A 57,276-nucleotide genomic window follows, 5' to 3' on the forward strand; every position below is an offset into this window, starting at 1 on the left:
TTGGTGCGGCGCGGGGCTGCGGAAAGGACCGCAACGAGGCCCTGTTTGGGGACCTTGCGGCCGGGCGCGGCCATGCCGGAGTTGCCGATAAAGGCGCGCTTGCCGATCTTGACCCGCTCGACGCGCAGCCAGCCGCCCCCGAGTTCGTAGCCGCCCACGAGAGTGTCGTCGGCGAGGAAGGCTCCGTCACCGACATCGGCGAACTTCGGGATCATCAGCGTGGTGGAGGCCTCGACGTCCTTACCAATGCGGGCGCCAAGGGCGCGCAGCCAGAGCGGGGTCAACGTCGATGAGTAGAGGGGGAAGAGCCAGGTGCGGGCCTCGTCGAGGAGGCGGATTGTCGACCAGGCTTGCCAGGCTTGGCGGCTGTAGACCGGGTGGCCTCCGGGGGTGAGACCGATCCCGAGCAGGCGGGTCGCGATCAGCACCAAGAGCGCGAGGATCACGTAGGCGAGGAGCGTCAGCGGGATGAGCCAGGCGAAGGCCTGGAGCGCGGCGGTTCGCGGGCCGGCATCGAGATCGATCAGGGCGATCCCGAGGGCGACCGCGATCCCGATCGCGACGATCGGCAGGCTCGCGAGGATGAGCGCCGAGTGCCAGTACGCGAGCCGCCAGGCGGGCTTATTGATCGGAGCTTCGTCCGACCACGGCCCGCGGGCCACCCCGGTGTGCACTGCGGGGGCACCGGACCAGGCCTCGCCGTCGGGGACCTTGCCGAAGACCGCCGACCCCGGAGCGACCTCGGCTCGCTTGCCGACATCGGCGCCGGGCAGCAGCGTGGATCGGGCACCGACGCGAGCTCGGGCGCGGACCCGGACGGGCCCGACGAGGACCCGGTCGCCGTCGATCCAATAGCTGCGCAGATCCACTTCGGGCTCGATCGAGGCTTCCTTGCCGAGCCGGAGCATTCCAGTGATCGGCGGAAGGGAGTGCAGCGCAGCGTGTTTGCCGATCTGCGCGCCGAGGAGCCGGGCGTAGAGCTTGATGAAGGGGGCGCTTGAGAGGGCGGTCGCGCCGATCTCATCGGCGAATCGCTCGGCGAACCAGATCCGCAGGTGGGTTCGGCTCCCGCGGCCATAGGTACCCGGCGTCACGCCGAGCAGGGTCAGTCGGGCGACGGCCACGGCGACGGCCATCCGGCCGAGCGGGAGGATCACGGTGAGCCAGCCGAGGATGAGGGCCCAGAGCGGCGCCTGGGGGAGCCAGGGGGCGCCGACGGTGAGATCGATGATCAGGGCAATCGTCGCGATCCAGGTCAGCCAGTGCGCGGCCGTCACTCCCCGCAGGATCACGGTGAGGGCGAGCTGGGTGATCTGAGAGCCGAGGCCGACCGGCCGGACCGCGGCGTTGAGGCGGCCGGTCGGGGAATCCATGTCCTCGAGGGCGGCGGCGAGGGAGCGCACGGTCGGGCGGTCGTACACCTCGCCGATGGTGACCTCGGGGTGGCGCTCACGCAGTCGGGCGACGAGTTGCGCGGCGGTGAGGCTCCCGCCGCCGAGGTCGAAGAAGTCGTCCTTGGGCCCCGGCGTCGCACCGAGGATCTCGGACCACACCTCCTGGAGCCAGCCTTCCGTCCCTTCGAGCGCTGGTGTGTCACCGGACTCCGCTGCACCCGGAAGGGGCCAGGGCAGGGCGTCACGGTCGACCTTGCCGGACGTGCGGGTGGGGAGGGTATCCACCACGGCCAACCGCGGGACGAGAGCGGCCGGCATGTCCTGGCGAAGGGAGTCGGCGCTGGCCTTGGCGTCAAAACCGTCGTCGACCGTCACGTAGCCGACGATCAGGGAGTTACCGGAGCCGGTCTTGCGGACCGCGGCGGCGGCGCCGCTCACCCCCGGGAGGTTGAGCAGCGCGGAGTCGATCTCGCCGAGTTCGATGCGGCGCCCGCCGACCTTCACCTGATCGTCGGCGCGGCCCAGGAACATCAGGCCGCTCGCGTGGGCGCGCACGAGGTCGCCACTGCGGTAGGCACGCTCCCACCCGAGCTGCTCGTGGGGAGCGTACTTCTCGGCATCCTTGGCCGGGTCGAGATAGCGGGCCAAGCCGACGCCCCCGATGATCAGCTCACCTTCGCCCCCTTCGCCGACGAGATTGCCGTCCTTATCCACGACGGCGAGATCCCAGCCGTCGAGTGGCAGGCCGATGCTGACCGGCCCGTCTCCGGTGACCTGAGTGCCGCAGGCGACGACCGTGGCTTCGGTCGGGCCGTAGGTGTTCCAGACCTCGCGGGTGGGCGTCGCGAGGCGCGCTGCGATCTCCGGCGGGAGGGCCTCGCCGCCCATGATGAGGAGGCGGACTTTGGCGAGAGCATCGGCGGGCCAGAGGGCGACCAGGGTGGGGACGGTCGAGACGATCGTGATGTCGTTGGCCTTCAGCCAGGGGCCGAGGTCCATCCCGGAGCGCACCAGCGAGCGAGGCGCCGGGACGAGGCAGGCACCGTAGCGCCAGGCGAGCCACATCTCCTCGCAACTGGCGTCGAAGGCCACGGAGAGGCCGGCCATCACTCGGTCATCGGGACCGATGGGCGCGTCCTGGAGGAACCAGTGCGACTCGGCGTCGACGAAGGCGGCGGCGTTGCGGTGGGTGACGGCGACCCCCTTCGGCGTCCCGGTCGAGCCCGAGGTGAAGATGATCCAGGCGTCGTCGTCGGTGCTCGGGTCACTCACTCCGCGGTGGGGGTCGAGGTCGCGAGCGTGCGCAGCGGCGGGGATTTCGCCGGTCGGAGCGTCGGCGTCGCCGCGCGGGTGAATCACGAGATCTGCGGTGATCACCGCAGCGACATCGGCTTCGCCGAAGACGGTCCGGGCCCGCTCATCGGGGTCATCGCGGTCCACCGGGACGTAGGCGCACCCGGCGACGAGGATGCCGACGATGGCGACGTAGAGATCCGTTGTGCCAGAAGGGATCCGGACTCCGACCCGGTCTCCGGGTTCGACGCCGATGTCCACGAGGCCAGCCGCGACCGCCTCGGCATGGGTCATCAGCTCGGTATAGGTGAGGGCCTCCGCGCCGTTGTCGACCGCGGCCTCGTCGGGATAGCGCGCGGCGGTGTCGTGGAGGATGTCGACGAGGGTGCGCGGCTGGGGCGCCCGGTCGCTGCGCAGCAAAGCGTCACGAAGCGGATCGGGCGCGCTGCTGGGCGAAGTAGTCGGCACGGGGGCAGTGTGTCAGGCATATGTGACGCCCATGTGACGCGGTGGACGAGTAGACCCGACCCGCAGCGCTTGCAGGCAAGTGAAGGCGCAACCGTCAACATAGCCTGCAACGCTGTTTTCGCTGGGCGCTCGACTAACTAGTCGTTACCAACAGCACGATCGGCGCGAGGATCACCAAGGCACTGACCCCGGTGGCGAATCCGGCAACGATCCGCAAGGCCACGACCCCCCAGCTGCGGGCTCCGCCACGGAGGGCTTTCCGCGCTTGCGCGAAGGCTATGGGCCCAAGGACGATTCCGGCGGGGGCCAAAAGCAGGCCGACAAGCGCGCACACCCAGGCGATTGCGAGCGGGGCGTCGCTCGACCACAAAGGGCGAGCCTGACGCTGCTGAGTCATGGCCCGCATTCTGTCAAGAAACTAAGCCGCCTGCGTTGCAACGGACGCGCAGCGCAGGATGAGGCACCCAAACGTCACCCTCCCGGGTTCGTAGGGCTAGTGGCGCAAGAGGGAGGAGCCGGGTACATCGCCTCGCTGCGCAGGAGCGGCTGGCGGATGACCGGCGGGTTCCGCGCGTCGAGAGGGAAGAAGGCAGAAATGGCGGACGCGTTTACCCAGGTCAGGGCCCCAGATAGATGGTCGGGGTGACAGGATTTGAACCTGCGACCTCTTCGTCCCGAACGAAGCGCGCTACCAAGCTGCGCCACACCCCGTGGCGATCTACGCGCGGCGAGTTCTCGCCCTTCGCAGATCATCGCCCCTTGCGAGGGCGACACCGCAGAATAACTCACCCCCGGCCCGGAGGCGTAATCGCCTCGACCGGTCCGGGTCGGGTAGGGCGCGGAAGGGGGCACTGGACGCGGAGGTAACCGCGTCCGGTGACCGTTTCCCCGGCCGGTCCGAGCGCGGAAGGGGCGGTGACGGGGAAAGGGTGATGGGGCGTGGATATGACACCGCCCGAGGTCATTTACCGCGTCCCGTCCCGAACCGCGTCCGCCGTCCGTTTCCGCGCCCTGCTTTTCAGAGCACCCGTCGGACTCGAGTCAGGTGCTCGCTAGGCGCGCGGCACCAACGTCATCAGCGTTGCCTCCGGGCGGCAGGCGAAACGCACCGGCGCATAGCGGGAGGTGCCGAGCCCTGCCGATACGTGCATCCACGCGGCCGAAGGGGGAGCCTCATGCGACGGCGTGGATCCGGCGCCCGGCCACCAGCGCGAGACGCCCCGCGCCCGCTTGCGGTCGAGATCGCAGTTGGTGACGATCGTCCCGTACCCGGGGAGGCAGAGCTGGCCACCGTGGGTGTGGCCGGCAATGAGAAGTTCGGCCCCATCGCTCGCCATCGCGTCGAGGACCTGCTGATAGGGGGCGTGGAGGACGCCGATGGTGAGGCCGGCATCGGGCGAGGCCGGCCCCGCGACCGCGGCGTAATCGTCACGCTGGATGTGGGGGTCGTCGACGCCGACGAGGTCGAGGCGTAGCCCGCGGACCGTCAGCGAGGTGCGAGCGTTATTGAGATCGGTCCATCCGCCGGCCGTCATCCCACCGATCAGTTCGTCGACAGGCAGGAGCACCCGCTCGGAGGGCGCGTCCGCGTAGCGGGAGGTGAGGTAGCGCGCCGGGTTGCGCAGGGTGGGCGCGAAGTAATCATTCGAGCCCATGACGAAGACGCCGGGCCGCGCAAAGAGTGGCTCCATCGCCTGGAGCGCCGTCGGCACGGCCTGCAGATGCGAGAGGTTGTCGCCGGTGTTGACGACGAGATCCGGCTCCAGCGCCGCCAGGTCGCGGACCCAGTCGATCTTGCGTTGCTGACTCGGGATGAGGTGCAGATCGCTCAACTGCAGGATGCGGATCGGGTCGGCCCCTTCGGGCAGGACCGGCAGGTCGTACCGCCGCAACGTATAGAGCGTCTTTTCGTACAGCGCCCAGCTCAACGCCGCCGCTCCCGCCAGGGCCACGGCACCTGCGGTCCGGGCGGCGGGATGCCGAAGGAAGGGCGAAGGGGGAGAAGCGCTCACGGCTCCATTGTCTCAGGCGCCCGCCCATCGGCGGTCCACGCGACCCGCGACGGGTCCTGTCGGGGCCGCCGCCAAGAAAATCCCGGTGGAGGCAGCGCGATCTGCCCTGCGAAGATGTCCCCATGACCGACACGCTCAAGGAAACCGTCCAGCACGACCTGCACACCGCCATGCGCGCCCGTGACCAGGTGCGTGCCGGGACGCTGCGGATGGTGCTGACCGCGATCACCAATGAAGAGGTCGCCGGGTCGACCCATCGCGACCTCAGCGACGCCGACGTGCTGAAGGTCATCGCCAAGGAAGGCAAGAAGCGCAAGGAGGCGGCCAGCGCCTACCGCGACGCCGACCGGCCGGAACTCGCCGAGAAGGAAGAGGCAGAACTGGCCGTCATCGAGGGGTACCTCCCGGCGCAGCTCGACGACGCCGAGCTCGCCCGCATCGTCGATGGCGCGGTGGAGAGCCTCGGGGCCACGTCGATGGCGCAGATGGGCGCGGTGATGAAGGCCGTCCAGACCGAGGTCGCGGGTCGGGCCGACGGCGGCGCGATCGCCGCCCTGGTGAAGGCGCGCCTCACGCGCTGACGCGCTCCTCGGCAGACCGAAGGGGGCGAGCTCACCTGATGCGGTGAGCTCGCCCCCTTCGTCGAGGTCAGACGGGCCGGTTAGTCGTTGGTCTTCGACGGTTTCGGCTTCTTATTGTCCTTCTTCGGTTTTTCCTTCTTCGGCTCTTCCTTCTTGGGAGCCGGCGGCGGCAAGGGCGCCCGGCCGGTCGACACTTGGATCGTCACCACGCTGCCGCGCCCGGTCGAGCCCGACGGACTGGTCCCGACCACCGTTCCGGCCGCCGCCGTCGTGTTGATCAAGGTGGCATTGACCGAGAAGCCAGCTCGTTGCAGCGCCTGCTCGGCCTGTGGCTGAGTCATACCGATCACCGAGGGGATGCTCACCTGCTCGCCGGACTGGATCTCCTGCGAAGGGCTGGTGAACTGCTTCATCGGCATCCCCGACGATGCATCGTCGACGATCCGCTTCCACAAAGGGGCCGCGATCGTGCCACCGAAAACGCTCCCGTAGGCCCGTCCGTTGAGCACGACGCCGTCCATGCGCTTTTCGGTGATCGGGGTCCCGACCCACACGGCCGAGGCGAGCTGCGGGGTGTATCCGACGAACCAGGACTGGCGGTGGCCGTCCGTGGTACCGGTCTTACCGGCAGCGACGCGGCCACCGTTCAGCTGAGCGCCCCTCGCCGTGCCGTTCTTGATCGGCCCCTCGAGCAGTTGGGTCACGCCGCGCGCGACGCCGGGCTTGAGCACCTGCTTGCACTCCGGCTGGGCGATCTTGATCTCTTTGCCGCGGGCCGTGGTGATCTTCTCGATCGGGTTCGGCGGGCAGTACTTGCCGTCGGCGGCCAAGGTGGCGTAGGAGTTGGCGAGCTGAAGGGGGGTCGAGGCGTCGGCGCCGAGCACGATGCTCGAGATCGCGTACTCACCCTTGATTTTCTCACCCGTGTTCGGGTCATTGACGAGCCCGTACTGGTTGCCGTTGCCGTCCTGCAGGCCCATCCGGTCCATGACCTTGGGCAACTTGCAGGAGCCGACCACGTGGGCGAGTTCAGCGAAGGCGGTGTTAATCGACTGCGCCGTCATCTCGGCGAGGGTGATCGTGCCGCCGTCGTTGAAGTCGTTTCGAACCTCCCAGTTGGCACCCGAACAATGATCCTGGAAGTAGTTGTACTGGTACGTGTGCGGGCTGCTCGGACCGGCCTGGTCGGCATTCACCGACGCGGTGATCGGCATCCCCATCTCCAAGGCGGCGACCAGGTTGTACATCTTGGCGGTCGAACCGATCGCGAAGCCGCGGGTTCCGCCGTATTCGGACGGCACCGACCAGGCCTGCTCGGTGTAGCGCGCGGTGGAGCGCTTCAGGCCGATCTTGTAGTCGGAGGATTGAGCGATCGCGCGCACCTTGCCGGTGCCCGGCTCGACGAGCGCCGCCGCGGCACCAATGTTGTGGGAGTTCGTGGGCGGGACCGTCGAGCGCAGGTCGCGCTCCATCTTCAACTGCCAGTCGCGGCGCAGCGTCGTCTTGATCCGCAGCCCGCCGGTCGTCACCGCGAGCTGACGCGCGTCGGGGTCGGGCCCGAGCTCTGGCATCGTGCGCAGGTAGGCCATCACGTAGTTGCAGAAGTAGGGGTCGACCGACTTGGTGCAGGTGCCGCCCTCGTTCTTCTTCAGCTTCAGTGACTTCTTGACCGAGGTGGACTTCGCCTTCTTCGCCGACTTCTCGGTCACCATCCCGAGCTGCAGCATCCGGTCGATCACAAGGTCGCGGCGCTCTTGCACCCCTTCTGGGTTGGTGCGCGGGTTCAGGACGCCGGGTGACTGCACGACCCCGGCGAGAGTCGCCGACTCGGCGAGATTGAGCTTCGCCGCGGGCTTGCTGAAGTAGTGCTGAGCGGCAGCCTCGATGCCGTAGGCCTGATCGCCGTAGTACACGAGGTTGAGGTAGCCCGAGAGGATCTGGTCCTTCGTCATCGTCTTTTCGATGCTGAGGGCGTACTTCATCTGCTGCACCTTGCGGCTGTACGTCGGTGCGATGGCGGCAGCAGCGGCTTCCTTATCGTCGTTTCGCAGAGCCTTTTCCTGCTCCATGATCTTCACGTACTGCTGGGTGATCGACGAGCCACCCTGGGTGGAGTCGGAGCCGAGGTTGTTGACGAAGGCGCGCATGGTGCCGCGGATATCCATGCCACCGTGCTCGTAAAAGCGGCTGTCCTCGATCGCCAACTGCGCCTTGCGCATGATCGGAGCGACCTTATTAAGAGGCACCACGACCCGGTTGGCGTCGTAGGGGGTCGCGAGGACCTTGTTATCGGCCGAAAGGATCTTGGACTGCTCGGCGAGCACGCTCGGCGTGAACTCGTCATCGATGTCGTTAAAGCCCTGCACGGTGGCCTTGGTAACCGACCCGCTCGCTCCGGCGAGGGGCATCAGTAACCCGGCGCTGATCAGGCCCATCCCGACCGCAACCGCGAGAAAGGCCCCCAGCAGACTCGCGAGGTGGGGCATGGCTGAGCGACGCATGAGGGCCAGGATACGGGCGATTCCTGAGAGTTCCGCTGATCGCGCGCCACGGGTGTCGCCATAGGCGCGCTCGTGATCAGGAAGCGGACGCCAACGCCGCATTGTGGCCCTTCGAGGCGGTCCGCAGGGCTTTACGGCCGGCCGTGTCCACAAAACGGCCCATAGTGACTAGTCACTTCGGGCGGGTGGGGGGTGAGTCGGTCGGGTGATGTTGCCGACGAGTAATGATCCGTATGGTTCAGATGTTGGAGATTTTGCTGGGTCCGTGGAGGGGAAGCGACGTGAGTGTGACGCCGCGCGTACAGGCGCCGATGGGGCGCTGGGTCGATGACTGGGCGCAACTGGGTCGGTGTGCCACCGATGACCCGGACGCATTGTTTGTCCCCGGCAAGGATCAGCGGACCGCAAAACTCGTCTGCCGGGGCTGCCCGGTGGTCGCCGAGTGCCTCGCCGACGCGCTCGACAACCGGACCGAGTTCGGGGTCTGGGGCGGGATGACCGAGCGCGAGCGTCGGGCGCTCCTGCGCAGGCATCCCGACGTCGACTCCTGGAAGAGCCTCTTCGCCCAGGCCAAAGAGGCCGAACTCCCCGCGGTCGCGGCCGGCTAACTCCGCACGGGCGCGACCTTTGTGCGCTAGGCGCCGAGGGCCGCGCCGATTTCCCGCAGCCCATCGATGTCGTGAACATCGACCGCCTGCGTCGGGACGACCTTGACCCCGATGCCCGGGTGGCTCGCGCGGAAGCGCCCGATCACGCCCCGGTGTCGGGTCGCGGTCTCGGCGAGATCGACATGGATCCGCAGCAGGGCGGCCGCAAGCGAGTGCCCTGAGCCTTCCGACTCCAGGCGATCCGCGGCCTCTTCGGCCCGACCCGCCCCGAGTTGCTTGGCTCCGAGGACCTGCGCTCGGTTGACGACGACCCCCGCGAGCGGCATCCCATCGGAGGCCAGCCGTTCGATGAAGTAACTCGCCTCGCGAACCGCGTCCCGCTCCGGAGCAGCCACCACGACGAAGGCGGTTTCGGGCCGCCCGAGGAGCGCATAGGTCTGTTCGGCGCGCTCGCGGAAACCACCAAACATGGTGTCGGTGGCCGCGACGAAGGTCTGGACATCCTGGAGCATCTGCCCGCCGAGCAGCTTGGTCATCACCATGCTCGCGACATTGACGCCCGCGGAGAAGATCTTCAGGCCCGCTCGACCACCCGCGCGGGCGGGGGCCATCAGCAACCGGATAAACCGGCCATCGAGGAAGGACCCGAGGCGCTTCGGCGCATCAAGGAAGTCGAGCGCGGAGCGCGACGGCGGGGTGTCGACGATCACGAGATCCCAGTCGCGCTCACCGTCGGCCATTTGGGTCCGCAGTTGCCCGAGCTTTTCCATCGCCATGTACTCCTGCGTCCCGGCGAAGGAACTCGACATCGCTTGATAGAAGGGGTTCTGCAGGATCTGCGCGGCCTTGTCCGGGGTCGCGTGGGCCTCGACGACCTCATCGAAGGTCCGCTTCATGTCCAGCATCATCGCGTCGAGCGAACCCCCCTTCGAGGTGTCGACGCCAGCGACCGGGCGCGGGGTGTTGTCGAGCGCGGTGAGGCCGAGGGATTGGGCGAGGCGCAACGCCGGGTCGATGGTGAGGACCACCACGCGGCGGCCCTCCTCGGCGGCGCGGAGCGCGAGCGCTGCGGCCGTGGTCGTCTTGCCCACACCGCCGGAGCCGCAGCAGACGACGACCCGGATCTCGGGATCGGCGATCAGCGCGTCGACGTCGAAGGGAGTGTCCGTCACCTTGCTCATGCGAACATTCCTTCCTCTTCGAGGGTCTGGGCCAGCACGGCGAGACCACCGCTTTCGATGCCGTCCGCGAGACGCGGCAGGCGGCGAAGGGGCAGGCCCACGCCGTGGAGGACCTCCTCCTGCTCGGCCTGAAGCCGGGTGCGCTCCACGTGGTCGCGCCCCTCGGTGAGCAGGCCGTGGACCATGGCCTCGGTGGGGTTGATTCCGCCGAGCTCGAGACCATGTCGGAGGTTGTCGCGGATGCCTTCGTCGGTGAAGCCCTCGGCGAGGGCTGCCTCTTCGTCGGCGCCGAGGCGCAGGTCATGGACCATGTTCACGATCACCGACCCGACCCGCAGGGATTGATTGGTGAGCTCGGTGACCGCATCGACGGTCTCCTGGACCGGCATCTCCTCGAGCAGCGTGACGAGGTGCACCTCGGTCTGCGGGCTCCGGAGCATCTCGGTGATCGAGTCGGCCTGCTTGCGGATCGGCCCGACGCGGGCAACCTCGGAGACCTCGGCGTTGACCCCAAGGACCTTGCCGATCCGCCCCGTCGGCGGAGCGTCGAGGACGATGGCGTCATACACGGGGTAGGTGGACCCCTTCGAGCGAGCAGTGCGGCCGACGGCCTCGTAGACCTTGCCGACGAGGAGCACGTCGCGCACGCCTGGCGCGATGGTGGTGGCGAAGTCGACCGCCCCGACCTTCTCGAGGACCGAGCCGGCGCGACCCAATTTGTAGAACGTGTGGAGGTACTCAAGCAGCGCGCTCTTGGCGTCGACGGCGAGGCCGACGACCTCGCCACCGCTTGGGTCGGAGACGATCGTGCGCTCCTCGGGGCCGAGCGGAGCGACATCGAAGGCCTGCGAAATGCCTTGCCGCCCTTCGATTTCCACGAGCAGGACCTTCATCCCCCGGGCGGCGAGGGCGAGTGCCATCGCGCAGGCGACGGTGGTCTTGCCGGTTCCGCCCTTCCCGCTCACGACGTGCAGGCGCACGGGAGAGGTGTAGCGCGGGCGACGGTTCTCGGGTTCGGTTCGGGCGGGCACGTCCTAAGCCTACGAGTAGGGTGCCGCCATGACTCAGTGGGAGTACGCAACCGTGCCGCTCATCGTCCACGCGACCAAGCAGATCCTCGACCAGTGGGGCCAGGACGGGTGGGAACTCGTCCAGGTCGTGCCGGGTCCCGATGGCACCGGGCTGGTCGCCTACCTCAAGCGGCCGAAGGGGGCTTAGGTGTCGGCCGTCGAGGACCGCCTCGCGGAGGTCGGGCTGAGCATCCCCGAGGTGACGGCGCCCCTCGCGGCGTATGTGCCCGCTCACCGGGACGGCGATCTGGTCTGGACCTCGGGCCAGTTGCCTTTTGTCGCAGGGGAACTCACCATTTCCGGCAAGGTCGGTGAGAGCGACGGCCTGGTGTCGGCGGCGGAGGCTGGCGACGCCGCGCGGCTCTGCGCGCTGAACGCGATCGCCGCCATCAAGTCCGTCGTCGGGGACCTGGACCGGGTCCAGCGGGTCGTCAAGGTCGTCGGATTTGTCGCCTCCGACCCGGGCTTCACCGGCCAGCCCGCTGTCATCAACGGCGCCTCGGAGCTCCTCGCCACCGCCTTCGGCGAGGCTGGGGTCCACGCTCGCTCCGCCGTGGGCGTCGCGGTCCTCCCCCTCGATGCACCCGTGGAGGTCGAGGTCGTCGTCCGGGTCGCCGGCGAGTAGATGGCGACGCGCGACTTCTCCCTTCGGCAGGTGCAGCAAGCACTGCTGACCGACGCCGCTGCGCGCTCTGCGAACCCCGCCGAACCGCGGCTCGCCGCGACGGTGATGCTGGTGCGTGACGGCGACGGGGTCGAGGTCTTCATGCAGCGCCGGGTCGCGTCGATGGCCTTCGCGCCGTCGATGCACGTCTTCCCGGGTGGGGGAGCGGACCCCCGCGACGCCGAGGGAGTGCCGTGGGCGGGCCCGACGCCGAGCGAATGGGCCGAGCTGATGGGCCTGCCCGGGGCCGAGGCGCGAATGCTCGTCGCGGCCGCCGTGCGGGAACTCTATGAGGAGGCCGGGGTGCTGCTGGCCTCTCCCGAAGGGGGCGAGCCCGCCCCCTTCGCGCACGATGTGGCGGTCGAGCACCGGCGCCGGCTGGTGGCCCGCGAGGTCTCGTTCGGCGAACTGCTGCGCGAAGAGGGCCTCGTGCTTCGCAGTGATCTGCTGCGCGTTCGGGCGCGGTGGATCAGCCCGGCGATCGAGCCGCGACGCTACGACACGTGGTTCTTCGTCGCGCAGGTCCCTCCGGGGCAGACCGCTGACGATGCGACCAGCGAGGTCGATCATGCGGCGTGGGCCGTGCCGCGGGAGATCCTCGCCCGATATCACCGCGATGAGGTCGTGATGCTGCCGCCGACCGTGGTGAGTGTCGAAGGGGTCGGCGCCGCGCCCGATGTGGCGAGCCTCTTGATGGAGCCTGCCGAGTTGACCCCCGTCCTGCCGGTGCTCGCCGAGACCGCTGACGGCCCGGTGATGAGGATCGACCTGCCATGAGCACCCCGGCCCCCGAGCCGTCGGCTCCCTTCGGCGGGTGGACCGGCGGAGACTTCGGGCGGCACGCGCATTGCCTGCTCCAGGGCAACCCCGGGCCGATGACCCTCGATGGGACGAACACCTGGGTCGTGATGGCGCCCGGCTCCACGAGCGCGCTCGTGATCGATCCGGGCAATGACGAGGACGGGCCGAGGTCGCATCAGCAGCGGATCGTCGAGCACGTGGAGCGCTTGGGCGCTCGGATCACTCGGATCGTGCTCACCCACGGCCACCTCGACCACAGCGAGGGCGCGCCGCGCTTGGCCCGGCTCACGGGAGCGCCGGTCCAGGCCGTGGGACGCGGCCACGATGACCTCGCCGACGGTGATGTCCTCGACGCCGGGGGGACCGAGCTGCGGGTCGTGGCGACCCCCGGCCACACGGCGGACTCGATCTCCTTCGCCCTTCCGGCCGAGCACGCCCTGCTGACGGGCGACACGGTGCTTGGGCGCGGCACAACGGTCGTGGCCCATCCCGATGGGGAGCTCGAGGCGTACCTCGATTCGCTCGAGCGGATCGCCGCCCTCACCGGTGGTGGGGACGTGACCGCGATCCTGCCCGGCCATGGTCCGGTCGTCCCCGATGCGGCGGCGATGGTCGATTACTACCGGGTGCATCGCCGCGAACGCCTCGAGCAGGTCCGCTCGGCCCTCGCCGATGGCGCAGTCACGGCCGATGACGTGGTCGAGCGGGTGTATGCGGACGTGCCGCGCGAGGTCTGGCCAGCGGCCCGGCTCTCGGTCCTGGCCCAGTTGGCCTACCTACGCCGGTCCAGCTGACCCCCTTCGCCACCCCACCTCGACCGACTTTGCTTAAGCAACGCCTAGATGCTCACCCTCCAGGGTGAGCAACGAGGACGTGCTTAAGCAAAGACGGGAGGGGAAGGGGGGAGGGGGTTGGGGTTAGCGGGCGCGGCGTTGGAGGCGCTCGACGTCGAGCAGGAGCACGGCGCGGGCTTCGAGGCGCAGCCAGCCGCGGGTGGCGAAGTCGGCGAGGGCCTTGTTGACCGTCTCGCGCGAGGCGCCAACGAGCTGGGCGAGCTCCTCCTGCGTGAGGTCGTGCGCGACGAGGATCCCATCCTCGACCGGCCGACCGAAGCGCTTGCTGAGCTCCAGCAACGCCTTCGCGACGCGGCCCGGGACATCGGTGAAGACGAGGTCGGCGAGGTTTTCGTTCGTGCGCCGCAGGCGGCGGGCGAGCGCGGCGAGGAGCGTCGAGGCGATCCGCGGGTGCTCGATCAGCAACTGCTGGAGCTGCTCGTGGCCGAGCCCGATGAGCTGGGTCTCGGCGACGGCGGTCGCGGTGGCAGTGCGTGAACCCGGGTCGAAGAGGGTGAGCTCACCGAACATCTCCGATGGGCCGAGGATCGCGAGGAGGTTCTCGCGGCCGTCGGTGCTCGAACAGCCGAGCTTCACCTTGCCCTCGGTGATGATGTACAACCGATCGCCCTGATCGCCCTCATGGAAGAGGATGTCTCCTCGTTCCATGCGCACGGCCTGCATCGAGGCCATAATTTCGCGCGCGGAGTCATCGTCCAGGGTCGCAAAGAGAGGGGCTCGCCTCACCACGTCAAGGTCCACGGGCCATAGTGTGCCACGTCACCTTCCCGGTCGTGGCAGGTCGTAGGGTGGTCGGCGTGCCCGAAACCCCGCTCGCGCTCACGCGCCGCGCACGCAAGACCTACCGGATCCTGCGCGATCGCTACCCCTACGCGCACTGCGAACTCGACTTCCGCAGCCCCCTTCAACTGCTGATCGCGACCGTGCTGTCCGCACAGAGCACCGATGTCGGTGTGAACAAGGTGACGCCGATCCTCTTCGCCCGCTACCCCACCGCGGAGGACCTCGCGGGTGCCGACCCGGCCGAAATGGAGGAGATCCTGCGGCCCACCGGCTTCTACCGGGCGAAGACGCGCTCGGTGATCGGCCTCAGCCAAGCGATCGTCGAGCGCTTCGGCGGCGAGGTCCCGGCGCGCTTGAAGGACCTCGTGACCCTCCCGGGAGTAGGGCGCAAGACGGCAAACGTGGTGTTAGGCAACGCCTTCGGGATCCCGGGCCTCACGGTAGACACCCACTTCGGGCGTCTCGTGCGGCGGCTCGGGTGGACCGAGGAGACCGATCCGGTCGTCGTCGAGCAGGTGGTCGGCGCCCTCTTCCCTCGCCGGGACTGGACGATGCTGAGCCACGTGCTGATCTTCCACGGGCGGCGCACGTGCCATGCCCGCCGCCCGGCCTGTGGGGCCTGCCCGGTCACCGCGCTCTGCCCGTCGTACGGGATCGGGGAGACCGACCCGGAGGCCGCCGCGAAACTGCTCAAGTACGAACTCGCTCCCGGCGCGAAGGGGGTGCCCGCCCCGTGAGCGATGACCGCGCGATCCCGGCGTGGGTTCGGCGTGTCGGGCCCACGATCGCGCAGGACACCCCTGACTGGTTCACCCGCTTCGCCCCGCCGGATGACGTCGCGCGGGTCTCGGCCGTGCTGATCCTGGTGGGCCCCGACGAGCGCGGCGGCGAGGACATCATCTTGACTGAGCGCACGGCTCACCTGCGCTCGCACGCGGGGCAGGTGTCCTTCCCCGGCGGGCGGCTCGACCCGGGGGAGGGGCCGGTCGACGCGGCGCTGCGAGAGTCCCACGAAGAGGTGGGTCTGGACCCGAGCGGCGTCGAGATCGTCGACACCCTGCCGCCGCTCTATCTCACCCCGAGCAGCAACGCCGTCCACCCGGTCATCGGGTGGTGGAGCGAACCGCACCCGGTCGGAGTGAAGTCCGCGTTCGAGGTCGAGCGGGTCGTCCGGGCACCCGTCGCCGATCTCACCGATCCGGCGAATCGCTTCACGGTGACGGCTCCTGGGGGCTATCACGGGCCCGGGTTTGAGATCGAGGGTCTCTTCGTCTGGGGGTTCACCGCTCAGTTGCTGACGACGGTCCTCGACGCCGGCGGGGTCGCGCGGCCGTGGGACGAAGGGCGCCGCCGCCGCCTGCCCCTTAAGATGCTGAGCCCCTACTTGCGCCGGTGGGGCGGGACGGGGCGCCGCTAGCACCCTTCCCCTTCCCGTTCGATGTATCCCACGGTCAGAGGCGACGTCGGATCACATCGAACCGGCTACCGGACGGGAAGGCAGCCGGCGAGCCAGGTGAGGAGCAGGTCGTTCATGGTCTCCGGCGCTTCCTCTTGGACGAAGTGTCCGACACCGGGGACGGTCGCGAGTTGGAGCGGACCGCGGACATAGCGGGCGCTGTCATTGGCGAGCGAGGGGAGTACTGCGCTGTCGAGAGCGCCTTGAACCTGCAGCACGGGCACCGTGATCGGGCGCCGGACCCGGTGGCTGTAACTCCACCCGCCCGCGGTGACCCGGGAGCGCACGACCCAGCGGTAGTAGTGCGCCGCGGCCTGGGGAGCGAAGGGGACCGACATGACGGTGGCGTACCGGCTCGTGACGTCGTCGGCGAGCCACCTCGTGTCGGGGCCGGACCATTCGGCGAGGCGCACGGTGATATCGGAGCGGCGCCCGGCGACGTGGCGTTCGGGGGCGAAGGGAGTCTGCAGCGACCGGATGTAATCGTTGGCTTTCCATTGGCTCGGGTGGCGCCACGAGGCCTTGCGGAACACCGACGGGTGGGGCATCCCGACCGACCCGATCGCGGCCGTCACCTCCGGGTGGAGACCCGGCATGCTCCAGGCGAACCAGCCGCCGAGGCCGTGGCCGACGATGGCGGCCCGATCGGCTCCGAGCGATCGGATCAGCGCGGCGATGTCATCGCACGCCGTCTGCGCGTCGTAGCCCGAAGGGGGCTTATCCGAGGCCCCGAACCCGCGCAGGTCCATGGCGGCCACCCGGTAGCCCGCCGCCGCGAGCGCGGGAATCTGCGCGCGCCACGTCCACCAAAACTCCGGGAACCCGTGGACGAGCACGACGAGTGGCCCATGCCCCGCCTGGGCGACATGGAATCGGGCACCGTTGGCAGGGACGAAGCGGTGCTCCCACGGGCCCTCGACGAGGGCCGCGGCGGCGTCGGGAGCGCTCAGGATCCCGGCTTGATCGCTTCGACGGTTTCCTTGCCCTGGGCGATGGCGCGCTCGGGCACCGGCTTGGCCTTCTTGACCGCCTTGAAGCCCACCAGGCCGACGATCGCGGCGATGAGGAAGAGCAGGACCGTCGTGATGAGGTACCCCGCCCACATCGGGAGCCAGATCGCGATGACCTGGGCGATCGTGTGGAAGAGGAAGATCAGGCCGAGGAGGCCGACGAAGGCAGCGCCCGCGAGCATCCCGATGCCCTTGCCGGCGATGCTGACGCCCTTGGTGACCTCGGTCTTGGCCAGCTGAATCTCATCGCGCACGATCGTGCCGAGGTCGGTCGTGACATCGGCGACGAGCTGCCCGATGGTGCGCTCGTTGGCGCCGGGCTCGGGCTCACCGACAAGACGGCGGGCGGCGGCGCTGGACGTGGCGGTACGGTCGACTCGGTCGATGCTCATGGTGCTCCTGGATCGCGGGTCATGCGAGGGCTCATCGCCACCTTACCCGTGCGCCAAGGCGATGGGACGAAGCAGTCCTTCTGATCGGTAAACTGTCCGCCATGTTCCTTGACTGCCGCGCAGCCACGCCCCCCGACAATTCGGTAGGCAGCGGCTGCTCGGATGGCCAAGCGATCACGGGCTAGGGCGCCGCATGGATTTAATCTGGATCATCGTCCTGCTCGGCGCGACTGTCGCCGTCACCCCCCTTCTCACCCGCGCCTTGGGCCGCCGTGCCGGTTGGCCCCTCGCCGTCTTGTATCTGCTGGCGGCGGGCCTGTTGATTCCCGGCGCTCGCGAGGTGCTCGCCGGTAACGACGTCACCTGGTCAACACCATGGATTGATGCCGTCGGGGTGGATTTCGCGCTGAAGCTCGATGGCATCGGCCTCGTCTTCGCGATGATCGCGCTCATCATCGGCGCGGTCGTCTTCCTCTACTCCGCTGACTACCTCGGCGAAGGGAGGCAAACCTCCTTCTACCTGGTGATGGCGGCCTTCACCTTCGCCATGGTGGGGCTCGTCCTCGCCGACGACATGGTCTTGCTCTTCGTGTGCTGGGAGCTCACCTCGCTCGCGTCCTTCCTGCTCATCGCGCGCTCGGGGCGCGCCGGGGAGACGGCGTCGATGCGCACGCTGCTCATCACCTTCGTCGGCGGCCTGTCGCTCCTCGCGGGCTTGGGCGTCATCGCGTGGCGGACGGGCACCACGTCGATCAGCGAGGCCTTCGCCTCCGACGTCTGGGCGAAGGAGCCCGGCTTCGCGACCCTGGCCGCGATCCTGGTGCTGATCGCCGCCTTCACCAAGTCAGCGCAGTTCCCCTTCCACGTGTGGCTCCCCGACGCGATGGCCGCGATCACCCCCGTGAGCGCGTACCTGCACGCGGCGGCAGTCGTGAAGGCCGGCATCTTCTTGATGCTGCGCTTCTCCCCGGCCTTCCACGACGTGCTCGCCTGGCAGATCACTCTGATCGTGGCGGGCCTCTTTACCGCCGGGCTGGGCGGCCTGATCGCGATCCGCCAGCATGATCTGAAGAAGTTGATGGCCTACTCGACGGTGAGCCAGCTCGGCTTCATCACCGCCGCGATCGGTGTCGGGACGACCGGGGCCATGGTCGCCGCGGTGATTCACACGATCGCGCACGCCTTGTTTAAGTCCGGTCTGTTCATGATGGTCGGCGTTGTCGACCACGCGACCGGGACCCGTGACCTCAACCGGTTGCCGCAGTTGTACAAGGCGATGCCGGTCTCCTTCGTCGTGACGATCCTCGGCTGCGCGTCGATGGCCGGGATCCCCCCGATGCTCGGCTTCATCTCGAAGGAAGAAATCCTCCACGCCTTCGGTGAGGCGCCCGGGGGCGAGATCGCGGGCTACCTGACCCTCGCGGTCGGGGCGCTCGCTGCCGTCGCGACCTTCGTCTACTGCGGGCGGATCGTCCTTGGCGGCTTCGTCGACGGCACGTCCTCGCGCGAGATCAAGCCGGTGTCGGTGCCGATGATCGGCTGGGCCGCCCTGCCCATCGTCGTCGGCCTCCCGCTCGCCTTCATGGCCTCGGTGCTGAACACTCCCGTCCAGCGCGCCGCTGAGGCGGCCTTCCCCGGCGCGACGATCGAGCCGGACCTCGGCCTATGGCATGGCTTCACCCTCGAACTGTGGGTCACCCTCGCGATCATCGCCGTCGGCACGACGCTGCTCGTCAAGCGCCGCGCTCTCATGGGCCCCATCCACATGGAGACCGGCGTCCCCGACGGGGCGACCGTGCTCGCGGCCATGACCCGCTCCCTGGTGCGGGTGGGCGACCGCGTCGCCGGCTGGACTCGCGCTGATCACCCGACCCGGCACGTCGCCGTCATGGCGGGATCGCTCCTTGCCGTGCTCCTCGTCGGCGTCGTCGCGGTCCGCTCCGAGATCGCGGCGAACCCCTTGGTGCCCAACCTCTCCCGGCCGATCGACGCCCTTCTCCTAGTCCTGCTGACGACCGCGGTGATCGGCGTCTGCACAACCCGCTCGCGCCTTGCCGCCACGCTCTGTCTGGGCGCCGTCGGCATCCTCGCGACCGCTCAGCTGATCGGCCTCGGTGCGCCCGACGTCGGCCTGACGCAGTTGCTCGTCGAAGCCCTCACCGTAATCGTGATCATGCTCGTGCTGCAGAAGCTGCCACTGCGCTTCGGTCACGCCGGAGCCGAAGGGCGCCCCATCCTGACGGGGAAGATCCTCCTCGCGCTCGGCAGCGGCCTCGCGGTCGGTCTGGGGGCGTGGGCGCTCACCGGACGCCGTCCCCGCGCGGAGGTTGCCGACTTCTACCTCACCCAGGGGCCGGAGATCACCGGTGGCGACAACATCGTCAACACGATCCTCGTCGAGTTTCGAGCCCTCGACACCCTCGGTGAGCTCGGGGTGCTCGGCTTCGCGGGGGTGGCGATCATCGCCGTGCTCTCCAGCGTCCGGAACCGGTACATCGATCCGCCGGCGGAGGACAACAAGCACCACGTCCCGGTGCCGGAGCTCTCCCTTCGTCCCGCACCATCCCCGGCCCAGCGCGCGATCGAAAGTGCCTGGCCCAATGTGGTGCCGCTCCAACTCATGGTGCGTTTCCTCAACCCGATCCTCGCGGTCATCTCGGCCCTGCTGCTCTGGCGCGGCCACAACGAGCCCGGCGGCGGCTTCATCGCTGCCCTCGTGGGTTCGGCGATCGTCGGTCTGATCTATCTGTCGACCTCTCGGGACCGGCAGATCGGTCCGCCGCGAATGCCGCTGTGGTTGATCGGAGGCGGGATTGGCGTCGCGATTGCGACGGGCTTGTGGGGTCTCCTTGCGAAGGGGGCCTTCCTCGAGCCGATCCATTGGTACATCGGCGAGGTGCACTTCTCGTCGGCGCTGATCTTCGACCTCGGGGTCTACGCCGCGGTCCTCGGACTCATCATCGTCGCCTTCAACCTCCTCGGAGCCTCCGACTCGGGCGGGCTGGACGGCGCCGAGGGGACCCGCGAACGCGTGGACGAGAGCGTCGAAGGCGAACTGCCGGGCCCGATGGACACCGTCCGCGGCGAACATGTCGGCGAGGCCGACGATCCACCGATGACCGATACGCGAGTAGGAGCTCGCACCACCCACCTCAGTGAAGGCGTCCGACCGAAGGAGCAGGGCCGATGATCCTCTTCGTCACGATTGCCGTCCTGACCGCCGGTGGGGTCTACCTTGTGCAACAGCGCTCGATGGTTCAGATCGTCTTCGGTGTCTCGCTGATGAGTCACGCCGCGAACTTCGTCCTGCTCGCCGCGGGGGTCCCCGCCTGGCGCGGTGAACCGATCGCGAGCGCGACGGCTGCCGAGTCGGCCGCTGACCCCCTTCCGCAAGCTTTCGTCCTGACCGCGATCGTTATCACCCTCGCGGTGACGGTCTTCATGCTGATGCTCGCGGTGCTCGGGCACAACGACGACACCCGCCGGATGCCGGCGACCGGGGAGACCCACGACCGATGACCATCGCCCCCCTTCTCCCGCTGCTCGTCATCGTGCCGCTCCTCGCGGCCGCGGTGATGACCCTCGTGCGTAACCGGACGCTCGGGGCGATCGTCATGGTCGCGATGCCGGTCATCGTGACCGTGGTCGGTGTCCTCATGATCGGCTACCACCGCGAAAACCCGGTGGTCGCCAACGCGCTCGGCGGCTTCGCCGACGGCATCGCGATCCCCTTCGTCTCCGACACCTTCAGCGCCGTGATGATCACGGTCACGGGCCTCGCGACCAGCGCGACCTGCGCCTTCCTCGTGATCACCGGCGAGAGCCGCTATCGCTTCGTGGTGCCGCTCGTCCTCATGCTGATCGCCGGGGTCAACGGTGCGCTGTTGACCGGTGACCTCTTCAACCTCTTCGTCTTCGTCGAGGTCATGCTCCTGCCGTCGTACGCGCTCATCGCCCTCACCGGGTCCTGGCGCCGGCTCGGCGTGGGTCGGCTCTTCGTCACCGTCAATTTGGTGACGAGCACGATCCTGCTCATGGGGGTCGGGCTCGTCTATGGCGCCGCCGGAACCGTCAACCTGGCCGCGCTCGCCGGACTCGGGGCGAAGGACCCGCGTGTCGGGCTCGCCCTGACCGTGGTGTTGTTGGCGCTCGCGATCAAGGCCGCCGTCGTCCCGGCGCATACCTGGCTGCCGCGGACCTACCCGGCGACCTCGCCGGGGATCATGGCCCTGTTCTCCGCGCTCCACACCAAGGTGGCGTTGTATGCGATCTACCGGATCTACTCGGTGACCTTCGCCGGTGAGGCCCCGTGGCTGCCCGTCCTGATTGTCCTCGTCGCACTCACCATCGTCGTCGGGGCGCTCAGCACGCTCGGCGAGCGAACCGTGCGCCACGCCCTGTCCTTCCAGATGGTGAGCGGCGTGGGGCACATCCTCGTCGGCCTCGCGGTCTTCACCGCCTTCTCCTTGGGCGCCGGGCTGCTCTACATGGTCCACCACATCGTGACGATGGGTGCGCTGCTGCTCCTCGCGGGTGCCATCGAACACACCTACGGCTCAGGTCGCTTCGATCGGCTATCCGACCTCATCCGGCGTGATCCGTGGGTGGCGGGCGTCTTTGCGATCGGGTTGCTGTCCCTGGTCGGCCTGCCGCCCGCCTCCGGGCTCTGGGGCAAGGTGGCGCTGGTCGCATCCGCCGCTCAGGCGACGCCCTGGATTGCGGCCACCATGATCACCTCGATCATCATTGCCTCGATCCTCTCCCTTCTTGCCCTGCAACGGATGTGGGACGGGGTCTTTTGGGGTCAGCCGATGGAGACCTACCGCGCGGATAGCCCGCGCACCCGGCTCACCGAGCCCATCCCGTGCCCACCCGAGGTGCGGATCGGGGCGAAGATCGCGGCTCCCGGGATCGCGCTCATGGTCGTCTCGGTCGGGATCTTCCTCGCCATCGGAGCGATCGCTCCGGTGATGCAGCAGGCGGGCACCGACCTCACCCAGATCGCTCCCTACGTCGAGGCGGTGCTTCCCCGGTGATGTACCTGCACCCATGGCACACGGCACGCTATGCCGCCTTCATCGCGGTTGAACTGGTGAAGGGAGCGACCATGATCGCCGCCGACGTGATGACCCCCGGGTCCAAACTGAAGCCCGCGATCATCGAGTTCCCCCTTCGCTGTTCGACCGACCTGGAGATCACCTGGATGGCTTCGTCCATCACGGTGACTCCGGGGACGTTGGTCGTCGGGACAGCCTCGGCGACCGAGGACCACCCGCCGACCCTCTTCGTCCACGTGATGTATGCCGACTCCCGCGAGCAGGTGCTTACCGACCTGCGCGACATGGAATCTCGACTCCTCCGGGCCACCCGCGGCCGCCGCGCTGACGAGATCCCGATGGCCCCGGGTGCCGACCCGATCGGCCAGGACGGAAGGGGGCGCGCATGACCGTCGTCGTCGGGATCGCCATGGCAATCCTCGCCGTGTGCATCGTCATCGGGCTCACCCAGATCCGAGACGCCGAGGACGCTGCCAGCCAGGCCGTCGTCGGTGACCTGATCTACTTCTGCGGAGTCGGGGTCATCGTCCTGTTGAGCATGCTGTACACCTCGACCGTCGTCGTCGACGCGGCCATGCTCGCCGCGATGCTCGGGATCCTCTCCACCATCGCGCTCGCGCGCATCATCACGAGGGGGCGGCGCTGATGCAGACCTGGGAAATCATCGCCGAGATCGTCGCGGCCATCCTCGTGATCAGCGGCGCGTTGTGGGTGCTCGTGAGCGCCGTCGCGATCCGGCGGGTGCCGGACGCGCTCTCGCGCATCAATTCGCTCTCGCCAGCCACCGGGATGGGCCTGACCTCGATCGTTGCTGGCGCCTGGGTGCACAAGCTCGCTCAGGTGGGGTTCGACCTCACCGGGACGATCAAGATGGTCATCACGATCATCGCCTTGCTCCTCGTGTCCTCGGTCGCCTCAAACACCCTCAGCCGGGCGGCCGTGATGTCCGGCGCCAAGGTCGATCCGCGGACCAACCCGGACGACCTCTATGAGCCCGAGACGCACAATGAACCGGCCGCGAGCGACCGCGATCACTGAGGTCGTCCTGCGTCGAGCGGGGCAGTGCTCGGTCTCGCACTAACGAGACGGTGGCCGCCCGGCGGCGCCCGCTCAAAAGGTCGGTGAACGCTCGGTCGCTCCACCCGCTTCCTGAGGTGTACCCCCGTCGGTCACCGGCAACATGGGGCCATGAGGTACGGCGCAGGACGCGACCCCTTGGCCATCGCTCACCGCGGGGGCGCGTCCCTCGCTCCCGAAAACACCCTGGCCGCATTCGCGATGGCGACGGCGCTCGGACTGCGCTACCTCGAGACCGACGTCCGGCTCACCTCCGACGGTGAGTTGGTGTGCTTCCACGACGAGACGCTGGATCGGTGCACGACCGGCTGGGGTCGCGTCGACGCGGTCAGCGCCCGGCGGCTGCGGACGGTGCGGGTCGGGGGGACCGAGCCCATCCCGACGCTCGCGGAGGCGCTGGAGGACCGGCCGGAGGCCTGCTTCACCGTGGACCTCAAGGAGCGCGGGGCGATCGCCCCGATGGCCCGGCTCTTGCAGCGGCGGGACTTTGCCGAGCGGGTGTGCGTCGCTGGCGCCTGGGATGGGTGGATCGAGCAACTGCGCAGCCAAGCACCGCACGTGCGCACTGCGCTCGGGTGGCGTTCGCTGACGACGCTGATTTCGGCGAGCAAGGCCGGCGTCCCGGTGCCCGCGGCGCTCGTGCAGGGGCGCTTTGCTCACGTGCCGATCCGGCTTGGCCGGATGCCGATCCACTCGGAGAAGTTGGTCCGGAGGGCGCACCGCCTCGGGATTCGAGTGATCGTTTGGACCGTCGACGATCCGGATCTCATGCACGCACTGCTCGACGTCGGCGTCGATGGCCTCATCACCGATCGGCCGGACACCCTGCGCGAGGTGATGATCGCGCGCGGCACGTGGACCCCGATGCGGGGCCTGCCCCTTCCGCCCGACCCGCGGGAGACGCACCCCGCGAGGGCCTAACCCACTGACGACGCGACGGCGGGCGACCGCCCCCTCCCTTCTTCACTTTGCTTAAGCAGCGCCTCGATGCTTACCCACGAGGGTGAGCATCGAGGCCGTGCTTAAGCAAAGACGGGACGAAGGGGGTGGCGCGGGCCATCTCGCGAGGCCGGCGCCACCCCCTTCGTGCGGGAGTTGTCGTCGGAGCTACTTCTTTAGGCCCGACTGGATGAGGTTCATCACCGACGAGTCGGCGAGGGTGGTCACGTCCCCGACCTCGCGGTTCTCGGCGACATCCTTTAGCAGGCGGCGCATGATCTTGCCGGAGCGCGTCTTCGGGAGCTCCGGGACGATCATGATCTGGCGCGGCTTGGCGATCGGGCCGATCTCCTTGGCGACGTGGCCTCGCAACTCTTGGACGAGCTCGTCGCCGTTGCCGGCCTCGTCGACCGCAGCCTGGTCCTCTTCGCGCAGGATGACGAAGGCGACGACGGCCTGACCGGTGGTGTCGTCGTTGGCGCCCACCACCGCGGCCTCGGCGACCTTCTCGTGCGACACCAAGGCCGACTCGATCTCGGCGGTCGAGAGCCGGTGACCGGAGACGTTCATGACGTCATCGACGCGGCCGAGCAGCCAGATGTTGCCCTTCTCGTCGTACTTCGCCCCATCGCCGGCGAAGTAGTACTTCGGGCCGAAACGCGACCAGTAGGTGTCGCGGTAGCGGTCCGGGTCGCCCCAAATGCCACGCAGCATCGCCGGCCAGGGCTTGGTGAGCACGAGGTACCCGACCTTGTCGGCCTCCTCGAAAGGCTGGCCCTCGTCGTCGAGGATCTCGGCGCTGACGCCCGGGATCGGCCGCTGGGCGCTGCCCGGCTCCAGCTCGGTGACGCCCGGCAGCGGGCTGATCATGATCGCCCCGGTCTCGGTCTGCCACCAGGTGTCGACGATCGGAGCCGAACCCGCGCCGATGTGGTTGCGGTACCAGCGCCAGGCCTCGGGGTTGATCGGCTCACCGACCGAGCCGAGCACCCGGATCGAGGAGAGGTCGTACTTCGCGGGGATGTCATCGCCCCACTTCATGAAGGTCCGGATCGCGGTCGGCGCGGTGTACATGATCGTGACGCCGTACTTTTGCACGATCTCCCAGAAACGCCCCTGGTGCGGGGTGTCGGGGGTGCCTTCGTAGAGCACCTGGGTCCCACCATTGGCGAGCGGTCCGTAGACGATGTACGAGTGGCCGGTCACCCAGCCGATGTCGGCGGTGCACCAGTAGACATCGGTCTCGGGGTGCAGGTCATGCACGACCGCGTTGGTGTAGGCGACCTGGGTCAGGTAGCCGCCGGTGGTGTGGAAGATCCCCTTCGGCTTCCCGGTCGTCCCCGAGGTGTAGAGGATGAAGAGGGGGTGCTCGCTGTCGTGCGGCTGCGCCTCGTGCGTGTCGGCCTGGCCGTCGACGACCTCGTCCCACCACAGGTCACGACCCTCGGTCCAGTCGACGTCGATGCCGGTGCGGCGCACGACGAGGACGTTCTCAACCGGCGACTCGTCATCACCGTGGGCGATGGCGGCATCGACGGCGGCCTTCAGCGGCGCGGCCTTCCCGCGGCGGTACTGGCCGTCGCTCGTGATGACGAGCTTGGCGTCGGCGTCCGCGATCCGGGTGTGCAGTGCCTCGGCGGAAAAACCGCCGAAGACGACCGAGTGCGGAGCGCCGAGGCGAGCGCAGGCGAGCATCGCGAAGACGGCCTCGGGGATCATCGGCAGATAAATCGCGACGCGATCGCCCTTCTCCACGCCGAGCGAAGTGAGCGCGTTGGCGGCCTTGGCGACCTCGCGCTGGAGCTCGGCGTAGGTGATGGTGCGGGTATCGCCCCCTTCACCCTCGAAGTGGATCGCGACCCGCTCTCCGTTGCCGGCCTCGACGTGCCGGTCGACGCAGTTGTACGCGACGTTGAGTTCGCCGCCGACGAACCACTTGGCGAAGGGGGCATCGCTCCAGTCAAGGATCTGATCGAAGTCCTTGCTCCAGGTGATCCGCTCGCGAGCCTGACGGGCCCAAAAGCCCTCGTAGTCATTGGTGGCCTCGTCGTACAGGGCCTCGGTTCCGTTGGCCTGGGCGGCGAACTCCGGGGTCGGTGCGTAGGACTCCGTCACGGTTACTCCTCATTGAGTGCTGGGGGAGGCGAAGGGGGCATCAGGCACCCATCGGTCTGGTCACCACTGTCGCTGGCGCCGGTGAGCGAGACAACAGGTCGGCCGAATCTGCTCGGTGGGCGGACGGGTCGTCGCGACCAGCGGCGCGGCCCGGAGGAAACGATCGTGGCCCCCGGGGAATCCCCGGGGGCCACGATGACGCGAGCGCGTCAGGTCAGCAGGACGCTCGCGAGTTCGCCCGCATCACGAGGTCCGGGCCACCGGTCGACAGATCGATCCAGATCACCTGCGTCCCACGCCCTGCCGCCGGGAGGAACTGTGTCCCGGTGCTGCACGACACCCGGCGAGGAGTGCCACCTTGCAGAGGCAGTTGGTACAGGCGCGAGTAGTCACCGAAGAAGTCCGATTGCGCGTAGGTGACGCGGGTTGTCGAGGCCGTGAGCGGCGACGCCCCCGGCGCGTACTGGCTGGTCTCCGAGAGACTCTGGCGCGGCGTACCGCCGGCGAGCGGCACCCGGAAGATGCCAGCGCCCCCTTCGGAGTCATCGAGCCGGTCCGCCGCGAAGTAGACGGACTTCCCGGCGATCGCCGGCTGGCCGATGGTGACCGGCCAACGGTTGGTCCGGAAAGACGTCAGGACCGTGGTCTTACCGGTCCGGGCGTTGTACGCCTTGAGGATTGCCTGGGTCGAGTCGGCGATGCCGGGGTTGTCGGCGTAGACGACGGTGTCTCCGCTGATCACCGGGTCGCTCAGCTCCCGCCCCTCGGCCGGCTTGATCTTGACGATCTTCCCCCCGGGGCGGCGCACATAGAGCGACACCTCGGCGGAGTTCGCGCGCATCCACGCGGTCGTTGTCGTCCCGACCTGCAGGTTCGTGATCATCACGAACGGACCGTCGAGGACCACCTTAGGTCGGTCCAGGCGCTTGCGGTCGGCGATCTCGACCCGGGTCCGCCACTCGCCACCACGCTCAGTGAAGCGAATCCACGCGGCGCGGGTCGAACTGATCGCGGGGAGGAGGTAATTCGATGTGGCGTCGCGGCTGATGACGGAGCTCTTGGTCGGCGAGTTGGTGCTGCCCATCCGCAAGAAGTAGTTGCCCTGGAAGTTCGGGGCGGTCATCGACAGGATCCAGTTGGTCCCATGCATGACGGGGCGGTCGGTCACCGCGCCGACATTGCGGCGAAGGGCGACGCTGTCCACCTTCGCCATGGAGCGTTCCCATCCGGGGGTGATGCCGCGCGAGTCGAAGGCGGCGCCGATGGAGCTCAGTTGGGCGCTGGTGGCGCCCAGGTCTTTGGCGGCGCTGAGGGTGGCGACCCGTAGGTCGGTGAAGCCCGACAGTGGTGTGAGGTACTGGGTTTGGGCGCGGTAGAAGACGCGGTCGGCGAGGTCGGCCCCGAGGTTTTGACGGACCTGCCACATCGCGCCGGCCGGGATCAGCGAGTTGGTGTGCACCCCGCCGTTGTCATCGATCCCGCCGAAATACCGAGAGGTCTTCACGACCTGACGCAGATCCCTGATCGCGCACGACTTCCAGGACTTGATGAAGCACAGGTCCTCGCCCATGAGGCTTGCTCGGTTGGAGGTCTCGCTGATGCCGAGGACCTTGTTTTGCACGGCATTGCCGAAGTAGTCCGAGACGGCTTCGTTGATCGCGCCGGACTGGCCGAAGTAGACCAGGTTGGACGAGTGTTCAGTGACCCCGTGGGTCATCTCGTGGGCGATCACGTCCAGGGAGGCTGAGAAGGGCTTGTAGCCGTCGCCGCCGGTGCCATAAAACATCGCCTTGCCATTCCAGAAGGCGTTGGGGAAGTCCTCGCCGCCGAAGGTGACGTTGACGACGGAGTTAATCGAGCCGCCCTGATTGTCGAGGCTGTTGCGCCCGAGCCCGCGGTAGTAGTCGTAGACCTCGCGCGCGCCCCAGTGCGCGTCCAACGCTCCAGTGCGGTTGTCCTTGGCGGTGAAGGGGATGTGCTTGGCTCCGACCGGCTTCAAGCCCTCCGGCCCCTTGGCTTCGAAGGAGACGAACTCGAGGGCATCGGCGCGCTTGGCGTCATAGGTGGCGAGTTCGCCCTTGGACCCGGTGTGCATCGGCGCGGTGCGATCAACGAGGTCGTAGCCGGTCGCCGTCTGGGTGACGTTGAGCGGCTTATCGGGCTGGTTGAAGGTGGCGCCGGTGGTCGTGATCTGGTCACCGGGTGCCTTGGCGGCGGGCGCGAAGGTCTGCAGGTCGTTGTAGCTCAGGACCGGCCGCCCCGTGCCCTCGGCGAGGTACACCTGCTCGCGCACCGGACTGTTGGTGGTGCGGTCCACCCCGACCACGGTGAGGTGACGGGTGCGGACACCGGTGCCGAAGGGGAGGATCACCAGGCCGCGGTCGGTCACCGCCGGTGCCTGCGCCAGGCGGTACTTCTCAGTGACGGCGCGCCGCGCGATGACCTTCGCGGGCCCGCTCGGAAGCGGGACGCTCGATGGCACGGCGAGGTCGGTGAAGTACCGGCCCGAAGTCCCCGTCACGACGCGGGACGAGCCCTTGCCCTTCATCCGCACGACATAGGTCGCGCCGAGCACCGGCACCCCGTCGACCTCTTGCTGGAGCCGGACCGCCGTGCTTTGGCCCTGGGTATCGACGCGCTCAAGCGTGAGGTCCTTCTCGTCGATCCCGTAGGTCTGTTCCCGGCTGGAGAGGAAGCTCTTCGCGGCGCTCTCCGGACTGCCGGTCGGAGCAGCGGCCTTGATCTCGGTATGAGTGGGGGTGTCGGTATCGGCGACTGGTGGGTCACCCGGAGCAGGCTCCGCTGGAGTGTCGAGGGTGACCGGTCCTGGCGCAGCCGTGGCGCTTGATATCGAGATGGCTGGGGCGACTGCGGCCGCCAGCATGGCCGTTGACACCGCAACCACGATGTTGCGGCGACCTGCTCTGTTCACGTGATTCCCCTTGCGTCCGATGAGCGGTGATGAGGTCGTGCACCCGACGAACGCCGGGAGCACACGAATGGTTGAGTCGGTCGGGAGCCGATTTGATACAAGGGGCCCAGGCGGTGACCGGACGCTCGGGGCCGCTTAGCAGCGAGCCCGCGAGGTCTCCCTCGTCACGAGGTCGGGTCCGCCGACCGAGTAATCGACCCAGACGACCCGCTGGCGGGAGGCCGCGACCGCCAGACCCTGGGTGCCGGTGCTGCAGGACATTCGGCGGATCGAGCCGCCACCCATCGGGACCTGGTACAGGCGTGACTCCGGGTAGGAGGTCTTGTCGTTGGCGAAGGTGACGTGGGTTGTCGAGGCGGTGACGGGTGCCCCGATCGGCGCCCATCGGTGGGTCTCGGAGAGCACCTGACGTGCCGTCCCACCGGCGAGCGGTACGCGCCAGATCCCGGCGGCGCCCCAGCGGTCGTCGACCCGGTCAGCGGGGAAGACCACCCACTTCCCGGCAACGGCTGGCTGGCCGAGCCCCACGCCGTAACCGGCGCTCCCGGTGACCGAGGTGAGCTTCTTGGTCTTGCCGGTGCGCGCGTTATAGGCCAGGACGTTGGCGACCCGAGAGCTGCCCCAGCCGGGGCTGTCGGTGTAGACGACCTGATCCTCGATCACCGTCGTATCGCTGAGCACGCGTCCGCGACCGGGCGCGATCTTGATGGTCTTACCGCCGGGGCGGCGGACGTAGATCGACGAAGAGGACGAGGTCGCCCGGGTCCAGGCGACGGTCGAACTGCCGACCGAGAGGTTCGTCACCATGTCGCGGGTATCGGCGATCACCGTGGGCCGATCCAGTCGGTTGCGTGGCGCGATCTCGACGCGGGTCCGCAGGCGCCCTCCACTCAGGGACATCCGAATCCAGCCGACCCGAGTCCGGCTGATCGACGGGAGGGTGTACGAGGAGTTCTTGTCCTTGGTGATCACCCGGCTGCTTCCCGGCTTGCTGGTGCTCCCCATCCGGATCATGGCCGGGCCAGAGAGGTTGCTCGCGGTCATCGACATCACCCAGACCGAGCCGTGGACACCGGGTCGGTCCACCGCGGCACCGGTGTTGCGCTTCAAGGCGACGCTGTCCACCTTCGCCACCGACCGTTCCCAGCCGGCGGTGATGCCGCGGGAGTCGAATGCCCGGCCGATCGCCGCGCGCTGCTCGCTCGTCGCGCCGAGATCCTGGGCGGCGCTGATGGTCGCGACGCGCAGGTCGGTGAGGCCGGCGAGCGGCGTCAGGTACTGGGTTTGGACGCGGTAGAAGACGCGGTCGGCGAGGTCGGCCCCGAGGTCGCGGCGGACCTGCCACATGGCCCCGCCGGGGATCAGAGAGTTGGTGTGCACCCCGCCGTTGTCCTCGAACCCGCCGAGGTACTGAGAGGTCTTGACGACCTTGCGGAGGTCGCGGATCGCGCACGAGGTCATCGACTTGCTGATGCAGAGGTCCTCGCCCATGAGACTCGCGCGGTTGGAGGTTTCGCTGATGCCGAGGACCTTGTTTTGGACGGCGTTGCCGAAGTAGTCGGAGACGGCTTCGTTGATGGCGCCGGACTGGCCGAAGTAGACGAGGTTCGAGGAGTGCTCCGTCACCCCATGAGTCATCTCGTGGGCCACGACATCGAGCGAGGCGGAGAAGGGCTTATATCCGCTACCGCCGGTGCCATAGAACATGGCCTTGCCATTCCAGAAGGCGTTGGCGTAGTCGTTGCCCTCCATCGTGAGACCGACGATCGACTCAATCGAGCCGCCCTTGTCATCGAGGCTGTTGCGTCCGAGGCCGCGGTAGTAGTCGTAGACCTCGCGGGCGCCCCAGTGCGCGTCGAGCGCGCCGTACCGGTTGCTGGCAGAGGTGAAGGGGACCGTCGTCGAGCTCACCGGCGTCATCCCCGCGGCGCCACGAGGGGGCTGGAGGAAGTACCCGGCATCGCGCCGCTTGGCGTCAAAGGTGGCGATGGTGCCGCCGGAGCTCGCGTACATCGGGGTGCTGCGGTCGAGCAGGCTGTACCGGGAGCCCGCCCGGGTGACATGGAGCGGTTTGTCCGGCTGGTTGAAGGTCTTGCCGGTCGTCGTCACCTGGTCATCGCTCGGCGCGGTCGGTGCGAAGGTGGGCAGATCGTTGTACCGCAGGACCGGCCGCCCGAGTCCGGCAGCGAGGTAGACCTGCTCGCGGACCGGGGTGGAGGTCGCGGTGTCGAAGCCGGTCACCGTGAGGTGACGAGTCAAGACGCCCTGGTCGAAGGGGAGGACGACGAGGCCCTTGTCCTCCACGCTTGGTGCTGCGGCGAAGCGGTAGCGCTGACCGGTGACCTTCTGGGCGACCTGGCGTGCGGGGCCGCTTGGGACGCCCTTCGCGGTGTCGACGTCGAGCTGGGTGAAGTAGCGGCCGGAGGTGCCGGTGACGACCCGCTTGCTCCCCTTCCCCGATAGCCGAACGACATAGGTAGCGCCGAGGACCGGTACGCCGTCGACCTCCTGCTGAAGGCGCACCGCGGCGTCCTGGCCCTGGACGTCCACCTGGTCGACGCTGACCTCGTCGGTGTCGATGCCGTAGGTCTGCTCGCGCTTGGCGAGGAAGGTGGTGGCAGCAGTCGCGGCGCTGCCGGACGGGGCCGCGACCGTGACGTCGGTGTGCGCTGGCGTATCAGTGTCGGCGACCGGGGGGTCGCCGGGGGCCGGGTCTTCAACGGGCGCCGTGCTGGCGATCGGGCTGCTCTCCGCTGTTGGTGTGGGCGCGGCCAGGGCGGGGGCGATGGACGCCGCCGTCAGGCCGAGAGTTACTGCGAAGATGGTCGTGCGTCGGCCAGGTGTGGTCACCGTGTTGTCCCCTGCTACTTTCCCGCGTGCCGATCGGGGCCATCCGGTCCGAGCGGCATCTCCCTTCTCGCCCCACTCGGGCGAGACCACTGCCAGACCGCGACCCGTGGCGTGCCGTGGGGGGTGGTCCTTTTGCGAACCTTAGCCCCTTGGTCGCCGCCGCGTCTGCGCCCGTGGTGTCCCTAATTCCGTGGGGATGCGCGAAGGGGGAAGGGCGCACCCTTCCCCCTTCGGCAGACCGAGCCGGATCTAGTGGTCGATCGCCTCGGCCACCCCGTGACCAGTCAGCGAACGCACCTCCATTTCGGCGTACTTCGCGCGGTTGAACTCCTTACTCGTCACCGAGCCGAGCCACCCGAGGAAGAAGCCGAGCGGGATCGAGACCAAGCCCGGGTTGTCGAGCGGGAACCAGTGGAAGTCGATCGACGGGTCGGTGATCATCGACGGGCTCTTGCCGGTCGCGTCGATCGGCTTGCCGGAGACCACCGGGCTGAAGGTGATCAGCACCAGCGACGAGATCAAACCACCGTAGATCGACCACAGCGCGCCTCGAGTAGTGAAGCGCTTCCAGAAGAGGCTGTAGAGGATCGTCGGGAGGTTCGCCGAGGCGGCGACGGCGAAGGCGAGCGCCACGAGGAAGGCGATGTTTTGGCTCTTGGCCGCCATCCCGCCGAAGATCGCGACGGTACCGATGACCAGCACCGCGAGCTTGGCGACCTTGACCTCCTGGTCGCTGGTGGCGGTCCCGCCCTTAAAGACCTCGTTGTAGAGGTCGTGGGCGACCACGGCGCTTGTCGTGACGGTCAGGCCAGCAACGACCGCGAGGATCGTGGCGAAGGCGATACCCGAGACGATGCCGAGCAGCGGCGATCCACCGAGTTCCAGGGCGAGCAGCGGGGCCGCCGAGTTGGCCTTGCCGGGAGCGGCGAGGATCGCGTCGGGGCCGACCAGCGCGCCGGCGCCGAAGCCGATGACGAGGGTCAGCAGGTAGAAGCCACCGATCAGCCAGATCGCCCACTCGACGGACTTGCGGGCCTCCTTCGAGGTCGGCACGGTGTAGAAGCGCTGCAGCACGTGCGGCAGACCCGCGGTACCAAGGACGAGCGCCATCGCGAGCGAGATGAAGTCCACCTGCGTGGTGAGGCTCTTGCCGTACTTCAGGCCCGGGTCGAGCAGCTTGGAGGCCGCGGCAGCGGTCTTCTCATCGCCGGAGGCAGCGGTCGTGTCGATCGCACCCTGGAAGACGCTCGAGAGATTCATCCCGAACTTCGCGAGGACCCAGAGGCTCATCAGGGCCGCAGCCGCGATCAGCAGGACCGCCTTGATGATCTGCACCCAGGTGGTCCCCTTCATCCCGCCGATCATCACGTAGGCGATCATCACGGCGCCGACGACGGCGATCACGAGGTTCTGCGCGAAGGGGCTGTCGACGCCAAGAAGCAGCGAGACGAGACCGCCGGCACCGGCCATCTGGGCGAGCAGGTAGAAGAAGGAGACGGCGAGCACCGAGGTGGCGGTCGCGATCCGGACCGGACGTTGCTTGAGCCGGTACGAGAGCACATCGGCCATCGTGAGGCGGCCGGTATTGCGCATGAGCTCGGCGACGAGCAGCAGCGCGACCAGCCAGGCAACGAGGAAGCCGATGGAGTAGAGGAAGCCGTCATACCCCTGGAGGGCAATGGCGCCGGCGATCCCGAGGAAGGACGCAGCGGAGAGGTAGTCACCGGCAATGGCGATGCCATTTTGGCGGCCAGAGAAGGAGGCGCCACCGGTGTACATCTGGCTGGCGGTCTTCTTGCCCCCGGCGACCTTGATAACGACGGTCAAGGTGACGACGACGAAGACGATGAAGATGGAGATGTTGAGGACCGGGTTCGATCCTTCGGCGACGGCGGGGATCATCACGGTAGTCATCGATCAGGCCTCCGGGTTCTCGTCGTCGATGTGGTGGACGCCATCGAGGCGCGAGCCGATCTCGTCGGCGAGGGGGTCGAACTCCTTGTTCGCCCACTTCACGTAGATGAAGGTGATCGCGAAGGTCGTAACGAACTGCAGCAGACCGAAGATCAGGCCGACGTTGATCAGGCCGAAGACCTTGGTGCCCATGAAGCCCGGGGCGAAGATCGAGAGCAGGACGTAGAGGAAGTACCACGCGAGGAAGAAGGCAGTCACGGGGAAGACGAAGCCGCGGAACTTGCGGCGGAGCCGCTGGAAGTCCTCCGACTCCTGGACGGCGATATAGCGATCGCCGAGCTGCTGAGCGTCGTTGCTCATGGAGCTCACCTCCGAGGAAGGATGGGGCGATCGGCAGGGGCGCCGATCGCGTTCGGGACAGCGGTCACCCTTCCCCACCGATCACGAGAAGCGCGCCTGCTTTCCGGTCACGGTCGGTAGGCGAAAGATCGGGCGCGCCGTGCGGTGACCTCCGTCACGCCGAACGGTGGGCTAGGGCCGATGAGTGGTCGCTTCGAGAACTTCTTCGGGGGTGTGGAGGCGGGCCATGATGCGCGGGGTGTTGCGAGGAACCGAGCCGGAGGTCGCGAGGGAGACTCCCACCGCGACGGCCACCGCGAGCGGGGTCGCCCAGGCCGTGGGACTCGTGAGAAGGGCGTCGGGCCAGCCCTCCAAGCGGAGCGGGCTCAGGGAGAGGATGGCGGCGGTCGCGGTGCTGATCCCCCCGACGGCGAGGCCGGCTCCCGCTCCGGCCGCGGTCAGGTGACGCCACCACACTCCGAGGATCAGCATCGGCGCGAAGGTCGCCGCCGCGATGGCGAAGGCATGGCCGATCACCGTCGAGATGCCCACCGTCCCGATGAAACCGCTCACCACGAAGGGGGCGAGGACGCCAAGCACCGCGGCGACGCGGAACGACTGCACCGGAGTGAAATCGCCACCGGTCCGGCGCGCGAGGAGCGGGCGAAGCACATCCTGATCGAGGGCACCGGCGACCGACATCGCCACGCCGGAGGCGGTGCTGAGGAAGGCGGCGAAGGCCCCGCCGGCGAGCAGCGCGGCGAGGAGGTCTCCGCCAATCCCGTCGATCATCGCGGCGGGCAGGGAGAGGACGACGCTGCCGCTGAAGCCGTCGGTCGACCCCCCTTCGAGATAGTGCCGCCCGAGGACCCCGTAGACCGGCGGGAAGAGATAAAAGAGCCCGAGCAGCGCGAGCACCGCCACCGTGGTGCGGCGCGCGGCCCACCCATCGGGATTGGTGTAGAAGCGCACGACGACATGGGGCAGCCCCATCGCGCCGAGGCAGAGGGCGGCGAGGGTGCTGTAGGTGATGAAGAGCGCATGCTGGCTCGGTGCCGCGTTCGTGAGAGGGAGCCACCATCCGTCGTCCGCGACCGGTTGCGGGCGACCATCGCGCATCCAGACGAAGAGCAGGACGAAGGCGGGGATGGCGATCGCGCTGAGTTTGAGCCAGTACTGGACGGCCTGGACCAGGGTGATCGAGCGCATCCCGCCGGCGACGAGGTTCGCGGTGATGATCGCGGCGATGAGTGCAGCACCGATCCAGGTCGGCCAGCCTGTCACGTGGCGAAGGGCGAGACCGGCGCCTTGCATCTGCGGGAGGAGGTACAGCCAGCCGATCGCGACGACGAGCGCCGAGGACATCAGGCGCACGGTCCGCGACCCGAGCCGCATCTCGGCGAAGTCGGGCAGGGTGTACGCACCGGAGCGCCGAAGAGGGGCCGCCACCAGCGCGAGCAGGACGAGGTACCCGACCGTGTAGCCGACGGGCATCCACAGCATGTCGACGCCGCGCTCGTAGACGAGCCCCGCGACCCCGAGGAAGCTTGCGGCAGAGAGGTATTCGCCGCCGATTGCGCTGGCGTTGCGCCACGGAGAGACGGTCCGGCCCGCGACATAGAAGTCGCTCGTCCCCCGCGCGCGTCCGAGACCTCGCCAACCGAGGGCGAGCGTGAGCACGCAGACGCCGCCGATCGCGACGAGGGACCAAGGCGATGTCATCGGTCGTTGACGACCCGAGTGAACTGCCGCTCGATCCGCTCGGCCGCGCGCGTATAGGCCCGGGCGGTGATGATCGCGGCGGGGTAGATCGCGATCCCGAGGACCAACCAGGGGAAGAGCACGCCGGCGATCGTCAGCTCTCGGGTCGCGGGGATGATCGCAAACAGAAGAGGGAGAGCGCCGAGAGCGGCGGCGCCGAGGCCGAGGGTGCGAAGGGCGAGCCGCCGTTGCGCCCGAATCAACGAGTCGACGTAGGTGGCACCGAGCGGGCTCTGCTCGTCGATTTCATCGCGCACGCTGCGACGGCGCGGTGCCCGGGGGCGCTGGCGTGAGGCGGTGACCCGGACCCGCGCGGGAGGGATTGACTGGTTCACCGGCGGTCGGGTTCGGTGCGATCGGGCCGTAGCAGGGTCGCCCGTAACTGCCGGGTGTGGCGCCGACTCACTTGGAGGACGGCCTCATCGACCACCACGGTGCACCGACCTCGATCCATCCGGACCTCGCTGATATGACGGGTCGAGACCAGGGTCGAGCGGTGGATCCGCACGAAGCCCGCTTCGGCCCACCGCTCCTCGAGCGTCGCGAGCGGGATCCGCACGAGGTGCGAACCGGTCGGGGTGTGCAGGCGGGCGTAGTCGCCGTGGGCCTGGACGTACTGGATCTCGCTGCGGGCGACGAAGCGGGTGACGCCGCCGAGCTCGACCGGAATCGTCTCGTCGGACTCGGGGGTTTCGGCGGGCGCGGCGCGCTCGGACTGGACGAGGCACCGGCGCACCGCCTCACCGATCCGCTCGGGGCGCACGGGCTTCATCACGTAGTCGACGACGTCGAGGTCGAAGGCGTCGACGGCGTGGCTGTCGTGGGCGGTCACGAAGACGATGTGGGGCCGTTCGGTAAAGCGCTTGATGACCCGAGCGAGCTGCATCCCGTCAAGGCCCGGCATCGAGATATCGGAGAAGACCACATCGATGCGCTCGCGCTCAAGGGCCGCCAAGGCATCGGTCCCACTCGCGGCCGTGAGCACCCGACCGACCCGGTCGTCCTGGTTTAACAGCCATGCGAGTTCGCTGCGTGCTGGAGCCTCGTCATCCACGACGAGCACGGTCAGGGCGGCTGGGGCGGCATCATTGCCTGGGGGCATGGGGTTCAGACTAGGACGATGTGTCCACCGCCGGGGAATACTTGGGCACTCGGAAAATGACCTTCATGCCCGACCCGACCTGGGTTTCGACGGCCAGACCGTACTGATCTCCGTAGACCTGGCGCAGGCGGGCATCGACATTGCCGAGGCCCACCGAGTCCGCGCGGGACTGCCCATCGAGGATCTTGCGGATCGCCCCGGGCTCGGCGCCAACCCCGTCATCTTCGATGCTGATCTCTGCTTCGGTCCCCACGTCGGTCGCGGTGAGGACGACATTGCCGGTCCCCGGCTTTGGCGCCAGGCCATGGCGGACGGCGTTTTCGACCAGGGGCTGGATCGCGAGGTATGGGACTTGCACGGGGAGCACCTCGGGGTCGATCCGCAGGGTGATCTGAAGACGCTCGCCGAAGCGGGCTTGCTCCAGGACCAGGTAGCGCTCGACGTTGCGCAGTTCCTCGGCGACGGTCGTAAACGCACCCCCTCGGCGCAGGGCGTAGCGGGTGAAGTCGGCAAACTCGAGCAGGAGTTCGCGGGCGCGTTGCGGGTCGGTGCGCACAAAGGAGGCGATCGCGGCGAGCGAGTTGTAGATGAAGTGCGGGGAGATTTGGGCACGAAGGGCGCGCAGCTCGGCTTCCATCGCCCGCGTGCGCTCGTAGGACAGCTCGGCGAGTTCGACCTGGGCGGAGACCCAGGTCGCGACCTCTTCGGTGGCGCGGGTGAGGCCAGCGGTGACGGTCGGGCCATAAGCGGCGATGGCGCCGACCACGTGACCGTCGACGACCAGCGGCGCGATGGTGGCCGACCGCACCGGACAGTCGGCATCGGCGCAGGTCACCTCCTCGGGTCCGAGCACGACGGTGCGGCCGTGATCGATCGCCGGCGCGGCTTGACGCATGACATGGCGCAAGTGATGGTCGCCGGCGCCATCCCAAACGATGACCGAGGAAGAGTCGCAGATGGCGAGCGCCGGGGTCCCGAGCATGGTGCGAAGGAGGGGAGCGGCCTTGTGACACCCGTCGTCGGTTAGCCCGTCGGCCAGGTGACGCCCGGCGGTCGATGCCGTATGCAAGGTCTGGTAGGTCGCCTGATCGGTCACCGACACGAAGCCGGGCTGTCGATGCCGTGACCGCACCGCCCAGACGAGCAGCGCGAGGATCGCGACCGTGCCGAGGACCACGGCGGCGGTCGGAGCGTGCACGCCGGAGGTCATGGCCGCCAACGTACCCTGGCCAGGTGCCTGCCATGCCCCCTTCGTCCTCGCCCGTCGTCACCGCGCTGAAGGAACTCGCAGCCATCCCCGATGTGGCCTCCGCGAGCGACCGCGCGAGGGATGCCTGCACGTCGCTGCGCTGGCATGAGGCGCTGCGGCGCCGGATCCCGGAGGCGGCGGCCGAATCCCGGGTTCGTGGAGCCTGGGCCAGCGGTGAACTCGAAGGGGCGCGGTCGTCGGCGAGCGTCGTGCGCGATCTCATGAGGGGGGCGCGGGAGCGTTCGCCGGAGCCCGATCCTGCGGAGCGGGTGATCCACGGGGCGATGGCGGCGACCGCCGAAACCGAGCACCTCGCGAGCCTCATCACGACCGCGCCCGGTCAGGCGCTCGCGCGATTGCACACGGCCGCCGCTGCCGAGTTGGTCGATGCCGCCGAGGAGTTGGGGCGCCCGCGGATGGGCGATGAGGTGTGCCGGGAGTTCACCGACCTCGGTCCGGCACCGTCCGGGGTCGAACTGCAGGCACGCATGGCGGGGATCGTCGATCTGATGCGATCCGCCGAGCACGCTCCTGCGCTGGTGGTGGCCGCGATCGTGCACGCGGAGATCGCGACGACGCGTCCCTTCGTCGTCGGCAACGGGCTGGTGGCGCGGGCAGTCGAACGCGCGCTGATCCAAGCGACCGGGCTGGACCCGACCGGTGTCGCGGTCCCGGAGGCAGGGCACGGTGCGCAAGGCGGTCCGGCCTACCTCGGCTCACTCACCGCGTACGCCACCGGGGGGCGCGAGGGCGTGTTGTTGTGGCTGCGGCACTGCGGCGATGCCGTCGTGGAAGGGGCTGGCGAAGGGGTGAGGGTAGCTGACTCGGTGCGGGCCGGGCGACTTATCTGACGATTTCCTCGGTGAGCGGTGCCGTTAGTGCTGTGACCGCTCGACGGGGGTGGCTCGCGCTGCTTGCGTCTGGGGTGGTGAGGCCTCACTATTGACCTGTTGCTCCCTTCGGGTTGAGCGACGCGCACCAGATCCCTCCCCCCGGGGCCTGGAGCGTTGACGGCCCCGGTTGCTCCCCCCCGACCGGGGCCGTCCCTTATGTCGGGTGCCTGGGCTTCGTCCACAGGGCGCGCTCGCCGTCTTCGCGTTGTCCACTGCCTCGCCCGCGGCCTTCGCCCGTGGTGGTGATCCGCCCACTCTGGTGCCTATGCATCCGGTGATCCTCGTCCTCGCGGCATCCGGTGGGCTCGGCGCGTCGACCTTCGCGGCCGCGCTCGCCGCGCGAGTGAGCAGCGGGGGACGGGCGGTCCTCATCGATGGCGATCTCCACGGCGGTGGGATCGACAGCACGGCGGCGATCGAGCATGAGCCAGGCCTTCGGTGGGGCGATCTCGGCGCGGTGGAGGGGCCGGTGGAGGGATCTCGCCTGATCGCGGCATTGCCCGCCGCGGGAGATGTCGCCGTCTTGTCCGCGGGGGGTGACCTGCGCCCGAGCCCGAGCGTGATCATTGAGGTCATTTCGGCGCTCGCCGAGCAGGCGGTGGTCGTCATCGATGGCGCGCGTGGTGCTCTCCATCCGTGGGTGGAAGTGGCCGATCATCTGCTGCTCCTCGTCGGGACGAGGCCGCGGCGGCTACGGGATGGTGAGCGCCTCGTCCGTGACCTGGGGCGAGCGCGTGGTGAGGCCCTGATCGTGACTCGCGGTTCGCGGCGCGCTCGCGCCGTCGGAGAGTCGGTCGCCGCTCATCTCGAGATTCCGTGGGTTGACCATGTGCGCGATGACCCCGCGGTGGTGCGCGATGAGGCGCGGGGGCGATATCCGCGCCCGCGGGGCAGTCTTGGCGAGGTCGTCGAGGCCACGGTGGACGCCTTCGGGCTCGACCTGAGGGCGCGCCGCGAGGACCTCACGGGACGAAGGGCGTCGTAGATGAGCCGCGAGCTACGACCCGAGGGGGAGGCTGTCGAACGGCAGATCCGCGGTGGTGTCCCGCCGAGCGACGAGGCGATCGACGAGGTCGTCGCACACGACGGCGTGCGCCTCGGCGTCGTGGGGGCGAGCCGCCGAGGGACGCACTTGCGCTCGGGGCTCATCGGGTTCGGTCCCCTCGAGCCGCTCGTCTGCGATCGGGGCGTCACTGATGTGCTGGTCAATGGCGATGGAGCGGTGTGGGTGGATCGCGGCGAGGGTGTCACGCGTGAACCAGAGATCGAGATTGGCGGCCCGGCAGAGGTGCGTCGCCTCGCCACCAGGCTCGCCGCGCTCGCCGGGCGGCGCCTCGACGACGCTCAGCCGTGGGTCGACGGGCTCTTGCCACGCGGGGTGCGGTTGCACGCCATCCTCCCGCCGTTGGTCAACGATGGAGCGCACATCAGTTTGCGGGTCCCCCGGCACCAGGGAGGTGGGCTCGACGACTTGGTCCGTCTGGGGATGCTCGATGGTGACCAGGCGCGCCTGGTGCGCTCCATCGTGCGCCAGCGGCTTGCCTACGTGGTGACGGGCGGGACGGGGACGGGCAAGACCACCCTTCTCGGCGCGATGCTCGCCGAGATCCCAGACCGAGAGCGGGTCCTGATCGTTGAGGACGTCGCCGAGATCGGAGTCCACCATCCGCATGTCGTCCGTTTGCAGGCACGTCAGGCCAATACCGAGGGTGCGGGGCTCGTCAGCATGGTCGATCTCGTGCGGCAGGCGCTGCGGATGCGGCCCGATCGACTGGTGGTCGGGGAGGTCCGCGGGCCCGAGGTCCGCGACCTTCTTCTCGCGCTCAACACCGGTCATGAAGGGGGCTGCGGCACCCTCCACGCCAACCGGGCCGAGGATGTCCCCGCTCGATTCGAAGCCCTTGGAGCGCTCGCGGGGATGAGCCGCGACGCCGTCCACGCTCAACTGGCCGGCGCGATCAGCATCGTCATCCACTTACGGCGCCGCCACGGACGTCGCGTGGTGGAGTCGGTGACCGATCTGGAGGGACGGCCGGTGCGGGAGGTGGGGTGGTGACCGCGGCTGTGCTCATCATCCTCGCCGTCTTCGCCTGGCCGAGTGGGGGCGGGGCGTGGAGGGATCGCTCCGGCCTCGAGCCACAGCGCGCGAACGGCTGGCGGGTGCGCCGAGCAGGCGCACGGCGCGACCTCGAGGAGTTGGCAAGGGCGACCGAGTTGCTTGCCATGGCCCTGCGCGCAGGAACCGACCCTCTTCGGGCCGTGGATGTGAGTCGGAGACACACCCACGGCAAGGCCGCAGACCTGCTAGGAGAGGTGCAGGGCGCGCTGGTCGACGGCGACACCGCGGCGGCGGTCTGGCAGCGCTGGTCGGGGCACTGGCCGGAGGCTGGCTTTTGCGCTGCGGCCTGGTCGATGAACGAGCGGCTGGGGGTCCCGCTCGCGCCCGTGATGACCACGACGGCGACGGTGCTGCGCGAACGGGTCGCCGCCCGGCGGCGCCTGGACGCGGCAACGGCAGGAGCCCGGGCCTCGATGATGGTCCTCACGATGCTCCCGCTGGTGGGGATGCTGGCAGGCCTCGCCTTCGGGATGCCTCCGTGGGAGCTCTATACCGCCTCGCCCGTGGCCGCGGCCTCGCTCTTGGTCGGGGTGTTGTTGACCGGCGCCGGGTGGCTCGTGGGCCGGGCGGTCTTAAGACGTGCCCATCGGCCGGTGACGGCATGACGGCGGCTTTGCTCATCCTGGCCGGGATCCTCATCTGGCCAGCGCGCGGGTCCACGGTGGCGTTAGCGCGTGCGAGGGAGGCCGAGGGCGAGGGCGAGGGCGAGTCATTGACCGTCGACGCCTTGGCGAACGCGACGGTGCTCCTCGCTCTCGCTCTGCGCTCCGGACGCGGCGTCACCGAGGCGCTGGACGAGGTGGCGCGGCTCAGTGGACCCGCCGTGGGGCGCGATCTCGGCCGCGTGACGGCAGCGCTGCGGTGGGGCCGCAGCACGGAGGAGGCCTGGTCATATGCCTCCTCGGCCTGGCGTCCGGTCGCCGTGGCGATGGCTTTAGCCCAGGAGTGTGGCTCGTCAGCGGGAGATGTGCTTCTCGAGGCGGCCGGGACGCTGCGCGAGGACGAGGGCCGCCAGCAGGAAGCGGCCGCCGGCCGGGCGAGCGTGCTGCTCGTCCTGCCGTTGGGGTTGTGCTTCCTCCCCGCCTTCATCGCGACGGGCATCGTGCCCCTCGTCTCGGTCCTGCTGACTCGTCAGCTCGGGTGACGCGGTGAGGAGCGGACCTCGCGGTGGCTGCCATCGATCCGGTGCGTGCCCCCGATGGCGTCCAGGTGCTCGAGAAGGGGGATGGCGACGCGCCGGGTCACGCCGAGCGCTTGGCGAGCCTCGCTGGTCGTAAACGGCTGGGGGAGTTCAGCGAGGATTCGGGTGGCCCGCTCTGGGGCGTCGGGCAGGAGCACCACCGCCCCATCGAGGCGGAGGAGCCGGCCCGCGCGTTCGGCGGCGGCGAGCTCGCGAGCACCGAGCCGGAGCGCAGCGAGGTCATTGGCGTCGGGAGCATCGAAGGGGGACGCGGCGAGGCGTGCCTCGAGGGTGGCGACCGATCGTTCGGCGGGCCCGAGCGCCTTCGTCTGTTGTCGAATCCGGACCCGGCGGCCGTCCTGCTCGAGCCCATCCTGCTCGGCGATCATCGGGATCAGCGCCGGCGTCGGGAGATCGAAGGCAGCGCCGATCGCTCCGAAGGTGACGCCGCCGGCGAGCGGGTCACGGGCGTGATCTGCGGCCACGGACTCACGCAACTCCCTTCGCCACTGGTCAAGCCGCTCCTCGGCGACAAGCCACCCCTCGACCGTCAGCACACCGTCGGGGACAGCCGGTTCGAGAAGATTCAGCAGGCGGAGGTGATCGATGCAGACCGCTCCTCGACGCAAGACCTCTCGGCGCATATCGGGCGGCCCGCCCGGGTCGGTCGCCAGCGCCTCGGCCCGGCGCCGCGCGTCGCCTCGGCGGGTCAGGGCTGGTGGGTCGGCGTCGAGCACGAGCGCTCCGGTCAAGGGACGCTGACCCCCTGGGACGCGCAGCACCAGTCGGTCTCCGCGCGTGAGGGGCAGGTCCGGCGACGTCTCGTCACTCAGGATGAGCCTCGCATGGCGACTCCCGTCGCCACCGAGCGGCCGGACCCGTGCCGGGATCGCCGCCGAACCCAGGTGGGCGAGAACTTTTTCGGGGAGCCGCGGGGTGTCCCCGTGCTCGTCGAGATCGACGCGGACGTCGATTGCTCGGGTGCTCCACCACGCCCCTGGGGTCAGGAGGACATCACCGCGCGTCACCTCGCTGGCCGCGACGCCGCGAAGGGCGAGGGCAATGCGGCTGACCGGCGAGGCGACGCTGATCTCGTGCTCATGGTGCTGCACGCTGCGAACCGCGACGCGAGACCGGCCGCGACCCGTCACGAGCTCCAGCTCATCGCCGGCCCGGACGGTGCCCTGCGTCAGCGTCCCCGTGACGACCGTCCCCGCCCCCGCGATGCTGAAGGCTCGATCGATCCACAGGCGGATCCGCCCTCCGGGATCCGGCAGGGCCCCGGCGGCGAGGACCTCCCCGAGGGCCTCCCGAAGCGCCTCTAGTCCGGTCCCGGTCTTTGCCGAGACGGGCACCACCGGAGCCTGCGCCAGGCCGGTACGCCTCAGTTCGGCACGAACCTGCTGCGTTACCGCCGCGACATCGGCCTCTTCGCGGTCGGTCTTCGTGATCGCGATGACCCCGCGGTTGATCCCGAGGGCAGCGATGGCATCACGATGGTCGCTGGACTGCGCTGACCACCCTTCGTCAGCGGCGACGACGAAACAGACCACCGGTGCGGGCCCGAGCCCGGAGAGCATATTGCCGAGGAAGCGCTCGTGCCCGGGGACATCGACGAAGGCGACCTCGGCCTCGGTGCCGCCGACGTCGATCGTGGTCCAGGCAAAACCGAGGTCGATGGTGAGGCCCCGCCGCCGTTCGGCCTCCCACCGATCCGGTTCGATCCCGGTGAGGGCGCGGACCAACGCGCTCTTGCCATGGTCGACGTGCCCGGCCGTCGCGACGACGAAGGACCTCATCACGCTCGGCGGTCCCCGGCCGGGGTCGCGAGAGCCGCAAGGACAGCAGCGGTCAGCGCCCGATCGCTGGGCTCGGGGACGCACCTGAGGTCGAGGAGGCAGCGCCCACCGTGCACTCGAGGCATGATCGCGGGTTCGCCGAGACGAAGGGAGAGCGCGAACTCTTCAGGAAGGGCGACCGCCCAGCCCGGCAACGGGACGCCCGGAGCTCCACCCCCGCCGACCCGGCCGTCGTGGCGGACGACCTCGATCTGGAGGTCAGGATGGGTCGACGCGAGGGCTGCGGCGAGAGATTCGGCTCGCTCTCGTAAGCGCTGCGGATCGGCCCGCAGGGCATCTCGGACGGGAGTGCTCGCTCCATCAAGGCTGGCTTCGAGCGTCGCGAGGCCAAGCTTGTCGATTCGCACGGCGCGGGCGAGCGGGTGCCGGGCCATCTGCCGGATCACGTCCTGGCGCCCGAGGACGATCCCGGCCTGTGGTCCACCGAGGAGCTTGTCCCCGCTCGCCGTGATCACATCTGCACCGGCCGTGAGGGTGCCGGCCGCATCGGGCTCGTCGGGCAGCGCCGGCTCCGAAGCGAGGAGGCCGGACCCAAGGTCGACCACGAGGGGGATCGGCGCATCCAGGGTCCCGTCGTGGGCTCGTCGATCGAGCAACGCGCGCAATTGCTCGACCGACACGTCCGCGGTGAACCCCTCCACGCGGAAGTTACTGGGGTGCACCTTCAGCACACATCCGGTGTCCGGGCTCAGGGCATCGGCGTAATCCTGCAGGTGGGTGCGGTTCGTCGTCCCGACCTCGCGGAGCCGAGCACCAGTCGAGGCGATCAGGTCGGGAAGTCGGAAGCCGGCCCCGATCTCGACCAACTCCCCGCGGCTCACGATGACCTCGCGCCCCGCCGCCAGCGCCGTGGTAGCGAGCACGAGGGCAGCGGCGCCGTTGTTGACGACCAGCGCGTCCTCGGCCTGCGGGCAAGCCCGCAGCAAGGCCTCGCGAGTGCTCACCCCGCGCGGCGACCGCTGCCCGGACACGAGGTCGAGCTCGACGTCGACATAGCCCGCCGCCCTCGTCAAGGCCTCGCGGGCGGTGTCCGACAAGGGGGCCCGCCCCAGGTTGGTATGCACCACGATCCCGGTCGCATTGAGCACGGGCCGCATGCCGCTTCGGTGGGCCCGCAGCGACGCGATGACCTCGGCCGTGACATCGCTCGCGGCGATCTGGCCCGCCCGCGCGCGGCCTTGGGCCTCGGACACCGCGGCCCGCACCACATGCTCGCCGAGGCGATCGCGGGCCGCACGCACCTCGGGGAGCGCGAGTAGGACGTCAGTGCGAGGGATCGCACGGCGCGGGTCGGTCATCGCGCTCCTTCCCGATCGGAGGTTGGTGGCGGAGGCGGACGGGAATCGAACCCGCCAGACCGAGATACTCGGCCTCACCGGTGTTGAAGACCGGGGGGCCCACCAGGAACCCAGACGCCTCCGCAGGTCACGGTACCTGGACGCCCAGTGCCCCCTGCCATCTAGGTTCGCCCTGATCTAAGGTCGGGCGGGTGAACACCGCTGCCTTGGACAAGCGTTTGACCCAGTACGCGCACGGCGGGGGGTGCGCCTGCAAGATTCCCGCCGGCGAGTTGGAAGCGCTCGTCGCCCGTCTGCACGATCCGCTGGACGCACCCGCTGTCGAGGTCTTGGTGGGCCTTGACGATGGTGATGACGCGGCGGCGGTCCGGGTGACGGATTCGCTGGCCGTGATTTCGACGACCGACTTCTTCACCCCGGTGGTTGATGACCCCTACGACTGGGGTCGGATCGCCGCGGCCAATGCGCTGTCCGATATCTACGCGATGGGCGGGACGCCCGTGATGGCGATCAACCTCGTCGGATGGCCCCGCGATGTCCTCCCGCAGGAGCTTCTCGCCGAGGTGCTCCAGGGCGGCCGGGATATGGCCGCCCAGGCGCAGTGCCCGGTGATCGGCGGCCACAGCATCGATAATCCCGAACCGATCTACGGGATGGCGGTCACCGGCACCGGAGACCCGGAACGGTTGCTGCGCAACGACGCCGCGGAGCCTGGACTGCCGATCAGCCTGACCAAGCCGCTCGGCCTCGGGGTGCTCAACAACCACCACAAGAGCACGGGGGAGCGCAGCGACGAGGCGGTCGCGGTGATGACGACTCTCAACCGGGATGCCTCGCGAGCGGCCGTCGACAGCGGCGCGCGAGCGGCGACCGATGTCACCGGCTTCGGGCTGCTGGGGCACCTATACAAGATGTGCCGCGCTTCCGGGGTCGCTGCTCAGGTGGATGCCGCAGCGGTGCCCTATATCGATGGCGCCCGGCAGGCGCTGGCCGCCGGCCACGTCCCCGGAGGCTCGCGCCGCAACCTCGACTGGGTCCGCCCGCACCTGGCTGCTGCGGGGATGAGTGAAGAGGAGCTCATCCTCCTCGCCGACGCTCAGACCTCCGGTGGCTTGCTCGTCGTTGGCGAGATCCCGGGGGCGCCGGTGGTCGGACACACCGTGGCCGCGGACTCCCTTGGCGACGGGGTCGTGGTCGAGGTCCGCTAGGCCGCGCTGGCAGCCTTCGCGGGGGCGTCGGTAGGCGGCTTCGGCTTGCGGGTGATGAGGGGGATCAGCGCACCGGCGAGAGCAATCACGCCGACGACGGTGTAGGCAAGGGTGTACGCCTTGTCCTCACCAATCAGCGCCGAGATCAGCAGTGGGCCTGCCACGCCGCCGATGGACCACCCGATCAGCATGAGGCCGTAGATCGCGCCAGCGTTCTTCACGCCGAAGAAGTCGCCGGCCGTCGAGGGCATGGTGCCGAAGCCACCGCCGTAGCACGTGTAGATCAAGGCGGCGAGGACGTAGAAGAGGGCGATGCTGCCGACGTGCGGGATCGCGATGAGGCAGATGCCCTGGATCGCGAGGATGCCGACGAAGGCGGGCATGCGCCCGATGCGATCCGAGATCGCTGCCCAGAGGATGCGCCCCGCGCCGTTGAACAGGCCCATGATGCCGACGAGCGTCGCCGCGCCAGCGGCGCTGAATCCGGCGACGTCGGTAGCGGTCCCGGCCGCGACCGAAATCAGCGAGATCCCGGCCGTCACCGACAGCGTGAGGATCGCGGTCAGCAGGTACCACTGCGGGGTGCGCAGCGCCTCGGCCTGGGTGAAGTCCCGACCGGCGGCCGCCTTCTCTCCCTTGTCTTTGGCGCTCGTCTCTGCGCCAGCGACGGTGTAGCCCTCGGGCGGATTCCGGAAGACCGAGGCGCCGAGCAGCCCCACCACGAGGTAGGCGAGGCCAAGCCACAAGAACACCTTGGTCGGGTACTGCTGGAAGTCCTCGCTGCCGGCGATCATCCGCTGCGCCAACGGGGAGGTGATGACGGCACCGAAACCGAATCCGGCGACCGCGACACCGGTGATCAGACCCCGCTTGTCGGGGAACCACTTCTGCAGCATCGCGATCGGCACGATGTACGCGAGGCCGAGGCCGAAGCCGCCCAGCACGCCATAGCCGAGGACGAGCAGCCAGAGGTCGGAGCTGCTGCGGGCAAAACTCGCGAGCATGATGCCGAGGGAGTAGACGACGACACCGGTGAGCGCTACCAGTCGCGGCCCGCGCCGGTCCTGGATCCGTCCGCCGAGGAAGGTCCCGACGAAGATCATCCCGATCGCGACCTCGAAGGGGATCGTGGCTTGCACCTTCGTCAGGGCCAGGGCCGACTCGTCGGCCTGCAGCGCCTTGCTGAAGGTGCTCCAGGCGTAGACGGCACCGATCGCCAACTGGACGAGGACGCCGCCGATCAGGATGAGCCAGCGGTTGCCGCCGGGAGAGGCGGCGTTGGCGCGGGTCTGCTCGGTACTCATCTGACCTCCACGGACGTCGATCGAAGAGGGTGGGCCGGGTGGTCCACCCCCGAGCGGGGTGTTACCGGGCGGTGGTGATCCCGTCATGGACGATGCCGTGGGCCTGCCGTTCGGCGAGGCGTGCCCGCTGCGGGCCCACGGTGTACTTGGGGTCCTTCGCCGACGCGATACCGGCGTCGACGACGGCGAAGCGCGTGAGCGCCGAGGCGGTCGCGAGGGCCACCCCGCTCGCGGCCGCGATGATCCGGGAGCGGCGGCCAAGCAGGGCGCCGACACCGCCGGCGATCGTCAAGACCTTCGCGGCCTTCATCATCCGGCCGGGGTTGCCCTGATGGAGAGGCTCTTCGACCTCCATCGCGCGCAAGCGCCGCTCTGTCGCCTCGACCGCGATGTAGTCGCCGAGCGCGCCGAGCGCGGCGAGGCGAGAGACCGGGCCGGTCTCGGACGTCGGAGAGAGGGCGAGCTGAACCCCCGCGGCGGCCATCGATGCCGAGGAGACGAAGACGAAGGGGAGATGCTGACGGGCCTCGAACCACAGCGGTGTTGCGGTGTCGGAGAGGAGCACCGCCGTGTATGCGGCGAGCGGCGGACCGAAGGCGAAGGAGCCGAGGTCGCCGATCGGTTCGATGAAGCGGACCAGGCCACCGACGATGGGGAGGCCATCGCCGGAGCCGCCGGAGCGCCCTTCGATCATCCGGTTGACCTCGGCCGCGGCGGCGACCGAAGCAAACGCGCTGAACCCGCTGAAGATCCACGTCCCGACCGACATCGGCGAGGTGAGCTTGACCGTGCGCAGCATGTTGATGAAGCGCTCGGGGCGTCCCAAATCCTTGATCAGCGCCCCACCACTTGCGGCAACGGCGCTCATCGCGACCAGGCGAGCGTTGCGCCGCAGCACCTCACGGCCGGTCGCGCCAGCAGCGGCACCGATCATGCCGGAGCCGGCGGCGAGGCCACCGAGGAAGAGGTAGGCCGGGATTTCGTGCTTCCACGGCATGGGCTTGACGACCGGCTGGCCGTAGTACGAACTGAACTCAGCATCGGGGACGACCGCACGCTCGCCGCGCCCGCGGCCACCGCCGGTAAGCCAATCCATCTCGCCGCCCTTGCGGCGCTCACGGCGACGCTCGGAACCGTCACGCGTCACTGATCCGCGGCGGCGACGGCCACCGGGACGCTCCGGGTCGCGGTAGGCGTCGAAGGGGGAAGTGCTCACGACCGCCCTCCGATGAAGGACACGGCGGCGGCGCCGATCATCGCGAGCGCCGCGATCCCGGCCTTGCGGAACATGTCGGGCAAGTGCGTGGTGGCGACGACCGGGTCCGGGGGAAGGCCGTAGACCTCGGGCTCGTCGAGGAGCAGGAAGACCGACCCGGTCCCACCGACGCCATCGAGTTCGTTGGCGCCATACAGACGGGCCTCGGTAAAGCCCTGGTCGTGGAGTTGAGCGACCCGCTCCTTCGCCGCGTCGACCATGTCGTCATGATCGCCGAACCGGATCGAGGTCGTGGGGCAGGTCTGGGCGCAGGCCGGCATCTGGTCGTGACCCAGCCGGTCGTAGCAAAGGGTGCACTTCTGGGCGACGCCGATATTGGGGACGTGCTCGTCCTCGGGCTGCCCGCGAAAGTGCGATCCCTGCCCGGTGCGCCGCTCGATGACGCCGAAGGGGCACGCCCCGACGCAGTAGCCGCAGCCATTGCAGACGTCGGCCTGGACGACCACGGTGCCGAACTCGGTCCGGAAGAGGGCGCCGGTCGGGCAGACATCGAGGCAGCCAGCGTGGGTGCAGTGCTTACACACATCGGAGGCCATCAACCACCGGAACTCCGGTAGCGGACCAACCATCGGCGTCCCGTCGACCGTGGTGGCGGCGTCGGTCATCGTCGCCGGGTTGGCGGCGAGCAGATCCCGCAGATCGGTGCTTTCTTGGGGCGCCGGGAGGGTGCCATACCCCGCCGGGGTGCCAGCGCGAGCAGGGCTTGCGGGTGGGCCGACGGTCGGCATGCCAAGCTCGACCAGGCGCGCCCCCGAGGCCCGCGCGGCCTCGATCCGGTCACGGCCCTGCTCGACGAAGGCGACATGTCGCCAGGTGCTCCCGCCGAGGTCTCCGGTGTTGTCATAGGAGTTGCCGGTGAGCTTCAACCCATCAAGGGGGATCGCATTCCACTCCTTGCAGGCGACTTCGCAGGCCTTGCAGCCGATGCAGATCGAGGTATCGGTGAAGAACCCCTTCCGGCTCGGCGGTGTCGACCAGCCCGCGTCCGCCGCCACATCCTCCGACGGTCCGGAGAGTTGTCGGGTCAGCCAACTCACGAGTGGTTACCTCCGTCGTCGTTCTCGGACTGTGCTGCGCGCTGCTCGGCCACCAACTCGGCCGGGATCTCGTTGATCCGCTCGTTACCGGTCTCGGCGGTGGTCCCGGCGAGGCTCTGATACTCCGCGACCAGGCGGAGCAAGTCCTCCCCTTCGGGTCGGCGTCCGGCCATGATGTCGCAGGAGGCCACCTTGGACTCCTGGATCATCACGTTGGGGTCCAAGGTGACGCCGAGGAGGTCGTTGACGGCATCGCCTTCGACCACCGCGTGCGCGCCCCGGCCCCAGTGATACGGCAGGCCGATCTGGTGGACGGTGCGCCCGGCAATCGTGAGCGGTCGCATCCGCTCGGTGACGAGCACCCGCGCCTCGATCGCGGCGCGGGCCGAGACGATCGTCGCCCAGCCGCCGTTTTCGAGGCCGCGCTCGGCGGCGAGTTGCGGGCTGACCTCGCAGAACAGCTCCGGCTGCAGCTCAGACAGATACGGCAGCCACCGGCTCATCCCACCGGCCGTGTGGTGCTCGGTCAGTCGATAGGTCGTAAAGACATAGGGGTACACGTCAGCGCCCGGCGCATCACCCGACGGCGCCCACAGGTTGTCCTTGCGCGGGAAGATCACCCGCGCCGGGTTGCGCTGCTGGTCGTAGAGCGGGTTCGCGACCGGTGACTCCTGCGCCTCGTAGTGCGTCGGCATCGGCCCGTCGACCATGCCCTTCGGCGCATAGAGCCAACCCTTGCCGTCGGCTTGCATGATGAAGGGGTCATCGCCGGCGATCGCCGCGGGTCCGCCGACATTGGGGTCGGGGCGGAATGACGGATCACGATCGACGGGGAAGTCCGGCACATCCGGCCCGGTCCATTTGCCCTGGTCAGCGTCCCACCAGATGTACTTCTTGCGCTCGCTCCACGGTCGCCCTTCGGGGTCGGCCGAGGCGCGGTTGTAGAGGATCCGGCGGTTCAGCGGCCAGGCCCAACCCCAGTCGAGGGCGACCTCATCCTGGTCTCGGCCCGGCACCTTCTTCGCCGAGGCGTTGACCCCCTTGGCGTAGACACCGGAGTAGATCCAGCATCCGCCCGAGGTCGACCCATCGGGTTGCATCTGCACGAAACTGTCGAGCAACTCACCGGCCTGGTCGCCCGTGACGTGATAGCCGTTGATCTCCTTCAGGACCGCCTCGGCCTCCACTTCACCATGCTCGTCGACCGGGTAGTCCCAGGTGAGATCGAGCAGGGGGCGGTCGCGCTCATCGGTCGAGTCCGCGAGGCGCTCGCGGATGCGCACGCCCAGTTGGTAGAAGAAGTCGAGCTCGCTTTGGGCATCGCCGGGAGGCTGTACGGCCCGCTCGTGCCACTGCAGCATCCGCTGGGTCTGGGTGAAGGTGCCTTCCTTCTCCACGTGGGTCGCCGCCGGGAAGAAGAAGACCTCGGTGTCGATGTCCTCGGTGCGGACCTCGCCGCTTGCCACCTCGGGGGAGTCGCGCCAGAAGGTGGCCGACTCGATGAGCTGGAAGTCGCGCACGACGACCCACTTCAGGTGGTTCATCGCGAGGCGCTGCATCCGCCCGTGGGCCGAGCCGATGGCGGGGTTTTGCCCGAGGATGAAGTACCCGTCGACTTCGTCATCAAGCATCGACATCACGGTCTGGTAGGTCCCGTGTGCCCCGCTGAGGCGCGGGAGGTAGTCGTACGCGAAGTCGTTCTCGGGGGTCGCGGCGTCTCCCCACCAGGCCTTCAGCAGGCTCGCGGTGTAGGCATCCGCCTTCGTCCAAAAGCCCTTTTGAAGGGGGGAAGAAATCGCGGTGAGGTAGTCGCGGTAGGTGTCGTGCTGGCCGACCATCGGCATCGGCAGGTAGCCCGGCAGCAGGTTGAACAGGGTCGGGATGTCGGTGCAGCCCTGGATGCTGGCGTGGCCCCGCAGCGCCATGATGCCGCTGCCGGGGCGACCGACGTTGCCCATCAGCAGCTGCAAGATCGCCGCCGTGCGGATGAACTGGGCGCCGAGGCTGTGCTGCGTCCACCCGAGGGCGTACGCGAAGCAGCTGGTGCGCTCGCGGCCGGAGTTTTCGGTCAGGGCGCGAGCGACCTCGTGGAACTGCTCGACCGAGATCCCGCAGACCTCCCGGACCATCTCCGGGGTGTACCGCGAGTAGTGCCGCTTGAGGATCTGGAAGACGGTCCGAGGGTGCTGGAGGGTCTCGTCCCGCACGACATTGGCGTGCTCGAGCGGCGGGCCGGCCGCGCCGTGCTCGTCACCGGCGGCGGCCTCGGTCTCGTTGGCACCGCTGTCGTCGGCCGGGTCCGGACTGTCGATCTCGTCATCGTCGGTGCCGTACTGCGGTCCGGTCGGGTCCTCCTTCTCGGCGTAGGCCCAGGAGGTCATGTCGTAACTGCCGGTCTTCGGGTCGTAGCCCGAGAAGACACCGTCGAGGTCCTCGGTATCGACGAAATCGTCACTCACGAGAGTCGCGGCATTGGTGTAGGCGCGCACGTACTCGTCGAAGTAGAGCTCATTAGTGAGGACGTGGTTGATCAGCGCCCCGAGCAGCACGACATCGGTCCCCGCCCGGATCGGGACGTGGGTGTCCGCGATCGCCGAGGTCCGGGTGAAGCGGGGGTCGATGTGGATGACCCGCGCCCCGCGCGCCTTGGCCTCAGCGACCCACTGGAAGCCCACCGGGTGGCACTCGGCCATGTTGGAGCCCTGAATGATGATGCAATCCGAGTTCGCCATGTCCTGCACGGGCTGGGTGGCGCCACCTCGGCCAAACGAGGCTCCCAAACTGGGAACCGTTGCGCTGTGTCAAATACGCGCCTGGTTCTCGATCTGGATCGCTCCCGCTGCGGTGAAGAGCTTTTTGATCAGGTAGTTCTCTTCGTTGTCCAAGGTTGCCCCGCCGAGCGAGGCGATCCGCATGGTGCGGCCCAGGCGCCGCCCCTGCTCGTCGCGCTCCTGCCAGCCGCGCTCGCGAGCGTCGATGAATCGGTCGGCGACCATGTCGATCGCTTCGTCCCGATCCATCCGGACGAACTCGGTGGCGCCGGGCGCGCGGTAGAGGACGTGGGTCTGGCGAAGGGGGGAGTTGACGAGTTGCTCGCTCGCGGCCCCCTTCGGGCAGAGGCGTCCGCGGCTGATCGGGCTGTCGGGATCGCCCTCGATCTGGACCACGCGCTCGTCCTTGACGAAGACGCTCTGACCGCAGCCGACGGCGCAGTACGGGCAGACCGACTGCGTGACGCGATCGGCTGTCACGGTGCGCGGCTGGGCTTCGCGAGTCCGCCGACTCTGCACCGCCGCGCCGCGCCCGAGGAAGTCGCCGGTCAGTGCTTGACGCACGACCGGCCACTGCAGGGGCGTGATCCGAGCCATACCGAGCAGCATAGGTGCGCACCGAGGCGGTGACCACCACCAGAAGGGGGGCGAATCCTCTTCGCCCCCAACGGTGGGGGCGAAGGGTGCCCGGCGTCTACGGGTCATCGACGTGTGGGTGGGGAGGGGTGGCGTGGAGACTTCTTCCGGTCCTGACCGCACAAACACTCCACGCGAGCCGCAGCCCGTGGTGAAGGTATTTGCCCCCACGGGTGGGGCGAAGGGTGTCCACAGGCCTTTGCCGTGCGCTGCCTTCGTCCACAGCGTCGAGCGCGGCCGCTCGGCCGGTGGCGGGCTCGGCGCACGCTTCGTCTCCTCAGGTGGCTCGCGTCGGGCGAGCCGCGGCCGTTGGGGAGGAAGCATGAAGCACTATCTAGCGCGGCGTTGGCAATCGGCGAAGGCAGCGGCGGAGGCGGGGATGACCACTGCCGAGTACGCGGTCGGCACGCTCGCGGCCTGCACGTTCGCGATCGTGTTGCTCGCGGTGGTGAAGTCTGGGGCGATCAAGAGCGGGCTCTCCGGTGTCATCCTCGATGCCCTCGGGATCCGGTAGGAGCAGGCAGCGGGAAGGGGGGATGGCCAGCGTCGAGCTGGCCGTCGCCCTCCCCGCGATCATTCTGGTGCTGGTCCTCGGGCTGTCGGCGATCCAGTGGGGGATGGCGCAGGTGCGCTGCATCGACGCGGCTCGGGTGGGCGTGCGCGAACTCGCCCGGGGCGATCCCACCGGGACGGCTCTTGCGCAGGCCCGGCGAGCGGCCCCGGACGGCTCAGAGGTCACCGCGAGGCGGAGCGGCACCGAGGCCGTGGTGACCGTCCGCTCTCCTCCGGTACCCGGCCTGTCCTGGGTCGGGATCGGGGCGGCTCCGAGCGCGAGAGCCTCGGCCGTGGTCGAGCTCCTCCCCGAAGCCGGACCATGACGCGCCGTCTGGGCGCCGGAGGGGAAGACTCCCGTGGCGAGCGGGGCTCCGGCACAGTGCTGGCGGTCGGTGTCGTCGCCGTGGTCCTCACGATCACGCTCGCCGTCCTCGCGGTGGTTTCGGCGGTGAACGCGGGGCACCACGCTCGCGCGGCCGCCGATCTGGGCGCGCTCGCGGGCGCCATGAGATATCAGACAGATCCGGGCGGGGCGTGCGGCGAGGCGTCCAGAGTTGCCGCTCTCAACGGCGGTGCCCTCGAAGGGTGTGTCGCCTCGCCCGATGGTCGGATCGAGGTCACCGTGACGAGCCGCGTCGCGTGGCGCGTGTGGGGCCTCGGCCGAGGCGAAGCCACGGCACGAGCGGTCGCCGGACCCGATGACACGGAGGCGCCGCCGTGATGATGTGAGAGGGCGAGGGCGCGGGTGGATCGCAACCGACCATCTGCTGAGCCCGGCGGCACCCGCTGCCCGCCCCGGTGTGCCGGTGGCAGAGATCAACAGGATCTCTCTCCAGGGACAGCGATCGGCCCCAGCCGCGCGGGGAGCGCTGCCGGGGCCGACTCGTTTTGGCCTGCCAGGCCGTTACGTACGTGGCGGGTTGTCCCGGTGCTCGTGCGGAGCGTCCGGGTCGAGACGAGACTCATCGATCGGGTTGCCGTCTTGGTCGTAGCGGACCTGGTCGTGAGGAGCGTCCGGGTTCACCGGGCCGCGGTCGTCGCTGTGGCGCAGGGTATCCCGGTCAGGGTGCGACTCGTCGGGGTGGCCTTGGCGAACATTCGGGTCGTCCCGGTACTCACGGTCCGGATCGTGATGACCGTCCTCGCGGATCACGTCGGTGCGGTCGTCCGTGTACTCGCGATGCGCGGCGGATTGGGGGTCGTCGCGGTGATCGCGGGCCGGTGGGGCGAAGCGGTTGTCCTCGGCCTCATGCTGACGGATCGGCTGCGCATCCCCGTCCCGGGTCTGCACGTGCTGGGTCCGGTCAACGTCGCCCTCACGGTGCAGATCGCGATCGTGCCCGCGGTGGGTGTCGTCGACGACGGCCTCGTCCGTGCGGTGGTCGACATCGTGGCGCTCATCGTGGTGGCGGCCGGCCGCAGCCCCGCCAGCGACCGCGGCACCGGCGCCGACACCGGCCGCAGCGCGCTCCTCACGCAGCCGGCGCGCTTCCTCTTCGGCGGCGGCACGTTCGCGTTCGGCCGCCTGACGCTCGGCCTCGGCGGCCTCGCGCTCTTCTTCGGCCTTGCGCTGCAACTCTTCGTGGCGGCTTCGTGCTTCGGTCTCGGCGTCCTTGCGCTCGCGGCGGGCGCGGGCCTTGCGCGCGAGGGCTTCGCGCATGATCACGAGCCCCAACCAGAAGACAAACATCACGCCCATGCCGGTCAGTAACAATTCCAGCGGGGTGAGGCGGATCGTCACGTTGAGCAGGTCAATATCGACTGCCTGAGCCGCGACGTCGGGATTGTTCGTCCCGATAATGATGATGGCCGCGACGGCGATGGCAACCAAAACGAGGAGTAGTCCGAGGATGACCATGGCGGTTCACCTTGTCTTCGCAGGTCAGGAGCGTGCTTCGGGTGTCTTCGATGGTAGCGACGATAGGAGGACCTGAAGGAGTTTGACGGCGCCCAATTTGTGCAGAGGTTCATTACCGTTGCCGCATTTTGGCGACTGGACACATCGCGGACATCCACTGCTACACCCGCAGGTGTCCACCACATCGAGGGTGAGGGCGGTCCAGTCCCGGATCGCGTCATAGGCCCGATCGGCGAAGCCGGCCCCGCCCGGATGCCCGTCGTAGACCATCACCGTCGGGAGTTCGGTGTCGGGGTGAAGGGCGGTCGAGACTCCGCCAATATCCCACCGGTCGCAGGTCGCGAGCAGGGGAAGCACCCCGATCGACGCATGCTCGGCCGCGTGGAGGGAGCCCGGCAGATCAACCTCCTCGACTCCGGCCTCGGCGGCCGCCTCCGGGTCGATCGTCCACCAGACGGCCCGCGTGTTGAGGACCTGTTCGGGCAGGTCAAGAGGGTGAACCCCGAGGATCTCGCCGCCGGGCAGGCGCCGAAGGAATCCGACCACCTGCCGCCGCACCCGCACGGCACCCCGGCTAACCGTGATGGCACCAAAGCTCACCGATTGATCGACGGAGAGCACATCGAAGGCCGAGGTCGAACTCGCCGTGGTACTCCACCCGGGGTCGCCGCGAACGACGGTGGCGGTCGCCGAAGGGAGGTCCAACTCGGTCACGACGTAGGTCTCGCCCTGGTGGACGTGGACCGCCCCGGTGTGGACCTGAGCGTGCGCCGAGGCCTCCTCGATCGTCCCGACGACTCGCCCCGTCCGCCCTTCGACGATGCTCACGACTTCGCCGATCCCGCGCAGTGACACGTGGTCGCCCGGCCGATCGGCCCG

Annotated in this window: 49 protein-coding genes and 2 tRNA genes (2 of these 51 only partly in view); 24 read left to right on the forward strand and 27 right to left on the reverse strand. The window is 68.9% G+C overall.

Going from position 1 to position 57,276, the window contains the following annotated elements; translation table 11 throughout:
* The 3 genes from AB8K43_RS02315 to AB8K43_RS02325 form a co-directional block, all read right to left on the reverse strand.
* Positions 1-3,155, reverse strand: partial view of a Pls/PosA family non-ribosomal peptide synthetase gene (locus AB8K43_RS02315; RefSeq protein ID WP_370890926.1) — the 5' portion only. 826 nt of this gene lie to the left of the window's left edge; the window shows 3,155 of its 3,981 coding nt (coding positions 1-3,155); the start codon lies at positions 3,153-3,155; the stop codon falls past the left edge of the window.
* Between the two features lie 634 nt (positions 3,156-3,789).
* Positions 3,790-3,866 (reverse strand) — tRNA-Pro (locus AB8K43_RS02320).
* A 341-nt stretch (positions 3,867-4,207) separates the two neighbouring features.
* Positions 4,208-5,167, reverse strand: a complete 960-nt coding sequence (locus AB8K43_RS02325) for a metallophosphoesterase (protein ID WP_370890928.1) — start codon at positions 5,165-5,167, stop codon at positions 4,208-4,210.
* 122 nt (positions 5,168-5,289) lie between these two features.
* Between AB8K43_RS02325 and AB8K43_RS02330 the strand changes: the two genes are divergently transcribed.
* Entirely contained in the window at positions 5,290-5,748 is a 459-nt protein-coding gene (locus tag AB8K43_RS02330; RefSeq protein WP_370890930.1) for a GatB/YqeY domain-containing protein, read from the forward strand.
* Between the two features lie 80 nt (positions 5,749-5,828).
* Here the strand turns inward: AB8K43_RS02330 and AB8K43_RS02335 are convergent, their stop codons facing one another.
* Positions 5,829-8,249: a transglycosylase domain-containing protein gene (locus AB8K43_RS02335; RefSeq protein ID WP_370890932.1), complete on the reverse strand. Its 2,421-nt coding sequence runs from the start codon at positions 8,247-8,249 to the stop codon at positions 5,829-5,831.
* Between the two features lie 311 nt (positions 8,250-8,560).
* On the opposite strand from AB8K43_RS02335, the gene AB8K43_RS02340 reads away from it, so the two are divergent.
* Positions 8,561-8,857 carry a WhiB family transcriptional regulator gene (locus AB8K43_RS02340; protein ID WP_370891210.1) on the forward strand — a complete coding sequence of 99 codons (297 nt, stop codon included), beginning with the start codon at positions 8,561-8,563 and terminating at the stop codon, positions 8,855-8,857.
* A gap of 26 nt (positions 8,858-8,883) precedes the next feature.
* Here the strand turns inward: AB8K43_RS02340 and AB8K43_RS02345 are convergent, their stop codons facing one another.
* Both AB8K43_RS02345 and AB8K43_RS02350 read right to left on the reverse strand, forming a co-directional pair.
* Positions 8,884-10,038, reverse strand: a complete 1,155-nt coding sequence (locus AB8K43_RS02345) for an ArsA family ATPase (protein ID WP_370890934.1) — start codon at positions 10,036-10,038, stop codon at positions 8,884-8,886.
* Positions 10,035-11,069 (reverse strand): ArsA-related P-loop ATPase, encoded by a 1,035-nt coding sequence (locus AB8K43_RS02350; protein WP_370890936.1) that lies wholly within the window; start codon positions 11,067-11,069, stop codon positions 10,035-10,037. Before AB8K43_RS02350 ends, AB8K43_RS02345 begins: the two co-directional genes overlap by 4 nt.
* 28 nt (positions 11,070-11,097) lie before the next feature.
* Here AB8K43_RS02350 and AB8K43_RS02355 point away from each other — a divergent pair, with 28 nt between their 5' ends.
* From AB8K43_RS02355 to AB8K43_RS02370, 4 genes are read left to right on the forward strand one after another with little or no spacing between them, the layout of a single operon-like run.
* Positions 11,098-11,256, forward strand: coding sequence for a DUF4177 domain-containing protein (locus AB8K43_RS02355; RefSeq protein WP_370890939.1), 159 nt, complete (start codon positions 11,098-11,100; stop codon positions 11,254-11,256).
* On the forward strand, positions 11,257-11,733 hold the full coding sequence (locus AB8K43_RS02360) for a RidA family protein (RefSeq protein ID WP_370890941.1): 477 nt from the start codon (positions 11,257-11,259) through the stop codon (positions 11,731-11,733). It begins immediately after the preceding gene.
* Positions 11,734-12,549: an NUDIX hydrolase gene (locus tag AB8K43_RS02365; RefSeq protein ID WP_370890943.1), complete on the forward strand. Its 816-nt coding sequence runs from the start codon at positions 11,734-11,736 to the stop codon at positions 12,547-12,549. It abuts the gene before it with no gap.
* Positions 12,546-13,367, forward strand: coding sequence for an MBL fold metallo-hydrolase (locus AB8K43_RS02370; RefSeq protein WP_370890944.1), 822 nt, complete (start codon positions 12,546-12,548; stop codon positions 13,365-13,367). Before AB8K43_RS02365 ends, AB8K43_RS02370 begins: the two co-directional genes overlap by 4 nt.
* 123 nt (positions 13,368-13,490) lie before the next feature.
* On the opposite strand, the gene AB8K43_RS02375 is transcribed toward AB8K43_RS02370, so the two are convergent.
* A complete protein-coding gene (locus tag AB8K43_RS02375; protein ID WP_370890946.1) occupies positions 13,491-14,168 on the reverse strand; it encodes a Crp/Fnr family transcriptional regulator in 678 nt (225 codons plus the stop codon).
* 56 nt (positions 14,169-14,224) lie between these two features.
* Between AB8K43_RS02375 and nth the strand changes: the two genes are divergently transcribed.
* Positions 14,225-14,947, forward strand: coding sequence for an endonuclease III (nth, locus tag AB8K43_RS02380; RefSeq protein ID WP_370890949.1), 723 nt, complete (start codon positions 14,225-14,227; stop codon positions 14,945-14,947).
* A complete protein-coding gene (locus tag AB8K43_RS02385; RefSeq protein WP_370890951.1) occupies positions 14,944-15,627 on the forward strand; it encodes a CoA pyrophosphatase in 684 nt (227 codons plus the stop codon). Before nth ends, AB8K43_RS02385 begins: the two co-directional genes overlap by 4 nt.
* Positions 15,628-15,692: 65 nt before the next feature.
* On the opposite strand, the gene AB8K43_RS02390 is transcribed toward AB8K43_RS02385, so the two are convergent.
* Positions 15,693-16,502, reverse strand: a complete 810-nt coding sequence (locus tag AB8K43_RS02390; RefSeq protein ID WP_370890953.1) for an alpha/beta fold hydrolase — start codon at positions 16,500-16,502, stop codon at positions 15,693-15,695.
* Between the two features lie 110 nt (positions 16,503-16,612).
* The gene (locus tag AB8K43_RS02395) at positions 16,613-17,068 is read right to left on the reverse strand and encodes a phage holin family protein (protein ID WP_370890955.1); all 456 of its coding nucleotides are present in this window, start codon (positions 17,066-17,068) and stop codon (positions 16,613-16,615) included.
* 193 nt (positions 17,069-17,261) lie between these two features.
* On the opposite strand from AB8K43_RS02395, the gene AB8K43_RS02400 reads away from it, so the two are divergent.
* The 7 genes from AB8K43_RS02400 to AB8K43_RS02430 all read left to right on the forward strand — a co-directional run bounded on the left by AB8K43_RS02400 (position 17,262) and on the right by AB8K43_RS02430 (position 24,123).
* Complete coding sequence (locus AB8K43_RS02400) at positions 17,262-20,258, forward strand: DUF4040 family protein (RefSeq protein ID WP_370890957.1); 2,997 nt, start codon at positions 17,262-17,264, stop codon at positions 20,256-20,258.
* The gene (locus AB8K43_RS02405) at positions 20,255-20,587 is read left to right on the forward strand and encodes a sodium:proton antiporter (RefSeq protein WP_370890959.1); all 333 of its coding nucleotides are present in this window, start codon (positions 20,255-20,257) and stop codon (positions 20,585-20,587) included. The genes AB8K43_RS02400 and AB8K43_RS02405 overlap by 4 nt, the downstream gene beginning before the upstream one ends.
* Complete coding sequence (locus AB8K43_RS02410; RefSeq protein ID WP_370890961.1) at positions 20,584-22,104, forward strand: monovalent cation/H+ antiporter subunit D family protein; 1,521 nt, start codon at positions 20,584-20,586, stop codon at positions 22,102-22,104. Before AB8K43_RS02405 ends, AB8K43_RS02410 begins: the two co-directional genes overlap by 4 nt.
* On the forward strand, positions 22,104-22,514 hold the full coding sequence (locus AB8K43_RS02415) for a Na+/H+ antiporter subunit E (RefSeq protein ID WP_370890963.1): 411 nt from the start codon (positions 22,104-22,106) through the stop codon (positions 22,512-22,514). Before AB8K43_RS02410 ends, AB8K43_RS02415 begins: the two co-directional genes overlap by 1 nt.
* Positions 22,511-22,771, forward strand: coding sequence for a monovalent cation/H+ antiporter complex subunit F (locus AB8K43_RS02420; RefSeq protein ID WP_370890965.1), 261 nt, complete (start codon positions 22,511-22,513; stop codon positions 22,769-22,771). Before AB8K43_RS02415 ends, AB8K43_RS02420 begins: the two co-directional genes overlap by 4 nt.
* Complete coding sequence (locus AB8K43_RS02425; protein WP_370890967.1) at positions 22,771-23,163, forward strand: cation:proton antiporter; 393 nt, start codon at positions 22,771-22,773, stop codon at positions 23,161-23,163. The genes AB8K43_RS02420 and AB8K43_RS02425 overlap by 1 nt, the downstream gene beginning before the upstream one ends.
* 150 nt (positions 23,164-23,313) lie before the next feature.
* A complete protein-coding gene (locus tag AB8K43_RS02430; protein WP_370890970.1) occupies positions 23,314-24,123 on the forward strand; it encodes a glycerophosphodiester phosphodiesterase family protein in 810 nt (269 codons plus the stop codon).
* A 186-nt stretch (positions 24,124-24,309) separates the two neighbouring features.
* Here the strand turns inward: AB8K43_RS02430 and acs are convergent, their stop codons facing one another.
* From acs to AB8K43_RS02475, 9 genes are all read right to left on the reverse strand, one after another.
* Complete coding sequence (acs, locus tag AB8K43_RS02435; RefSeq protein ID WP_370890973.1) at positions 24,310-26,256, reverse strand: acetate--CoA ligase; 1,947 nt, start codon at positions 26,254-26,256, stop codon at positions 24,310-24,312.
* Positions 26,257-26,470: 214 nt separating this feature from the next.
* Positions 26,471-29,188 carry a M4 family metallopeptidase gene (locus AB8K43_RS02440; RefSeq protein WP_370890975.1) on the reverse strand — a complete coding sequence of 906 codons (2,718 nt, stop codon included), beginning with the start codon at positions 29,186-29,188 and terminating at the stop codon, positions 26,471-26,473.
* Between the two features lie 135 nt (positions 29,189-29,323).
* Positions 29,324-32,038, reverse strand: a complete 2,715-nt coding sequence (locus tag AB8K43_RS02445) for a M4 family metallopeptidase (RefSeq protein WP_370890979.1) — start codon at positions 32,036-32,038, stop codon at positions 29,324-29,326.
* A gap of 249 nt (positions 32,039-32,287) precedes the next feature.
* Complete coding sequence (locus AB8K43_RS02450; protein WP_370890981.1) at positions 32,288-33,952, reverse strand: cation acetate symporter; 1,665 nt, start codon at positions 33,950-33,952, stop codon at positions 32,288-32,290.
* A gap of 3 nt (positions 33,953-33,955) precedes the next feature.
* On the reverse strand, positions 33,956-34,312 hold the full coding sequence (locus AB8K43_RS02455; protein WP_370890984.1) for a DUF485 domain-containing protein: 357 nt from the start codon (positions 34,310-34,312) through the stop codon (positions 33,956-33,958).
* A 171-nt stretch (positions 34,313-34,483) separates the two neighbouring features.
* Positions 34,484-36,013 (reverse strand): cation acetate symporter, encoded by a 1,530-nt coding sequence (locus AB8K43_RS02460; RefSeq protein ID WP_370890987.1) that lies wholly within the window; start codon positions 36,011-36,013, stop codon positions 34,484-34,486.
* Positions 36,010-36,387, reverse strand: coding sequence for a hypothetical protein (locus AB8K43_RS02465; RefSeq protein ID WP_370890990.1), 378 nt, complete (start codon positions 36,385-36,387; stop codon positions 36,010-36,012). The genes AB8K43_RS02460 and AB8K43_RS02465 overlap by 4 nt, the downstream gene beginning before the upstream one ends.
* Complete coding sequence (locus tag AB8K43_RS02470) at positions 36,384-37,154, reverse strand: LytR/AlgR family response regulator transcription factor (RefSeq protein WP_370890994.1); 771 nt, start codon at positions 37,152-37,154, stop codon at positions 36,384-36,386. The genes AB8K43_RS02465 and AB8K43_RS02470 overlap by 4 nt, the downstream gene beginning before the upstream one ends.
* A gap of 10 nt (positions 37,155-37,164) precedes the next feature.
* Positions 37,165-38,364, reverse strand: coding sequence for a sensor histidine kinase (locus AB8K43_RS02475; RefSeq protein ID WP_370890996.1), 1,200 nt, complete (start codon positions 38,362-38,364; stop codon positions 37,165-37,167).
* A 32-nt stretch (positions 38,365-38,396) separates the two neighbouring features.
* Between AB8K43_RS02475 and AB8K43_RS02480 the strand changes: the two genes are divergently transcribed.
* From AB8K43_RS02480 to AB8K43_RS02500, 5 genes are all read left to right on the forward strand, one after another.
* A complete protein-coding gene (locus tag AB8K43_RS02480) occupies positions 38,397-39,254 on the forward strand; it encodes a Fic family protein (protein WP_370891212.1) in 858 nt (285 codons plus the stop codon).
* A 307-nt stretch (positions 39,255-39,561) separates the two neighbouring features.
* The gene (locus AB8K43_RS02485; RefSeq protein WP_370890998.1) at positions 39,562-40,281 is read left to right on the forward strand and encodes a hypothetical protein; all 720 of its coding nucleotides are present in this window, start codon (positions 39,562-39,564) and stop codon (positions 40,279-40,281) included.
* Entirely contained in the window at positions 40,282-41,352 is a 1,071-nt protein-coding gene (locus tag AB8K43_RS02490) for a TadA family conjugal transfer-associated ATPase (RefSeq protein WP_370891003.1), read from the forward strand.
* Positions 41,349-42,020 carry a type II secretion system F family protein gene (locus AB8K43_RS02495; RefSeq protein WP_370891006.1) on the forward strand — a complete coding sequence of 224 codons (672 nt, stop codon included), beginning with the start codon at positions 41,349-41,351 and terminating at the stop codon, positions 42,018-42,020. Before AB8K43_RS02490 ends, AB8K43_RS02495 begins: the two co-directional genes overlap by 4 nt.
* Positions 42,017-42,559, forward strand: a complete 543-nt coding sequence (locus AB8K43_RS02500; RefSeq protein WP_370891008.1) for a type II secretion system F family protein — start codon at positions 42,017-42,019, stop codon at positions 42,557-42,559. The genes AB8K43_RS02495 and AB8K43_RS02500 overlap by 4 nt, the downstream gene beginning before the upstream one ends.
* Here AB8K43_RS02500 and AB8K43_RS02505 read toward each other — a convergent pair.
* The 3 genes from AB8K43_RS02505 to AB8K43_RS02515 form a co-directional block, all read right to left on the reverse strand.
* A complete protein-coding gene (locus tag AB8K43_RS02505) occupies positions 42,547-44,394 on the reverse strand; it encodes a SelB C-terminal domain-containing protein (RefSeq protein ID WP_370891010.1) in 1,848 nt (615 codons plus the stop codon). The genes AB8K43_RS02500 and AB8K43_RS02505 overlap by 13 nt on opposite strands.
* Complete coding sequence (gene selA, locus AB8K43_RS02510; protein ID WP_370891012.1) at positions 44,394-45,752, reverse strand: L-seryl-tRNA(Sec) selenium transferase; 1,359 nt, start codon at positions 45,750-45,752, stop codon at positions 44,394-44,396. The genes AB8K43_RS02505 and selA overlap by 1 nt, the downstream gene beginning before the upstream one ends.
* Positions 45,753-45,778: 26 nt before the next feature.
* Positions 45,779-45,874 (reverse strand) — tRNA-Sec (locus tag AB8K43_RS02515).
* Between the two features lie 84 nt (positions 45,875-45,958).
* On the opposite strand from AB8K43_RS02515, the gene selD reads away from it, so the two are divergent.
* Complete coding sequence (gene selD, locus AB8K43_RS02520) at positions 45,959-46,960, forward strand: selenide, water dikinase SelD (RefSeq protein ID WP_370891214.1); 1,002 nt, start codon at positions 45,959-45,961, stop codon at positions 46,958-46,960.
* Here the strand turns inward: selD and AB8K43_RS02525 are convergent.
* The 4 genes from AB8K43_RS02525 to fdh all read right to left on the reverse strand — a co-directional run bounded on the left by AB8K43_RS02525 (position 46,957) and on the right by fdh (position 53,945).
* Positions 46,957-48,264 (reverse strand): OFA family MFS transporter, encoded by a 1,308-nt coding sequence (locus tag AB8K43_RS02525; protein WP_370891014.1) that lies wholly within the window; start codon positions 48,262-48,264, stop codon positions 46,957-46,959. The two genes, selD and AB8K43_RS02525, sit on opposite strands and share 4 nt — an antisense overlap.
* A gap of 61 nt (positions 48,265-48,325) precedes the next feature.
* Entirely contained in the window at positions 48,326-49,480 is a 1,155-nt protein-coding gene (gene nrfD / locus AB8K43_RS02530; protein ID WP_370891016.1) for an NrfD/PsrC family molybdoenzyme membrane anchor subunit, read from the reverse strand.
* The gene (locus AB8K43_RS02535) at positions 49,477-50,577 is read right to left on the reverse strand and encodes a 4Fe-4S dicluster domain-containing protein (protein ID WP_370891018.1); all 1,101 of its coding nucleotides are present in this window, start codon (positions 50,575-50,577) and stop codon (positions 49,477-49,479) included. Before AB8K43_RS02535 ends, nrfD begins: the two co-directional genes overlap by 4 nt.
* Positions 50,574-53,945 carry a formate dehydrogenase gene (gene fdh, locus AB8K43_RS02540; RefSeq protein ID WP_370891020.1) on the reverse strand — a complete coding sequence of 1,124 codons (3,372 nt, stop codon included), beginning with the start codon at positions 53,943-53,945 and terminating at the stop codon, positions 50,574-50,576. Before fdh ends, AB8K43_RS02535 begins: the two co-directional genes overlap by 4 nt.
* A gap of 361 nt (positions 53,946-54,306) precedes the next feature.
* Here fdh and AB8K43_RS02545 point away from each other — a divergent pair, with 361 nt between their 5' ends.
* From AB8K43_RS02545 to AB8K43_RS02555, 3 genes are read left to right on the forward strand one after another with little or no spacing between them, the layout of a single operon-like run.
* Entirely contained in the window at positions 54,307-54,498 is a 192-nt protein-coding gene (locus AB8K43_RS02545; RefSeq protein WP_370891022.1) for a DUF4244 domain-containing protein, read from the forward strand.
* A gap of 22 nt (positions 54,499-54,520) precedes the next feature.
* The gene (locus tag AB8K43_RS02550) at positions 54,521-54,862 is read left to right on the forward strand and encodes a TadE family type IV pilus minor pilin (protein ID WP_370891024.1); all 342 of its coding nucleotides are present in this window, start codon (positions 54,521-54,523) and stop codon (positions 54,860-54,862) included.
* A complete protein-coding gene (locus AB8K43_RS02555; protein WP_370891026.1) occupies positions 54,859-55,260 on the forward strand; it encodes an Rv3654c family TadE-like protein in 402 nt (133 codons plus the stop codon). The genes AB8K43_RS02550 and AB8K43_RS02555 overlap by 4 nt, the downstream gene beginning before the upstream one ends.
* Positions 55,261-55,443: 183 nt before the next feature.
* Here AB8K43_RS02555 and AB8K43_RS02560 read toward each other — a convergent pair whose 3' ends face one another.
* On the reverse strand, positions 55,444-56,397 hold the full coding sequence (locus AB8K43_RS02560; protein ID WP_370891028.1) for a hypothetical protein: 954 nt from the start codon (positions 56,395-56,397) through the stop codon (positions 55,444-55,446).
* Positions 56,398-56,421: 24 nt separating this feature from the next.
* Positions 56,422-57,276 carry the 3' end of a DEAD/DEAH box helicase gene (locus AB8K43_RS02565; protein WP_370891030.1) on the reverse strand. It continues 1,488 nt past the right edge of the window, so 855 of the gene's 2,343 nt are visible here — the last part of the coding sequence; its start codon lies beyond the right edge, outside the window; the stop codon is at positions 56,422-56,424.

This window comes from Janibacter sp. GXQ6167 (assembly GCF_041365945.1).
In the GTDB taxonomy this organism is placed as follows: Bacteria; Actinomycetota; Actinomycetes; order Actinomycetales; family Dermatophilaceae; genus JBGFSK01.

Excerpts from the sequence above, each read along its gene's own strand:
- AB8K43_RS02405 (WP_370890959.1), top strand. The coding sequence starts at position 20,255 with ATGATCCTCTTCGTCACGATTGCCGTCCTGACCGCCGGTGGGGTCTAC.
- AB8K43_RS02370 (WP_370890944.1), top strand. The coding sequence starts at position 12,546 with ATGAGCACCCCGGCCCCCGAGCCGTCGGCTCCCTTCGGCGGGTGGACC.
- AB8K43_RS02555 (WP_370891026.1), top strand. The coding sequence starts at position 54,859 with ATGACGCGCCGTCTGGGCGCCGGAGGGGAAGACTCCCGTGGCGAGCGG.
- AB8K43_RS02490 (WP_370891003.1), top strand. The coding sequence starts at position 40,282 with ATGAGCCGCGAGCTACGACCCGAGGGGGAGGCTGTCGAACGGCAGATC.
- AB8K43_RS02340 (WP_370891210.1), top strand. The coding sequence starts at position 8,561 with ATGGGGCGCTGGGTCGATGACTGGGCGCAACTGGGTCGGTGTGCCACC.
- AB8K43_RS02480 (WP_370891212.1), top strand. The coding sequence starts at position 38,397 with ATGCCCCCTTCGTCCTCGCCCGTCGTCACCGCGCTGAAGGAACTCGCA.
- AB8K43_RS02415 (WP_370890963.1), top strand. The coding sequence starts at position 22,104 with ATGTACCTGCACCCATGGCACACGGCACGCTATGCCGCCTTCATCGCG.
- AB8K43_RS02420 (WP_370890965.1), top strand. The coding sequence starts at position 22,511 with ATGACCGTCGTCGTCGGGATCGCCATGGCAATCCTCGCCGTGTGCATC.
- AB8K43_RS02330 (WP_370890930.1), top strand. The coding sequence starts at position 5,290 with ATGACCGACACGCTCAAGGAAACCGTCCAGCACGACCTGCACACCGCC.
- selA (WP_370891012.1), bottom strand. The coding sequence starts at position 45,752 with ATGACCGACCCGCGCCGTGCGATCCCTCGCACTGACGTCCTACTCGCG.
- AB8K43_RS02425 (WP_370890967.1), top strand. The coding sequence starts at position 22,771 with ATGCAGACCTGGGAAATCATCGCCGAGATCGTCGCGGCCATCCTCGTG.
- AB8K43_RS02560 (WP_370891028.1), bottom strand. The coding sequence starts at position 56,397 with ATGGTCATCCTCGGACTACTCCTCGTTTTGGTTGCCATCGCCGTCGCG.
- AB8K43_RS02545 (WP_370891022.1), top strand. The coding sequence starts at position 54,307 with ATGAAGCACTATCTAGCGCGGCGTTGGCAATCGGCGAAGGCAGCGGCG.
- AB8K43_RS02485 (WP_370890998.1), top strand. The coding sequence starts at position 39,562 with ATGCATCCGGTGATCCTCGTCCTCGCGGCATCCGGTGGGCTCGGCGCG.
- AB8K43_RS02550 (WP_370891024.1), top strand. The coding sequence starts at position 54,521 with ATGGCCAGCGTCGAGCTGGCCGTCGCCCTCCCCGCGATCATTCTGGTG.
- AB8K43_RS02460 (WP_370890987.1), bottom strand. The coding sequence starts at position 36,013 with ATGACATCGCCTTGGTCCCTCGTCGCGATCGGCGGCGTCTGCGTGCTC.
- AB8K43_RS02450 (WP_370890981.1), bottom strand. The coding sequence starts at position 33,952 with ATGACTACCGTGATGATCCCCGCCGTCGCCGAAGGATCGAACCCGGTC.
- AB8K43_RS02500 (WP_370891008.1), top strand. The coding sequence starts at position 42,017 with ATGACGGCGGCTTTGCTCATCCTGGCCGGGATCCTCATCTGGCCAGCG.
- AB8K43_RS02395 (WP_370890955.1), bottom strand. The coding sequence starts at position 17,068 with ATGAGCATCGACCGAGTCGACCGTACCGCCACGTCCAGCGCCGCCGCC.
- AB8K43_RS02470 (WP_370890994.1), bottom strand. The coding sequence starts at position 37,154 with ATGCCCCCAGGCAATGATGCCGCCCCAGCCGCCCTGACCGTGCTCGTC.
- AB8K43_RS02505 (WP_370891010.1), bottom strand. The coding sequence starts at position 44,394 with ATGAGGTCCTTCGTCGTCGCGACGGCCGGGCACGTCGACCATGGCAAG.
- AB8K43_RS02355 (WP_370890939.1), top strand. The coding sequence starts at position 11,098 with ATGACTCAGTGGGAGTACGCAACCGTGCCGCTCATCGTCCACGCGACC.
- AB8K43_RS02525 (WP_370891014.1), bottom strand. The coding sequence starts at position 48,264 with ATGAGTACCGAGCAGACCCGCGCCAACGCCGCCTCTCCCGGCGGCAAC.
- AB8K43_RS02410 (WP_370890961.1), top strand. The coding sequence starts at position 20,584 with ATGACCATCGCCCCCCTTCTCCCGCTGCTCGTCATCGTGCCGCTCCTC.
- AB8K43_RS02365 (WP_370890943.1), top strand. The coding sequence starts at position 11,734 with ATGGCGACGCGCGACTTCTCCCTTCGGCAGGTGCAGCAAGCACTGCTG.
- AB8K43_RS02335 (WP_370890932.1), bottom strand. The coding sequence starts at position 8,249 with ATGCGTCGCTCAGCCATGCCCCACCTCGCGAGTCTGCTGGGGGCCTTT.
- AB8K43_RS02345 (WP_370890934.1), bottom strand. The coding sequence starts at position 10,038 with ATGAGCAAGGTGACGGACACTCCCTTCGACGTCGACGCGCTGATCGCC.
- AB8K43_RS02475 (WP_370890996.1), bottom strand. The coding sequence starts at position 38,364 with ATGACCTCCGGCGTGCACGCTCCGACCGCCGCCGTGGTCCTCGGCACG.
- AB8K43_RS02455 (WP_370890984.1), bottom strand. The coding sequence starts at position 34,312 with ATGAGCAACGACGCTCAGCAGCTCGGCGATCGCTATATCGCCGTCCAG.
- AB8K43_RS02400 (WP_370890957.1), top strand. The coding sequence starts at position 17,262 with ATGGATTTAATCTGGATCATCGTCCTGCTCGGCGCGACTGTCGCCGTC.
- AB8K43_RS02430 (WP_370890970.1), top strand. The coding sequence starts at position 23,314 with ATGAGGTACGGCGCAGGACGCGACCCCTTGGCCATCGCTCACCGCGGG.